The 57671-nt window shown below is 44.6% G+C and carries 47 protein-coding genes (1 of these 47 running past the window's edge); 20 read left to right on the top strand and 27 right to left on the bottom strand.

Annotated features, from left to right (window positions below):
* Positions 1–272 precede the first annotated feature (272 nt).
* The 3 genes from QUB11_RS31305 to QUB11_RS17505 all read right to left on the bottom strand — a co-directional run bounded on the left by QUB11_RS31305 (position 273) and on the right by QUB11_RS17505 (position 2786).
* Positions 273–563, bottom strand: a complete 291-nt coding sequence (locus QUB11_RS31305) for a 7-cyano-7-deazaguanine synthase (RefSeq protein WP_445300784.1) — start codon at positions 561–563, stop codon at positions 273–275.
* An 85-nt stretch (positions 564–648) separates the two neighbouring features.
* The gene (locus QUB11_RS17500; RefSeq protein WP_333204552.1) at positions 649–2424 is read right to left on the bottom strand and encodes an ATP-binding protein; all 1776 of its coding nucleotides are present in this window, start codon (positions 2422–2424) and stop codon (positions 649–651) included.
* 236 nt (positions 2425–2660) lie between these two features.
* On the bottom strand, positions 2661–2786 hold the full coding sequence (locus QUB11_RS17505; protein ID WP_333204554.1) for a hypothetical protein: 126 nt from the start codon (positions 2784–2786) through the stop codon (positions 2661–2663).
* A 197-nt stretch (positions 2787–2983) separates the two neighbouring features.
* On the opposite strand from QUB11_RS17505, the gene QUB11_RS17510 reads away from it, so the two are divergent.
* Together QUB11_RS17510 and QUB11_RS17515 are read left to right on the top strand one after the other, a co-directional pair.
* Positions 2984–3907: a radical SAM protein gene (locus QUB11_RS17510; RefSeq protein ID WP_333204556.1), complete on the top strand. Its 924-nt coding sequence runs from the start codon at positions 2984–2986 to the stop codon at positions 3905–3907.
* Positions 3867–5213, top strand: a complete 1347-nt coding sequence (locus QUB11_RS17515; RefSeq protein WP_333391271.1) for a photosystem II assembly protein — start codon at positions 3867–3869, stop codon at positions 5211–5213. Before QUB11_RS17510 ends, QUB11_RS17515 begins: the two co-directional genes overlap by 41 nt.
* 113 nt (positions 5214–5326) lie before the next feature.
* Here QUB11_RS17515 and QUB11_RS17520 read toward each other — a convergent pair whose 3' ends face one another.
* Positions 5327–5590, bottom strand: a complete 264-nt coding sequence (locus QUB11_RS17520; RefSeq protein ID WP_333204560.1) for a zinc ribbon domain-containing protein — start codon at positions 5588–5590, stop codon at positions 5327–5329.
* A gap of 287 nt (positions 5591–5877) precedes the next feature.
* Positions 5878–7053, bottom strand: a complete 1176-nt coding sequence (gene fmdA, locus QUB11_RS17525) for a formamidase (RefSeq protein ID WP_333204561.1) — start codon at positions 7051–7053, stop codon at positions 5878–5880.
* A 203-nt stretch (positions 7054–7256) separates the two neighbouring features.
* Here fmdA and QUB11_RS17530 point away from each other — a divergent pair, with 203 nt between their 5' ends.
* The 5 genes from QUB11_RS17530 to ureC all read left to right on the top strand — a co-directional run bounded on the left by QUB11_RS17530 (position 7257) and on the right by ureC (position 12386).
* On the top strand, positions 7257–8132 hold the full coding sequence (locus QUB11_RS17530) for an urease accessory protein UreD (protein WP_333204564.1): 876 nt from the start codon (positions 7257–7259) through the stop codon (positions 8130–8132).
* 163 nt (positions 8133–8295) lie between these two features.
* A complete protein-coding gene (ureA, locus tag QUB11_RS17535; protein WP_015179363.1) occupies positions 8296–8598 on the top strand; it encodes an urease subunit gamma in 303 nt (100 codons plus the stop codon).
* 34 nt (positions 8599–8632) lie between these two features.
* Complete coding sequence (locus tag QUB11_RS17540; protein WP_333204566.1) at positions 8633–8950, top strand: urease subunit beta; 318 nt, start codon at positions 8633–8635, stop codon at positions 8948–8950.
* A gap of 338 nt (positions 8951–9288) precedes the next feature.
* Positions 9289–10416, top strand: coding sequence for a glycosyltransferase family 61 protein (locus QUB11_RS17545; protein ID WP_333204568.1), 1128 nt, complete (start codon positions 9289–9291; stop codon positions 10414–10416).
* Between the two features lie 179 nt (positions 10417–10595).
* Positions 10596–12386 carry an urease subunit alpha gene (ureC, locus tag QUB11_RS17550; protein ID WP_333204570.1) on the top strand — a complete coding sequence of 597 codons (1791 nt, stop codon included), beginning with the start codon at positions 10596–10598 and terminating at the stop codon, positions 12384–12386.
* 887 nt (positions 12387–13273) lie between these two features.
* Here the strand turns inward: ureC and crn3 are convergent.
* From crn3 to QUB11_RS17590, 8 genes are all read right to left on the bottom strand, one after another.
* On the bottom strand, positions 13274–13606 hold the full coding sequence (crn3, locus tag QUB11_RS17555) for a CRISPR-associated ring nuclease Crn3/Csx3 (protein ID WP_333083735.1): 333 nt from the start codon (positions 13604–13606) through the stop codon (positions 13274–13276).
* 180 nt (positions 13607–13786) lie between these two features.
* Positions 13787–14716 carry a DUF192 domain-containing protein gene (locus tag QUB11_RS17560; RefSeq protein WP_333204572.1) on the bottom strand — a complete coding sequence of 310 codons (930 nt, stop codon included), beginning with the start codon at positions 14714–14716 and terminating at the stop codon, positions 13787–13789.
* A 19-nt stretch (positions 14717–14735) separates the two neighbouring features.
* Complete coding sequence (locus QUB11_RS17565; RefSeq protein WP_333204574.1) at positions 14736–16562, bottom strand: NAD+ synthase; 1827 nt, start codon at positions 16560–16562, stop codon at positions 14736–14738.
* An 87-nt stretch (positions 16563–16649) separates the two neighbouring features.
* Positions 16650–16943, bottom strand: coding sequence for an isochorismate lyase (locus QUB11_RS17570; RefSeq protein ID WP_333105335.1), 294 nt, complete (start codon positions 16941–16943; stop codon positions 16650–16652).
* A 70-nt stretch (positions 16944–17013) separates the two neighbouring features.
* Positions 17014–17763, bottom strand: coding sequence for an NrtR DNA-binding winged helix domain-containing protein (locus QUB11_RS17575; protein WP_333204576.1), 750 nt, complete (start codon positions 17761–17763; stop codon positions 17014–17016).
* Positions 17724–18323, bottom strand: a complete 600-nt coding sequence (locus QUB11_RS17580; protein ID WP_333204578.1) for a nicotinate-nucleotide adenylyltransferase — start codon at positions 18321–18323, stop codon at positions 17724–17726. Before QUB11_RS17580 ends, QUB11_RS17575 begins: the two co-directional genes overlap by 40 nt.
* Before the next feature lie 146 nt (positions 18324–18469).
* The gene (locus tag QUB11_RS17585; protein ID WP_333204580.1) at positions 18470–19873 is read right to left on the bottom strand and encodes a nicotinate phosphoribosyltransferase; all 1404 of its coding nucleotides are present in this window, start codon (positions 19871–19873) and stop codon (positions 18470–18472) included.
* A 210-nt stretch (positions 19874–20083) separates the two neighbouring features.
* Positions 20084–20245, bottom strand: coding sequence for a hypothetical protein (locus QUB11_RS17590; RefSeq protein WP_333204582.1), 162 nt, complete (start codon positions 20243–20245; stop codon positions 20084–20086).
* A 126-nt stretch (positions 20246–20371) separates the two neighbouring features.
* On the opposite strand from QUB11_RS17590, the gene QUB11_RS17595 reads away from it, so the two are divergent.
* The 4 genes from QUB11_RS17595 (at position 20372) to QUB11_RS17610 (ending at position 28711) form a co-directional block, all read left to right on the top strand.
* Positions 20372–20521 carry an isochorismate synthase gene (locus QUB11_RS17595; protein WP_333056328.1) on the top strand — a complete coding sequence of 50 codons (150 nt, stop codon included), beginning with the start codon at positions 20372–20374 and terminating at the stop codon, positions 20519–20521.
* Positions 20522–21289: 768 nt separating this feature from the next.
* Complete coding sequence (locus QUB11_RS17600) at positions 21290–23077, top strand: NHLP bacteriocin system secretion protein (protein ID WP_333204584.1); 1788 nt, start codon at positions 21290–21292, stop codon at positions 23075–23077.
* 224 nt (positions 23078–23301) lie between these two features.
* Positions 23302–25512: an NHLP family bacteriocin export ABC transporter peptidase/permease/ATPase subunit gene (locus tag QUB11_RS17605; protein WP_333204586.1), complete on the top strand. Its 2211-nt coding sequence runs from the start codon at positions 23302–23304 to the stop codon at positions 25510–25512.
* Positions 25513–25738: 226 nt separating this feature from the next.
* A complete protein-coding gene (locus QUB11_RS17610; RefSeq protein ID WP_333204590.1) occupies positions 25739–28711 on the top strand; it encodes an NHLP bacteriocin export ABC transporter permease/ATPase subunit in 2973 nt (990 codons plus the stop codon).
* A gap of 362 nt (positions 28712–29073) precedes the next feature.
* Here QUB11_RS17610 and QUB11_RS17615 read toward each other — a convergent pair whose 3' ends face one another.
* The 9 genes from QUB11_RS17615 to QUB11_RS17655 all read right to left on the bottom strand — a co-directional run bounded on the left by QUB11_RS17615 (position 29074) and on the right by QUB11_RS17655 (position 36739).
* Complete coding sequence (locus tag QUB11_RS17615; RefSeq protein WP_333204592.1) at positions 29074–29208, bottom strand: hypothetical protein; 135 nt, start codon at positions 29206–29208, stop codon at positions 29074–29076.
* Positions 29209–29232: 24 nt separating this feature from the next.
* Entirely contained in the window at positions 29233–30153 is a 921-nt protein-coding gene (locus tag QUB11_RS17620) for a GNAT family N-acetyltransferase (RefSeq protein ID WP_333204594.1), read from the bottom strand.
* A 103-nt stretch (positions 30154–30256) separates the two neighbouring features.
* A complete protein-coding gene (locus tag QUB11_RS17625) occupies positions 30257–30961 on the bottom strand; it encodes a hypothetical protein (protein ID WP_333204596.1) in 705 nt (234 codons plus the stop codon).
* A gap of 4 nt (positions 30962–30965) precedes the next feature.
* Positions 30966–34457, bottom strand: a complete 3492-nt coding sequence (lanM, locus tag QUB11_RS17630; RefSeq protein WP_333391272.1) for a type 2 lanthipeptide synthetase LanM — start codon at positions 34455–34457, stop codon at positions 30966–30968.
* 115 nt (positions 34458–34572) lie between these two features.
* Positions 34573–35145 (bottom strand): NHLP leader peptide family RiPP precursor, encoded by a 573-nt coding sequence (locus QUB11_RS17635; protein WP_333391274.1) that lies wholly within the window; start codon positions 35143–35145, stop codon positions 34573–34575.
* A gap of 174 nt (positions 35146–35319) precedes the next feature.
* Positions 35320–35853, bottom strand: a complete 534-nt coding sequence (locus QUB11_RS17640; protein ID WP_333391276.1) for an NHLP leader peptide family RiPP precursor — start codon at positions 35851–35853, stop codon at positions 35320–35322.
* A 108-nt stretch (positions 35854–35961) separates the two neighbouring features.
* Positions 35962–36207 (bottom strand): hypothetical protein, encoded by a 246-nt coding sequence (locus QUB11_RS17645; RefSeq protein ID WP_333391278.1) that lies wholly within the window; start codon positions 36205–36207, stop codon positions 35962–35964.
* A 24-nt stretch (positions 36208–36231) separates the two neighbouring features.
* Positions 36232–36477, bottom strand: coding sequence for a hypothetical protein (locus QUB11_RS17650; RefSeq protein ID WP_333204605.1), 246 nt, complete (start codon positions 36475–36477; stop codon positions 36232–36234).
* A 64-nt stretch (positions 36478–36541) separates the two neighbouring features.
* Complete coding sequence (locus QUB11_RS17655; protein ID WP_333391279.1) at positions 36542–36739, bottom strand: hypothetical protein; 198 nt, start codon at positions 36737–36739, stop codon at positions 36542–36544.
* 356 nt (positions 36740–37095) lie between these two features.
* Between QUB11_RS17655 and QUB11_RS17660 the strand changes: the two genes are divergently transcribed.
* The 7 genes from QUB11_RS17660 (at position 37096) to QUB11_RS17690 (ending at position 52187) form a co-directional block, all read left to right on the top strand.
* A complete protein-coding gene (locus tag QUB11_RS17660) occupies positions 37096–38376 on the top strand; it encodes a glycosyltransferase (protein WP_333391281.1) in 1281 nt (426 codons plus the stop codon).
* Positions 38377–38475: 99 nt separating this feature from the next.
* The gene (locus QUB11_RS17665; protein ID WP_333391283.1) at positions 38476–39444 is read left to right on the top strand and encodes a sulfotransferase; all 969 of its coding nucleotides are present in this window, start codon (positions 38476–38478) and stop codon (positions 39442–39444) included.
* Positions 39445–39613: 169 nt separating this feature from the next.
* Positions 39614–46246, top strand: coding sequence for an AAA family ATPase (locus tag QUB11_RS17670; protein ID WP_445300855.1), 6633 nt, complete (start codon positions 39614–39616; stop codon positions 46244–46246).
* Positions 46243–47274, top strand: a complete 1032-nt coding sequence (locus QUB11_RS17675; protein ID WP_333204612.1) for a response regulator — start codon at positions 46243–46245, stop codon at positions 47272–47274. Before QUB11_RS17670 ends, QUB11_RS17675 begins: the two co-directional genes overlap by 4 nt.
* A gap of 312 nt (positions 47275–47586) precedes the next feature.
* Positions 47587–48216 carry a response regulator transcription factor gene (locus QUB11_RS17680; protein ID WP_333056363.1) on the top strand — a complete coding sequence of 210 codons (630 nt, stop codon included), beginning with the start codon at positions 47587–47589 and terminating at the stop codon, positions 48214–48216.
* Between the two features lie 192 nt (positions 48217–48408).
* Positions 48409–49725: a hypothetical protein gene (locus QUB11_RS17685; RefSeq protein WP_333056322.1), complete on the top strand. Its 1317-nt coding sequence runs from the start codon at positions 48409–48411 to the stop codon at positions 49723–49725.
* 299 nt (positions 49726–50024) lie between these two features.
* Positions 50025–52187 (top strand): flotillin family protein, encoded by a 2163-nt coding sequence (locus tag QUB11_RS17690; RefSeq protein ID WP_333391284.1) that lies wholly within the window; start codon positions 50025–50027, stop codon positions 52185–52187.
* 96 nt (positions 52188–52283) lie between these two features.
* Here the strand turns inward: QUB11_RS17690 and QUB11_RS17695 are convergent, their stop codons facing one another.
* From QUB11_RS17695 to QUB11_RS17715, 5 genes are all read right to left on the bottom strand, one after another.
* The gene (locus QUB11_RS17695; RefSeq protein ID WP_333204618.1) at positions 52284–52646 is read right to left on the bottom strand and encodes a DUF5615 family PIN-like protein; all 363 of its coding nucleotides are present in this window, start codon (positions 52644–52646) and stop codon (positions 52284–52286) included.
* Between the two features lie 2 nt (positions 52647–52648).
* Entirely contained in the window at positions 52649–52936 is a 288-nt protein-coding gene (locus tag QUB11_RS17700; protein WP_333391286.1) for a DUF433 domain-containing protein, read from the bottom strand.
* 318 nt (positions 52937–53254) lie between these two features.
* On the bottom strand, positions 53255–54532 hold the full coding sequence (locus QUB11_RS17705) for a serine/threonine-protein kinase (RefSeq protein ID WP_333391288.1): 1278 nt from the start codon (positions 54530–54532) through the stop codon (positions 53255–53257).
* 208 nt (positions 54533–54740) lie between these two features.
* Positions 54741–55157 (bottom strand): transcriptional regulator, encoded by a 417-nt coding sequence (locus tag QUB11_RS17710; protein WP_333391289.1) that lies wholly within the window; start codon positions 55155–55157, stop codon positions 54741–54743.
* A 134-nt stretch (positions 55158–55291) separates the two neighbouring features.
* The gene (locus QUB11_RS17715; RefSeq protein WP_333391292.1) at positions 55292–55600 is read right to left on the bottom strand and encodes a type II toxin-antitoxin system HigB family toxin; all 309 of its coding nucleotides are present in this window, start codon (positions 55598–55600) and stop codon (positions 55292–55294) included.
* An 83-nt stretch (positions 55601–55683) separates the two neighbouring features.
* Here QUB11_RS17715 and QUB11_RS17720 point away from each other — a divergent pair, with 83 nt between their 5' ends.
* Together QUB11_RS17720 and QUB11_RS17725 are read left to right on the top strand one after the other, a co-directional pair.
* On the top strand, positions 55684–56028 hold the full coding sequence (locus QUB11_RS17720) for a DUF2470 domain-containing protein (protein ID WP_445300856.1): 345 nt from the start codon (positions 55684–55686) through the stop codon (positions 56026–56028).
* Positions 56029–56216: 188 nt separating this feature from the next.
* Positions 56217–57671 carry the 5' portion of an AAA family ATPase gene (locus tag QUB11_RS17725; protein ID WP_333391293.1) on the top strand. It continues 183 nt past the right edge of the window, so 1455 of the gene's 1638 nt are visible here — the first part of the coding sequence; the start codon lies at positions 56217–56219; its stop codon lies off the right edge, out of view.

The following is a 57671-nucleotide window of genomic DNA, read 5'->3' on the forward strand; positions in this document are numbered from 1 at the left end:
TAAATAACTTCCAATTTTCATTGTTATTGGGGGATGGGCGGCCCGCCCGTCCTTTTTGGCCGGGCGGGACGCCCATCCCACTTTCAAGAGTGGAAGTTATTTAATTCTCATTCCTCACAGGAATTGCCAACGCCGTCAGCAACTTTACCGCCGCCGTAACAAAACCAAGTTTTTTTGCAAGGCACTCCCCCATTATTGCCTAATTTAATGATTTATGTCTTTTTTAGCTCAATCAGAGGTATTAAAATAGAGAGTGCATCGCGTTCTCTCCCCTATTTTGCCCCTAGCCGAAATACTTCTTGCATGGCTTGAATATAATGGGGGCGACAGTCCCGATAGCCGGAATAATCTAAAGTGTTGACGCTAATGTAAACGCCATCGGCGTTGAGAGTTTCGGCCCCAGCGATGCCAAAACTTAGAAAAATTGTATTGCGATCGATAACGTAGGTGATGGGCAGACTTTCGGACATTCGATCAAGGGTGCGATCGCGCTTAAGCGTCTGGCTATCCTGCAACCGCTTTGAAGGGAGCGATCGCCTCAACGGAGCTCTGATGGGGTACAATCCCGTATCACCAGCACGCCTCAAGAGGACTTTGATAGTCTAATTTTTGCACGTCCAAACAAAAACGAAGTCGCGCCGCGTAATATTACGCAGCAACTGGCAAAGTAATCACAAATTCCGTGCCCTGTCCTATTTGAGAATTCACCTCAATTTTGCCGTGATGCTTGGCAAGGATTTGATAGGAAATAGCCAATCCTAATCCAGTACCTTTGCCGATCGACTTTGTAGTAAAAAATGGATCAAATATCTGTTGGGTACTGGTGGCGGCAATTCCCGGCCCGTTATCCCGAATCTTGACGGTGACAGTATTGTCGGCCGTAATTTCCGTGCTCACCCAAATAGTTGGCGAATAGCCTTTGTCTTCCTTTTTCACCTCCTCCAGCGCATCTATTGCATTACTAATAATATTCATAAATACTTGATTCAGTTGCGCGGGATAGCACTCAAGCGCAGGCAAATTGCCGTATTGTTTAATAACTTGAATACCTTGTTTTAGTCGGTGATTGAGAATGACGAGGGTGCTATCAATTCCTTCGTGAATGTCGGCAGATTTCATTTTTCCGTCGTCCGATCGCGAAAAATTCCGCATGGATACGACAATTTCGCGAATGCGATCGGCTCCCATTTTCATCGAACAGAGGGTTTTTGGCAAATCTTCTCTGAGAAATTCGAGTTCAATGTCTTCGATGCGCTCTAGAATGGCATCTGGTGGGTTGGGATAATATTCTTGATAGAGAGTTACCAAACCTGCCAAATCTTCGATGTATTGGTTGGCATAGTCAATGTTGCCCCCGATGAAGTTGACAGGATTGTTAATTTCGTGGGCTATCCCTGCCACCATTTGACCGAGAGATGACATTTTTTCGGTTTGAATTAATTGGGATTGAGTTTCTTTGAGTTCTTTGGTATACTCGCTAACTCGCTGAATCAATTGATTGAAAGAGACAGCTAAAACTCCGATTTCGTCGTCGGTTGTGACTGGTACTTGCAGGTTAAAATTCGATTCGCGAGTGACTTGCTGAGCAAAATTAGTAACGGTTTCGAGGGGTTGGGCGATCGCGCGGCTGGTTTTGTCGGCTAGCGCGGCGGCGATGAGTGCTGAAATTAGCATACTCCCCAGAATAATTCGGTTTCGCAAATTTTCAGCTTCTTCTAATGCTTGGGTTCCTTGCTGTTTGTGAATTTCTACTGTAGAAATTAGCTCGGTTAAACTTTGAGCAAGCTTATCTAGTACGATCGCCTCTTGACCGCTGCTAGTCCTCAACATTTGTAGCTGTGCGGATTCGAGGCTGTTGGGCTGCAAATTCCAAACTTCCGCTTCTTTTAACTGCAATTTAATTAGCTGACCGTAGTAATCAATGACGAGGGCAGATTTCTTCAAGAAAGCCTGCAATGTGGCCTCTTCTGTTGCTAGTCTATCGGGATTTTCTCGTGCGAAAGATTCAATTTCTGAAATCAGGATTTTCGCCTGATTGATTTGCCCAACAAAGCGATCGTGTTCGTATTTCAGCGCCACAGTGTTTCCCAAAACAACTGGCAATCTCGCCGCGTGCGATCGGGCTTCAAATACGGTATTTTGCAAATTTTGTAGCATTTGCTGCTGCTGCCCAGCAACATTCACCTCAACTAAAGCTTGCTTGCGAAAGTAGTCTCCCAATCTCATTCCCGCACCAGTTCCCACAATCGCTATGCCGATAGCTAAAGCATAGCCATAGCTAATTTTTTGACCGATCCGCAAATGGTTGCATTCTGCCTTTAGCCCAGTTAGATTAATAGTTGAAGTCGGTAACAATTTTTTTTGAGCATAGTTCTCATGCTCTACTTTGCTATTTTTGGACTGACTGTGGTTAAATAATAACATTGGAAGTTCCTCCCAAAGAAATCAGGAGTAATTGAGCGAAGAAAAGCAGAAAGCACTAATGCTGAAGGCGGAAAGCAGTTTTGACTGTTTAATTTTGAATTTGGAAATCTTTAGCTCAAAACTTAACTCTTCCCCTATTATCTCGGTTTTTATACTAAAGTGTTTGTGATCTCTATCAACAATCTCTGTGATTATACCCAAATTTACCAACTTTATGGTAACAACGATTAGTATTTTTAGTCAGTTGGAACACAAGCCCCAACTACCGGCTCTCCCCGTTTTTCTTTTTCTGCCAGTTCTAGGTTTAATTCCAGCACTTTTGCTAAAATATCGTCGCTGTCAATAAATCCGTAAGCTTGCATTACTTGTCGATCGAGCTTAGCATGAAGTTTATAAAGTTGACTTGTTGGCTCATTAAAAAAATGTTATAAAGTAGAGTAATCCTCCACTGTTTTGCTGACATTTGTTGAGTGCGGTACAGTGAAGTAGTAAGCTCGAAGCGCGATCGCCTTTCTAATTTTTAAACCTTTTCTATTCTAATACTGTAGCAGGTTAAATAATGGTAAAGTATCAGTCTAAAAAATATTCCCTCGGTGAAAAACACATTTTAGCAGTCCGGGAGAATTTCGGAAGTGCCAAAGTGTATGGACAAAATGCACAGTCAGTGCTTAACAAAGCTACTGGATTTATCAATGCTTACGATTTTACGCTAAATCCCTACCGCGGTTGTCAGTATGGATGCAGCTATTGTTATGCTGCTGCTTTTAGCCCTAATTCAGAGATGCGGCAGGATTGGGGAAATTGGGTAATCATTAAGCAAAATGCAGCGGAAATTCTAAATAAAGAGTTGCAAAGATGGTACAAAAAACAACCCGATCGCTCACCTAGCATTTACATGAGTAGTGTCACTGATCCATATCAGCCCATTGAATCTAAAGAACAACTAACTAGGCACTTGTTAGAAGTGATGATTCCCTATCAACCGACATTAGTTATCCAAACTCGCAGTCCTATGATAACTAGAGATATCGATATTTTACAGCAATTTCAGCGATTGCGAGTTAACATGAGCATTCCCACTGGTAGCGAAAAAGTGAGGAAAGATTTTGAACCAAAATCGCCTAGTATTCCTGCGAGACTCAAAGCGATTGAAAAACTGAGATACAGCTTTCCTTACCGAGAAAATTGCGAAGTCAGATTTTCTATAACTGTGACGCCACTCCTCCCTACCTTACCGGAAGATGAAGCTAATTTTATTAGCAAGCTGGAAGTTGTAGATCGGGTGGTGATTCAGGATTTTCATGCCAGCAACGCGCGATCGCTAATTGCGTCAACTCGCGAGGAAGCATTAGCTCTTAAACACAAGTACGCTTGGTGGTACAATAGCGAACAACATAGTTATCGCAAGTTTAAAAATAAATTAATTGCGATGCTTCCGGGAGTTGAGATTATGGAAGGTAAAGAGGGATTTGGCTATGAGTAATCCGCTAGTCAATTGGTGGCATTCCCATAAGTTTAACGAAGCCGTTAAGAGTCAAAATAATCGAGTTGCCCAACAACTATTAAAACAAATAGAAAATTCCGGGGCAAAACTCTCATGGCAGCAGAAGCTATTTAAAGAGCGCCTACAGCTTGAGAAGTTATTGCATCAAAAAAATGATCGCATCAAAGAAGCCGATCGCCATTTAGAAGAATTAGAAATGCAACTAAGCTTCGGGCAACTTGACGATTCGCTGGGGCGGATTGATGAATTAACCTTGTTTCCCGACACAAAGTTCATTGAACATATTTCACAATCCTTCAACTTGATAGAATGCGATGCAAGTATGATTCAATGCACTGGCATTGATGACAAAGTATTTAATAATTTTGAAAAACATCTGGCTGGCTTCATCAAGAACGAGCTTAATAACTTGAGTCGTGAAAAAAATAATGTTGATTATTTACTTCAGCAAGCTATTGACGATATTCAAAAGCTGAAAGAAGGACAAGATCCTCAATACAACTTTGAACTCAGTCCTCACATCTATTTAATCAGGTATTTCCTCGATAACGTCTATTGTACATATCTAGCTTGGTTCCTGATTTACAAGGCTGGATTATTACCAACTAAAGTTAATATCCTTGATATAGCGGCGGGGCCGGGTACTGTTGCTTACGGACTCGGTTTGTTGCTGCAAAGCAGTAGCAACTTTTTTTCAATGCCACCAATGCACATATCCTACTACTCTCTGGAACAGCAAAAAGCTTTTCAATATCGCGGACTCCAGTTTTGGCGGCAGTACATGGAACCCCAGGCAATGAATGCTTACTTTCGGTTTGACACTTCTAGTATCTTTGATACGGAAAATCAATCTAAAAGACTGCCGAAAAACTTCTTTGATTTTATAGTGATTTCTCACTGTTTTTTTAAGGATGAGGAGAGAAGAGAAAAATCCCTTCAGATTTACAAGGATATATTTACAAACAGCTTGAATGATTCGGGTTACGCTTTGCTAATTATTCAAGAAAAGAAGTTGCTGATACCATACAATCTTCATCGAGTTGATGATTGCCAACAGGAGCTAAGTGTAGTAAGACAATTTGTTGATGAACTGGGCTTAAACTTAGTTTGGTATAAATATTTAAGTTCAACCGGTAGCAGGACATCCCATCCTAACTTTGGAAAGTTTGCTAGAGAAAAATTGTCAGTTCAGAAATTTATAAGTCCACTTTTTCGCCAGCACTTTAAGTTACCTTATGACTTAAATTATTCAGTTGATGACTATGTTATTTTAGCAAAAAAATAAGTACAAAATAGTTAAAAATTGGTGACAGAGTTTTTGACCTTTTTTGCTGCTTTTTTAGACGAATGCGAGCTGCGAGGCAGGGGTTCAAACCCCTGCCTGACTGTCGGACTGGATCAGTGACCGATCATCCAAGGCCGTCCCCCTCGGTGTTCGCGATTCCGCTGCGGTTTAGGTTCCTCAGAACGCTTAACTACCTCCGGTTCCCGATTTTCTTGACCTTTCAACCGCAGCTTTCCAGTTAGAATCATCGGCGGCGAAAAGATGCGTTTAGCAACAGTTTCGCAATTCGGGCAAAGCACCGGTGTATCTGCTTCTGCAAGAGGGCGCCACTTATCAAAAATGCCGCAAGTTTCACACTTAAAATCGTAAAGAGGCATATCAATTTTTGAGGGTAAATTTGGATGCAATGACTAGGGCGGGCCACACATTGTGTCAATTTAAGAATGAAACTCTATGTATATCTCGCTTGTATGAGAGTCTCGATCCCCCTAAATCCCCCTTAATAAGGGGAGTAGGGGTTGACTTTGAGAATATTTCTTGTCCCACCCCCTACTCCCCTTTTTAAGGGGGGTTAGGGGGGATCGGAAGGATTATGAACTCAGCCAGCAGACTGATACTACTTTGTTAATTTGACACCAATGACTGGCCCGGCCCGCCCTACTAATCAAGACGGCAGAATATCCATCTGGAAAATTTCTGTCGGTAAAGCAATAGTGCAGCAAGCATTGGGAATATCCACAATGCCACTGATGCGACCTTCAACAGGAGCACAGCTTAACAGTAAATACGCTTGTTCTCCGGTAAAACCAAACTTTTTCAAATATTCGATCGCATTCAAACAAGCTCGGCGATAAGCAACGTGGGCATCCATATAATACTGCTGACCCGTAAATTCATCAACAGAAATCCCTTCAAAAACCAGGTACTCAGAATAGCGGGGTTCCACCGGCCCGGGTTTGAAAATCGGGTTGACCATCGCGTATTTATCCATGCCACCTTTGATAATATCAACGTGGAGGTCGATGTACCCCGACATTTCAATTGCCCCGCAGAATGAAATCTCCCCATCTCCTTGAGAAAAGTGAATATCTCCCATCGAAAGTTTCGCACCTTCGACATAAACCGGGAAATAAATTCTCGAACCCCGCGACAAGTTTTTAATATCGCAATTGCCGCCGTGTTCGCGGGGAGGAACTGTGCGCGCCGCTTCTGCCGCAACTCGCTCGAACTCTGCCCCTTGCAGCGACCCCAAAACTGCATTCTTGGCGTTCGGCAGCGCTGCTAAAGGCGGCACTCTGTCGGGATTTGTTGCTACTAATTCCGCTTCCCGTTTGTTCCATTTATTCAACAATTCCTGAGAAGGAGCGCAGCCGATTAAACCAGGATGAGTAATCCCAGCAAACCTGACTTTTGGTATGTGTCTGGAAGCGGTATAAATTCCCTGAAAATCCCAAATTGCTTTAGCAGCAGTCGGAAAATGTTCGGTCAAGAAACCGCCACCGTTTTCTTTAGCAAAAATTCCCGTAAAACCCCATTCGTCTCCTTGCAAAGCCCCGATATCGAGGATATCGACTACTAAAATATCCCCCGGCTGCGCGCCGTTAACGTAAATTGGCCCGCTCAAAACGTGAACTACTGTTAAGTCTACATCGCGAATGTCGTCGGGATTGTCGTCATTTTTAATTTGTCCGTCTGTCCAGTCTTTGCACTCGATGCGAAATACATCGCCGGGATTGACGGAAACTACTGCTGGAATATCTGGATGCCAGCGATTGTGACCGACTAATTCCTGTTCGGACATCGGTTTGGTCAAATCAACTTTGAAGAGAACTTGAGGCATATTCTGCACTCCTCTAGTTACTGATTTTTACATGGTACCCGCATCTTCGCCGATCTGATGGTTGATAAATGTAAATTATTATACTAATAAGTGCAGAAACCAAAAATATTTCCGATAACGATTATCATTATTTAACTAATTGCAGGGAAGCGCCACAGTCGTGGTATGTTTTTGATCGGGAATGTTTTTAAATTAAAAAATTAGTGACTGAAAATTTGACCAAACAACATATAGATCAAGTTGAAAATGGATGGCACGGCTACCTGGATTTAGTCTACGCTAACCGCAGCGGTGCAACTCAAATCATTCACAATCAAATGCAAGCGCCCCTCAAGGTGCAGCGCCCGTTTTATCCCGAAGGGAAAGACGTTTGTCACAGCGTCATCTTGCACACGGCTGGGGGAGTTGTCGGGGGCGATCGACTTTCCAGCCATTTTCACCTCCAACCCAACGCCAAAGCCTTGATTACCACGGCAGCCGCTGGTAAAATCTATCGTAGCAGCGGACTAGAATCACAACAAAATATTGACATTCAGCTAGATACCGGTGCTAATTTAGAATGGCTGCCCCAAGAAACAATAGTTTTTGACGGCGCAATATATCGGCAAAATTTGCGGGTAGAATTAGCACCAACAGCGAGGATTTTACTGTGGGAAATTACCAGATTTGGACGCAGTGCTAGGGGCGAAAAGTTCTTGTCTGGAGAATGGCGATCGCACACCGAAATCTGGCAAGAAAACACCCCTTTATGGATTGACAGACAATTGCTCAAAGGTGGAGAAAAAATGCTCGAAAGTCCTCACGGACTCGCAGGAAAACCCGTAGTCGCCACCCTCGCTTGGGTAGGCGAACCCGTCACCACAGAGTTCGTGGAAAAAGTGCGAGATTTGCCATCTGAGGCAACAATTTATCCTGGTAATTCCACCGTCGGCGTGACTCGTATTCCTAACGGTTTGCTGTGCCGATATCGGGGTTCATCCACAACCGCAGCGAGAGACTGGTTTGTCAGCATTTGGCACTTGCTGCGCTTATCTTTTTCAGAACGCCCTTGCTGTTTGCCCAGAGTTTGGATAAAATAGGATGATATTTGAGTTTCAATGTATAATTGCCCTCCTAACGAGATTATTCATCTCTCTCTTCTGGAGACTCAGCGCCCTCTGCGCCCTTTGCGGTTTAATCATTCAGAAACAACCGTAAACGATATCATAACCCAATAATGCGATCGCACTTACAAGAATAAAAATGCAACTCACCCCCCAAGAAAAAGACAAACTGCTGATTTTCACCGCCGCCCTAGTAGCAGAGCGCCGGAAACAAAGAGGTTTAAAATTAAACTACCCAGAAGCACTAGCCTACATTTCCGCAGCCATTTTAGAAGGAGCCAGAGACGGCCTCACCGTCGCCGATTTAATGAGTTATGGAACAACTCTCCTGACGCGGGAAGATGTGATGGAAGGTATACCAGAAATGGTGCATGAAGTTCAGGTTGAGGCGACTTTTCCCGATGGAACTAAACTCGTTACAGTGCACGATCCGATCCGTTAAAAAAATCAACCACAGACACTCATAGGAGGAAAAGATGATTCCAGGAGAAATGATTGTTTCAGCAGGCGAAATAGAATTAAATGCCGATCGCCAAACGGTGCGGTTGCTGGTAGGAAATTCGGGAGATAGACCCATTCAAATCGGTTCACACTATCACTTTTATGAGGCAAACGAAGCCTTAGAATTTAATCGAGAACAAGCAAAAGGAATGCGGTTGGATATCCCCGCAGGTACAGCAGTCAGGTTTGAACCCGGAGATGAAAGGGAAGTTCAATTAGTGCCGTTTGTTGGTAGTCGTCAAGTCTACGGTTTTAATGGAAAAGTGAACGGTCATCTGGATGCTGAAGTATGAAGCCAGAAGGTAGTTCACGATTGTTGAGTTGGGAATTTGAAACTTTTTAACTTAAAAGTCCAAGCACTTTCAAAAAAGAATGCAACTGTAAGCTCTCTCCACACTATGATAGTGATCGCTCATCCCAATCCCAAATCGAAAATCGAAAATTGTATCACTTCCAGCCCTAGGCATGGAGAGTGATAAAGTAAGCTCAAAACTTTTTCTCTGCCTTCTGTATAACTGCCTTCTGGCTTTTTTTTGTTAGTTCAATCTCCTACTTTTGAGCTAGTTACAATCTGCCGTTTGCGGTATACCGTGGTTGTTAAAACTGCAAAGATATACAGCACAAGCGCGTGATGAACCCAAAATTAGTTGACCAGATCAAACAAACCTTGAAGCAGAGCTTGCTTGCCACATCAAGGCGTGTCTGGAGAACCCCGTTAGATCGGCGCACCAGCATCAAATTGTTAGATGACAGCATCGTTTATAAAAAGCAGCATGAACCCATCAATATACCCGCATTAACCTCGGTAAATAAAGTGCCTTCTCGGTTTTTTGCAACGGAAAAAACCGTGTCTTTTGACCCAGATTATGTTTGGAAGATTTCCCGGAATCAAAAAATAAATTCTCTAACTATTTGTACGTCTGGCAACACGCTGCTGAATAACAAGTTGCTTTTAGACTTGGATTTTCGGATTAGCGGAGCGGGCATTCTGGAATGGCCTTACAAACCTAACCAAATTACCTATCCGTTGGTAGTTGCTCCTTGGTCGCATTTGTGGTGCAGTTATTATGATTATATCATTTTTGTGCTGGCTAAACTTTGTCGAATTGAGGAGGCTTTTGGTAAGGAAATTTGGCAAGAAGCCAAAATTTGTTATCCTTTACGACATACAGATTTTGAGTTGGGCTTTATGACAAAACTCGGTATTCCTGAAAGTTCACTAATCGACACTAGGGCTAGAGATACGGGATATCATGCAGAAAGTGTGGTGGTGGGAAACAATCAAGACTGGTATTTTCCCAGTCCTTACGATATAGAGCTTTTGCGGAAAAAATTCTGTCTTAAGGAAAAGGTAAAGCCTTATAGAAAACTTTATCTGTCTAGAAGCGGCAGGCGTCAGGTTAAAAATGAATTACAAGTGCGAGAGGTTTTGAAAGAATTTGATTTTGAAATTTTGGAAGATATCTCGCGCCCTGTTGATGAACAAATTCGTCTGTTTGCAGAAGCGGCGGTGGTTGTCGGCCCTCACGGGGCTGGTTTTACAAATTTGCTGTGGTGTCAGCCGGGAACGAAAGTATTGGAATTCTTTTATGGAGGGTACACTCCGCCATATTTCTATTACATTTGCCAGCTATTGGGATTAGAATACTCCCGTATGGTTGATGACCACAATGTAGCGGAAGATTGGAGTTTCATTGGCATGGATATGACGGTGGATGTGGAGATTTTGAAAAGGGAAATCCAGAAAAAGCTGGAGTAAATTTGCCCGTTCATAGCATTTTCGATTTTCGCTTGGCAAGAATTGATGCCGATCGGGGTTTTAAAGCGTGCCTAATGTTGTATTTTTTTTTACTGTTGCAGATTGAGGAACTCGTCACATACTATAATTCAAGTGGGTCTCAACTGCTAACTAAAAATTTATTAATATTGGGAGCGAGCATGAGTTACAGAATGGAGCGCCGCGCTTACGCGGAAACCTTCGGGCCGACTGTGGGCGATCGCGTCCGGTTAGCCGATACAGAATTATTCATAGAAGTTGAAAAAGACTTTACAACCTACGGAGATGAAGTTAAATTTGGCGGTGGCAAAGTCATTCGGGACGGCATGGGACAGTCGCCTATTTCTAATGCAGACGGCGCTGTTGACACGGTAATTACTAATGCTTTAATATTAGACTGGTGGGGAATTGTTAAAGCAGATGTTGGCATTAAAGACGGCAAAATTTACAAAATTGGTAAAGCCGGAAATCCTTATATTCAAGATAGGGTAGATATTATTATCGGGCCTGGTACTGAAGTAATTGCCGGTGAAGGAATGATTCTCACGGCTGGGGGAATTGACACTCACATTCACTTTATTTGTCCGCAACAAATAGAAGTGGCGATCGCCTCTGGAATCACGACAATGATCGGCGGCGGCACTGGCCCCGCAACGGGTACAAACGCCACAACCTGCACTCCGGGGCCTTGGCATATGTACCGAATGCTGCAAGCTGCTGACGCTTTCCCCGTAAATCTAGGGTTTTTAGGTAAAGGAAATAGCAGTCAACCTCAAGGATTAATTGAACAAATCTTTGCCGGTGCAATGGGTTTGAAACTCCACGAAGATTGGGGAACTACACCAGCAACGATCGACACTTGTTTGAGTGTAGCTGACGAGTACGACGTGCAAGTTGCAATTCACACCGACACTCTCAATGAAGCGGGATTTGTGGAAGCTACAATTGCCGCATTTAAAAATCGCGCTATTCACACTTACCATACCGAAGGTGCTGGCGGCGGACACGCACCGGATATTATTAAAGTGTGCGGACAAGCTAATGTTTTGCCCTCGTCAACTAACCCGACTCGCCCTTACACTGTCAATACTTTAGAAGAACATTTAGATATGTTGATGGTTTGCCACCATTTGGATCGAGGCATTCCTGAAGATGTGGCTTTTGCTGAATCGAGAATTAGAAGGGAAACTATTGCTGCTGAGGATATTTTGCACGATTTAGGTGCGTTTAGTATGATTTCTTCTGATTCTCAGGCGATGGGAAGAGTTGGGGAGGTGATTATTCGGACTTGGCAAACTGCACATAAAATGAAAGTGCAAAGGGGGAATTTGAACGGGCAAGATGCCCGTTCCACAGGTGATTTATACGGGCAAGATGCCCGTTCCACAGGTGATTTATACGGGCAAGATGCCCGTTCCACAGGGGGAGAAAATGACAATTTTAGGGTGAAGCGGTACATTGCGAAATATACAATTAATCCGGCAATTACTCACGGAATTAGTCAGTATGTCGGTTCCGTGGAAGAGGGGAAATTGGCGGATTTGTGTTTGTGGCGGCCGGCTTTTTTTGGGGTGAAACCGGAACTGGTAATTAAAGGAGGGGCGATCGCCTACGGGCAGATGGGAGATGCTAACGCCAGCATTCCGACGCCGCAACCGGTGCATATGCGGCCGATGTTTGGCAGTTTTGGCGGGGCGATTGGGGCGACTTGTCTGACGTTTGTTTCCCAAGCTGCGCGCGATCGAGATATTGCCGCACAGCTCGGTTTGCAAAAGCCCACTGTAGCAGTTTCTGGCACGCGACAAATTAGTAAAAGAGATATGAAACTCAACGATTATTTGCCACAAATGGAAGTCGATCCAGAAACTTATGAAGTTAGGGCGGATGGGGAATTGTTAACTTGCGAACCGGCAACAGTTTTGCCAATGGCCCAGCGGTACTTTTTGTTTTAACTGATATTTTGCACCATTTTCAGCAACAGGCTTTTCGGCCTGTTCCACAACATATAAATTTTCTTGTGGAACAGGCATTTTGCGTCAGCAACAGGCTTTTCGGCCTGTTCCACAACATATAAATTTTCTTGTGGAACAGGCCGAAAAGCCTGTTCAGAAAAAGCTAATTGACAATGGTGCAATCTCTCAGTTTTAACCGATTATACAATCATGTAGGGGCGGGTTTTACCAACAATATTTGCCCAAAACCGACAATCTCAAAAACCCGCCCCCACCCAATGGCAAATCCTCATCTTACTTCATTCGGGATTTGATTTCCTGTTAGAAAAATTGAGCGATCGCACTATCAAACCCTGACACAAAAACCAAAAATAAAGTGCAATATTAATCCCGCTCAATAGCTTCGGTAAGCTGTCGCGCATTTAAATTGTATATTCAGGGCGGGCGGGACGCCCAACCCCTAATCCCCACAAGACTTTGATTTTTGGCGTTGCTGATTTACGGTATGAAAGACTAAATATGCCAGTCATAGAAACCAGTATCGACAAAGCTTGAGAATTTTCAACTTTTTTTTCATAAGCGGTTACGCATTTAAAGGAGGATAAGCTGTTGTGCATTTAAATTGTATATTTCGAGTCCCCATCAAAAATCGTCAAATCCTCTCCCCCTCTCCTCTTCTCCCCCTCTCCCTCTCTAATACCATAGGCAATCTAGATGCAACACAGCTTAGTAGGGTGCCCAGCGTAAATAAGCGTTTCCCATGTATAGTCTGTGTTCGCTTCTGACGCACCTTACCTGGATCGTTAATGGTTTAAATGCTCCACAGCTTACCCTGATTAAGCAACACCTTATTTTTTATTTATTATCACCTCAAACTCAGGAGAGTCTTAATCGCTTGGTAAACTCAATTTTAATACCTGTCCAACTGATACCTCGTGCTTGTGCGTCGCTACTACCACCGCACCTTCTAATCGCGGATCGTAACATCCAACCCAAGCCGCCGGATGACATTCGTGCACTAAATACCCGTACAGCCAAATTGCTCCTCTACCTTCAATGACAATTCCTTGGCTTAATTGAACGTCTTGAGGAAGTTTCAAACCTTGTAAATCATCGGGTGTGATGATACCGTCTTGAGTGGTAATTCGCAAGCGCAAATGTTGGTAAGCTAAACCGTCTTGAGTTTGATGGGGGATTATTTTTAATTCAATAGGATTCATAGGATTCATAGGATGCAAAAATGTTGAAGGACGCGATAAAATCATATCATGTCCGGTAGTATGGGCGGGGGCGGGTTTATTATATTGTAGATTATGGGCAATTATTGTTGGTGAACCCGCCCCTACAAAATTTAATATCATACAAGTCCGAATCAAACAGACATGATATCATCTACCTTTTTAGGGTAAATTGGGAATCCGATCGCCAACTTTGAGTCCCAATTGGGCCGCCCTTCCGCCTCTGAGTTCAATAACTCCGTCAACGGGAACATCCGGGCCGTAGTTGGGGCAGGTTTCGCTCAAACACGGCGGTACGTTAGGAATTATCGCCTGCACGACGCCTTCCCGCAGAAAAACCATATCGAGTTCAATCAACACGTTTTTCATCCAAAAACGCACGTTTCGCGCGGGTTCGATGGGGAAAAGCATTCCCCTGTCGTCTGGCAATTCTGTGCGAAACATTAAACCTGTGGCTTGTTCTTGGGGAGTTTGCGCCACTTCCAGTCCGATCGCGCGATCGGCTATAATCGTGTTAACAGAAATTGGCAAAAGCTGACCCATATCTATCCCGCCAAACAGCGACATAAAGTTGGATTCAGTCAGATTAGAATTTCCCGAGACAACTCCTAAATAATTACCAGAATTTTTATCTTTCATAATAGTTTGGTTGTCGGAAACTGAAAGCTCTAAATCGCTAAAATTCATGCCTTCGGTCAAGACAATTTGATCATTGCCGTTGCCAAAATCTGTAATTATATCGGCTTCTGTAATAGTAGATGCGGCGGCGGTTTTTTCCATCACAAATAAATCATCCCCCGCGCCTCCTGTTAAGATATCCCCGCCTTCGCCACCTATTAGCAAATCGTTACCCCGATCGCCAAAAATCCAATCTTCACCTTGTCCTCCATAGATTGTATCGCTTCCTTGACCACCCGACAGCGTATCAGCGCCTTCATTTCCGGCTAGCGAATCATTTTCCCGATCGCCAAAAATTCGGTCATTTCCCCCCAAACCTTGAATAGTATCATTACCCGCAAATCCTCTCATCGTATCGTTGCTGAGAGTTCCCGCGAGAAAATCGAAGCCGAAAGTACCGTCGATGTTAACCATTTTGCGTTTAATGATGCGTTTAATAGAAGGAAGATTTGGCGATCGGCATCCGCCAACCGGTACCAAAAGCTCGATCGCTAATTTTCAAACCAGGGGCTGCTTGCCGCCGTTTAAACTCCGCTTGCCTCACTAATTTTACTACACGTTTAACCACCGCTTCATCGTGTCCTGCAGCGACAATTTGTTGAACCGATTCGTGATGTTCGATCAACCGCTGCAAGATGTCATCCAAAACATCGTAATCCGGCAAAGAATCTTGGTCAACTTGCCCCGGTTTCAGTTCAGCACTCGGGGCTTTATTAATAATATTAACCGGAATAATTTCCTTGTCCAGGGGCGGGCACGGGGGCACCGCCCCTACATATCCGCCAGAATTCAGCCACCTACAAAGCGAATAAACACGAGTTTTCGGCACATCAGAAATCACCGCCAATCCCCCATTCATATCGCCGTAGAGAGTGCAGTAACCCACCGCCATTTCCGACTTATTCCCAGTCGAAAGCAGCAAATGTCCGAACTTATTAGAAATTGCCATCAACAGATTGCCTCGAATCCGCGATTGAATATTTTCCTCAGCAATTCCGAAAGTTGTATTGACAAACAAATTGGCGAGAGTGCGATCGTAAGTTTCCATCAAATCCTCGATCGGCAACATTTCGATCGCAATGCCAAGATTTCGGGCTAATTCCAAAGCATCATTAACCGAATGATCCGAACTATAAGGAGAAGGCATCAACACCCCTAGAACATTTTCGGGCCCGATCGCGCAACTGGCGATCGCAGCCACCAAAGCCGAATCTATTCCGCCACTCAAACCGAGTACAACCTTAGAAAAACCGCACTTGCGAACATAATCTCGCACTCCCAAAACCAAAGCCGCCCAAATTTCGGCATCTCCTTCTGCCGGATGAAAACTCAAATCAGTTGTGGAACGGGCATCTTGCCCGTTCCCGCCGCTGCCAACGCCACTGCCGATCGAACCTAGTTTTTGTCGTCCTTCACCTAATCCCAAATCAGTTGTGGAACGGGCATCTTGCCCGTTCCCGCTGGCAACTAAATCTTGTTTAGCTGCGTCATATTCCAGCACCGCAAAATCCGTTTCAAAAGAAGCTAATAGCTGAATTAAATCACCCTTTCGATTTACAGCAAAACTGCTGCCATCAAAAATAATATCGTCATTTCCCCCTATCTGATTAGCGTAAATAATCGGTATCCCGCAGCGGATGACGCTGTGCTGCAACATACCCGATCGCACTCCCCGCTTCCCCGCAGAATAAGGCGATGCCGACAAATTCACCACTAAATCTACACCCAATTTTGCCAAATCGGAAACCGGATCGCCCGCGTAACTGCGTTTACCCCAAAACTCCTCATTGTTCCACAAGTCTTCACAAATTGTTACGCCGATTTTGACTTCGCCAATAGAAAAGTAATTGCTGTTTTCTCCCGGTTCAAAATATCTATCTTCATCAAATACATCATAAGTAGGCAACAAGCGTTTATGAAAAACTTGTTTGACCACGCCATTTTGCAACAAAACAGCGCTATTAAACAAGGATTTTCCGCCGAGTTTAACAGCATTAGCATTAGGTAAGGCAGTGCCGACTATGACTGCCAACTCCGGCGGCAAAGCTTGCGCTAGTTGCAGCAACTGTGCACCTGCATCTGCAATGAAACTCGGATTGATTAACAAATCGCGCGGCGGATAACCGATCAGGGAAAGTTCCGGTGTTAGCAATAAGTTTGCGCCCTCAACCTCAGCTTTTTTCGCAGCCTCCAGAATTAGGTTGGAGTTGCCAAAGATATCACCAATAGTAGGGTTGAGTTGTGCGATCGCAATTTTCATCTCACCAAATCACCTAATAAATATTGCTAACAGTCCGCCCGCGCGGACTCACTTTCCTATAGTCCTAGATTTGAATGTAGCGAAAGATTACTTGGATTTGTAATGTTTCAACTCTTCCTCAATATAATAATTTACCAAATCCCGGTAAATATTTTCAACCACATCAGGATTCAAACCCGATTCTTGAGCCCACTCGCGCCGCTGCTGTAACATATCGTGAAAGCGATCGAACGATTTAACGCTAGCTTCACTCGTTTTGAACCTTGCGGCAGCGATGACGTATTGAAATCTCTTGCTCAAAGCCTCGATCACTTCTCGATCGATAATATCAATTTCCTCCCGAACTTCGTGAATATTAGCGCATTCATCAGGGTCTTTCATCGTCTGCACTCCTTAATAGCTTCTATTCTAATGTTACTAAATTGATCCCAGAATGTCATCCAAGTAACAGCTAGATAAACACCAGTGGCTTATTTTTGAAAGGAGCAAAAGCGGCCGCATCAAAGCGGTACAAACTAGCAGGGCGGCCAGCCCCCCGCGAAACCTTAACACCGGTATCGCACAAAAAACCCAATTTTAACAATCGAGATCTAAAATTAGAATAATCAGAAAAAGTTTCCCCCAAAATAGTTGTATAAAGCTGATACAAATCGCTCAAAGTAAAAACATCCGGCAAAACTTCAAAAGCTACCGGACTGTATTCAAGTTTGTTACGCAATCGCCGGTATCCGTATTCGAGAATTTGATTGTGATCGAAGGCCAGCTTAGGAACTTGTTGCACGGGATACCAAGCAATGCCGCCGACGCGGTGGCCCACACCCGCCACTACACTCCCAGCAATTAACTCAGCTTCCTCAAAGCGAACCAAAGCAAAATAACTCACCGAAAGATAGCGATCGCCCCTGGTAATTTCCCGAGGATCGCGCCCCGGTTCTCCGAAAGTATACAATTGCTCCAGATACAAATTTTTTACCCGAATTTTCTCAGACAAAATTCGGTAAGCCGCATTTTCAAGAGACTCACCCTGACGCACCAAAGTACCGGGAAGACTCCAAGAATCGATAAACGGTTCGTCTTGCCGCATTACCAACAGCACCAACAAGCGGTTCTGCACGGTATCGACGGAAAAAATAACATTATCTACTCCTACTTTAAAGTCAGCTAATGAGCAACCTTCGCCCTTTTTCGTGCCTCGTGCCATGCGTACAAATGCTCCCTATTGATGTAATCTTCGATGGTCGGAGTCAGGGCTTGGGTGTCTCCTGTTTCCCGATAGAAGGTAGAAGAAACATTGGGACCATTCAAAGATGCGATCGCCACGTCTGCACCCATGCGCCTCAACTGCCACAAATCTAATTGTTCTGACGGATAACCCGGTCGCGGTACTATCAGCAAGTCCACTTGTTTTAACAATTGTTCAAATTTGTACCAGCGAGACAGTTGCCCCACCAAGTCAGAACCGATTACCAGCGTCAAATCTGCATCCGGCCACAGCAATCTTGCTTGTTCCACAGTTTCCACAGTCCTCGGACTGCTGAGTTCTGGATGCAAGCAAAGATTGTGTCTGGGCGAATTAATTTCTTGAATCATTAACAGCAGCATTGCCGATCGGTGTTCTAGAGAAGTTTGGTGCGACTTAAAAGGATTGTCCGACGCCCAAACTGCTACCCAATCAAAATGTTGGGAAAGCCAACTCAGAATTGTTTTGTGTCCCGCTGTGGGTGGATCGGCACTTGTTCCAAAAAGAGCAATCTTCTGCATAGGGAATCGGTAATTGTTAACTGTTGACTGTTAACTGTTGACTGTTGACTGTTGACTGTTGACTGTTGACTGTTGATTGTTGACTACTGACTAATGACTAATGACTAATGACTACTGACTACTGACTAATGACTAATGACTACTGACTAATGGCTCTTTTTCGTTTTTTGGGTGAGACTCTGCAAATCTGTAGAAATTTCCACCTGCGGCGAAATCGGGTTGTCAAGTTGGCGAGTTTCGGGGCGCAGACTGGCGACAGAAGCAGCAGTTCGTTTGGCGATATCGTCCAAACTTTCCGGCTTCTGCACTCGTGTGCCGTCCTTTACAACCAACTCCATTAATGGTAAGTAAGAATCGCAATTCTTAATATTTTCTCCCGACAATCCCAAACAATCTGTGAGAATTTGCCCATTTTCAATATGTCTAAAAATTTGCTTTCTTCCTGGATATGTTACCTTGCCGCTTGCCTCTTTCATCACCGGAATTCCGTCAATTTCCACCAACTTATAAACACCGTTCACAGGGGAACCGCTGACCAACTTCGTTCCTAAACCGTAACCGTCAATGCAAGCACCGCTACTTTTTAATTTAGCAATTTCTCGATCGTCCAAATCGCCACTAGCAAAAATTGGAACGCCCGGAAGGATCGATCGAACTTCCCGAGACAGCACCGCCAAATCGCCCGAATCCAGCCGCACGCCTTCCAACTGCATTTCACCGCTGTTGACTCGATCGGCCAACATCCGCGCCGCCGCCACAGTATCATAAGTATCGATCAGCAGCGGCGCCCCCGGAAAATAGCGGTGAAAAGCTGCAAACGCCTGATTCTCACTGCCTTCGAGGGCCGCCACAGCCATTACCAAAGCATGGGCGATCGTACCTACAGGTTTGCGGCCCAACTTCAAAGCAGCCAAAACATTAGAAGTTCCGTCGAACCCCGCAGCCAGAGCCGCCCTAGCCGCCCAAACAGCAGCTTGAGGCCCAAAAGCCCTGCGCGTCCCGAATTCCAGCAACTTAGCCTCCGGGCCCGCCACATCCCGCAGCCGCGCTGCCCGCGTCGCAATCAAAGTTTGATAATTTATGGCATTCAATAAATAAGTTTCCACCAACTGAGCCTGCCACAGAGGAGCCTCAATTCGCAGCAGAGGCTCGTTGGCAAACACCGCCGTCCCCTCCGGCACCGCCCAAACATCGCCAGTAAAACGGGCTGTGGCGAGTAAAGTCCAAAATCGCTCTCCTGCGCCAGCAAAAATCCCAGTGGACTGCAAAGCCTCAATTTGCGCCGGCGAAAACCGAAATTTTTCCAAATAATCGATAACTTGCGCCAAACCCATCGCGATCGCGTAGCCAAAACCTTCTGGCAGCCTGCGCGCGAACAACTCAAAACTCGCGGCCCGCCCGTCGAGCCCTTCCCCGACGTAACAAGCGGCCATCGTTAGCTGGTAGAGATCGGTCAAAAGGCTGTAATCTGCTGAAGAAACCGTCAGTTCCCGGTCTTCTAAGATTTCGTCAAAACCTGTGAGCTGCAGGCTTTCTGTGGTAGTTTTCATAAAAAAACCCCGGACAAACTTCTTTTTCTTAATTATAGTGACAAACACCATATCTTTTTGTAAATATTTGATGAAGATTGCAGATATTTGTCGGATAAATTCGCTGCTTATGCCCTTTAATAGCGGATTGAGGTTAATTTGTAGATTAATATTATGGTAAAGTCCATATAAATACTGAATTTAACAAACTCAGGAATTAAGCACAAACACTCAAGCGTGCCTGGTTTTTTGCGAAAATATTTCCTTGCAGCCTTTGAATAGAGTTAGAGAACGCGGTTTCTGAGCGTCGGAGGGCGATCGCGACTGCTTGAGTTGAGCAAGGAAAAATCTACCACCAAAAGGTCGATCGTCCAAAAATGCGTAATTTCTCAAACCTTCAGCTTGCTTTATTGTTGCAGACCAATAAGTAATTCAAATAAATATTGCTAAACTCATCCACAGCCAAAAAATCAGAGTAATATTAAAAGTATCAGAACTCAGACAAGAGAGGCAGATTCTATGAATCTTTCTAAATCTTTGGCAAACGCGATGCGTTACGTTTCGGAAGCAGCGGTGCGGATTTTTAGCCCCAGCGATGACAACTATCCCAATAGTGGAGTTCAACCTTTTGAGGGTAAGCTTTCCAAAAGTGCTAAATCCAAAGAATGAACAGCCATTCCCGCCGTTTCTAGCGAGTTCGGCACAGGCATTCAGTTTAACAGTCAACGGTTAACAATTAACTGTTGACTGTTAACTTTTGACTGTTATGTTAATAGTAATGGTAGGGTTTCCCTTCCTTCTACCCCACCTACCATTACCAATTACATTGAACTTCCACAATTGACAAAAGGCATATTCAGTGTAGAGTAAGCTTTTGAAATAAAGATTTTTGGCCGCGGTTTACTGCGTATAAATTAGAGAAACCCCAAGCAAAACTAGAACCTTTTGTTGCACTGGGGTTGGTTCACTAATTTTATCAAAAATCAAACTATATAGCAATCCTTGCAGGTGTCGTAAATGTTTTACCGACCTCATTGAACAAATCGCAGCACATTTTAAGTTGCTACTTCGATACTTTAGAGTAATTCTACCCATTGACAAAAGTGTTTTTAGCTTAACTGGTGACCAATGTGTAGGCCCTGGCTGCGGGCGATACCTAGCCGAAAGTTCGGGTCATTCCCCGGTCTGAAGACTGGCTGTAAGCTGGTCTTTTTGTTAGCTGAAAACTCTACTGTTAGTTAGGTCTTACGAGGGTTAATTGTCGTAAAGTGATGTTACAGGCAAGCTGCAAACAGGAGTGAGAACATTCAAGTAATTGCACGGAAGCTTTGAACGTTTGTTGGGAAATTGTTTGTGCCTCAATTGACTTGCAAGGAATTTCCCCTTCAAATACACCCCTGCTTACAGCCGCGATCGCACTCTCGAAAGGAATAGCTGATGCAGGTAAAACAAAACAAACTTTTCACTACCGAAGCGATCGATCGCTTATCTTCACCGGAACGCCTCGACGAAATGATGCAGGTGGTTAGTCCTCGATCGTGGCTGCCACTAACTGCAATTGGCTGTTTAGTTGCTGCTGCGGGGGTTTGGAGTGCGATCGGGCGAATTCCGCTGACTGTTTCCGGTCAAGGCGTATTGCTTCTGCCCCGCCGCGTCGTGCAATTTCAAGCTGCTAGTTCCGGTCAATTGGTAAAGCTAAATATCAAGCCGGGAGATGTTGTTAAACGGGGTCAAGAAATCGGCAGAATTAATAAACTCGACCTCCAGCAGCAGCTAGAACAAGAAAAAGCCAAATTAGCCCAACTGCAAGGACAAAAGCAAGATACTAATAAGCTGCAAAAACAGCAGATTGCCCTGGAATTAAAAACCCTCCAACAGCAGCAAAAAGACCTTCAAGAAAGCTTGAATAGAGAGTCAGTTGCACCGATATTGCACCAGCAAAGTATGGCGGCATTAGAGCAAAAACGTCAAAGTTTGGAAGAAAGTTTGCGTCGCGAACAAATTGCGCCGGTACTGCGGCAGCAAACTCTGACAGCCTTAGCAGAAAAACGCCAAAGTTTGGAAGAAAGTTTGCGGCGAGAAAAAGTTGCGCCGATATTACGGCAGCAAACTCTGGCCGCGATCGCCAAAAAACGCGACAGTCTTTTGCAGCGAAAACAGCACATCGCTTCTTTGGTGGAAACTTTGCAGCAGCGGTTTGAAACTCGCCGCGTTCTTTACGAACAAGAGAGGGCGATCAGCGAGGATGTAATGCTGCAAGCGAGACAGGAATTCGCGGACTCTCAGATGCAACTGGCGGATATTGAAACGCAGTTAAAGGAACTCGACGTTCAGAAAACCAATAGCGATCGCGAATTCCTGCAAAATCTCAATAAAATTGACGACATCAAAAACAGCCGGCAGCAACTCAAGGTAGAAGCTACCAATACCGAACGGGAGTACCTGCAAAATCTCAACCGCCTTAACGAAATTAAAAACAATCTCCAAGAACTTAAAGTTCAGAAAAGTAACACCGAACGGGAGTACCTGCAAAACCTGAATAAAATTGACGAAATCAAAACTAAGATTAAAGACATGGAAACCCAAGCGGTCAAACTAGCTCAACAAGATTTAGAGAAGTCGATCGCCCAAACAAATCAAATTCAGGAAGTTAAACGCAAGATTGCCCACTTGCAGAATCAGTTAGCTACCGAAAGCAAAGTTACCAGCCAATACGACGGCCGCGTTTTGGAAGTTAGCGCCGTTGCCGGCCAAATGCTGAACATCGGTACAAGAATCGGGACGGTTGAAGCTAAAAATTCTCGCGAAAAAATGGTCAGTCTTGTGTATTTTGCTGACAGAGACGGCAAGCAAATTAAACCGGGAATGACCGTGCAAGTTACCCCTAGCGTCGTCAAGCGGGAACGCTACGGCGGCATTGTCGGCAAAGTAACCCAAGTTTCTCCTTTTCCGGTTACTAATCAAGATATGTCGGCAATTATCGGCAATGAAAATTTGGCTGACAGCATCGCAAAAAACATAGCTGGTGGCGGTGCTCCCGTGCAAATATTTGTGGAATTGCAACAAGATCCGAACACTATCAGCGGTTACAAATGGTCTTCATCGAACGGGCCTCCTCTCAAGATTTCCCCCGGTACTACGGCGCTAGTTCGGGTTCAAATCGGGCAGTTAGCGCCGATTTCTTACGTGATTCCTATTTTTCGTTCTTTGACTGGCGTTTACTAACCGTTATTAGTCAGTTTTTTTTCTTCCCCAGGGATAGATAATTGCTGACAAGAAATACGTTACACCGACCGTTTCTCTTGTTTATATCGAAGTCTAGATCCCCCCTAACCCCCCTTAAGAAGGGGGGGACAAGAGCAGTCAAAGTCCCCCTTCTTAAGGGGGATTTAGGGGGATCTAGACTCGAATACCAGCAAAATTTATTATGGGTTTCAGCCTTATAGCCGATGAAAATACCCGATATTCACAAGTTTGTTACACCGCGCAACTTAAGGCGAGTTCGTACTCCCACACTGCTGCAAATGGAAGCAGTAGAATGCGGTGCTGCTGCTTTAGGAATTATTTTGAGTTACTGCCAACACCCAGTACCTTTAGCTCAATTGCGGAGCGAGTGCGGCGTTTCTCGCGATGGCAGTAAAGCTTCTAATATCCTCAAAGCAGCCAGAATTTACGGCTTAGATGCTAAAGGGTTTAAAAAAACTGTCGAAGAGTTGAAAACTGTACCCCCACCTTTTATTGTTTTTTGGAATTTCAATCACTTTTTGGTGGTTGAGGGGATGAAGAAAAAGCGCGTTTACCTCAACGACCCCGCATCGGGGCCGAGGACTGTTTCCCTAGAAGAATTTAAGTCTGCTTATACTGGCGTTGTTTTGACTTTTGAGCCTGGGCCGGAGTTTAAAAAGGGTGGGAAAAAACCCAGTATTGCCAGTGCTTTAGATTCCCGATTGCAAAGTTCCCGTTGGGCGATCGCATTTTGTTTAATTGCTGGTTTATTACTGACTGTTCCCCGTTTGGCTGGCGCGGCATTTACCCAAATTTTTGTGGATGAAATTCTCGTCGAAAACCGTCACGAGTGGCTGCGACCTTTAATATTGGGAATGCTGTTTGCGGCGGCCGTCCAAGGGCTGCTAGCGCGGATGCGGCTTTTCTATTTGCGGCGGCTGGCTAACAAGCTTGCGATTTCGATGTCGGGACAGTTCCTCTGGCATACTTTGCGCTTGCCTGTTGGATTTTACGCCCAGCGGTTTGCAGGTGAAATTAGCAGCCGCTGCCAAGTTAATGACAAGGTTGCTGAAATTTTATCGGGGAAACTTGCTGCAACTGCGATCGACGCGGTGATGATGGTTTTCTATGCAATAATTATGGTGATGTACGACTGGGTATTGACCAGTGTTGCCGCTGTTTTTGCAGCCTTAAACTTTTTGGCACTGCAATCTTTATCCCGCAGCCGCGTCGATGCTAACACCCGATTAGCTCAGGAAACAGGTAAGGTTGGCGGTGCTGCGATTGCAGGCATTCAATCTATAGAAACTGTCAAAGCTAGCGGTTTAGAATTCGATTTATTTTCTAAGTTTGCCGGGTACTATGCCAAAATGAGCAACGCCCAGCAAGAATTGGCTTTGCCCACTCAAATATTGTCAATATTACCAGCATTTTTAACGGCATTAGCTGCAACTGCTATCTTAGTTGTTGGGGGCTTGCGGGTGATGAACGGCGGTTTGAGTATCGGGATGTTAATTGCCTATCAAAGTCTCACTCAACAATTCCTCCGACCAGTCAACAATCTAGTCAACTTTGGCAGCACTCTGCAAGAATTAGAAGCCGATTTAAACCGACTTGATGACGTTCTGCAAAACCCGATCGATCCTGAAGCAGACCGCGATTCTTTTAATAGTGGAAACGGCCGCGCCGCCCTTGCACCAGATTCTTTTCATTTGCAGGGCTGGATTGAATTGCGCGGTGTCAGTTTTGGCTACAGCCGCTTGGAAGCGCCGCTAATTGACAACTTGAACTTAACCGTAAAACCTGGTCAGCGGGTAGCGTTAGTGGGGGGCAGCGGTTCTGGCAAATCTACTATTGCCAAACTTGTGACAGGCCTTTACGAACCAATGAATGGCGAAATTTTATTTGACGGGGTTCCCCGCAATTTGATTCCCCGTTCTATCCTAGCAAATTCGCTGGCAATGGTCGAACAAGAGATATTTCTATTTGCCGGAACAGTTCGGGAAAATCTCACGCTTTGGGACCCGACAGTACCGGAAGCAGATTTAGTGCAAGCGTGCATTGATGCGGCAATTCACGAACTTATCTTGAATATGCCGGGAGGATACGATGCTCAACTCAATGAAGGGGGGACAAATATGAGTGGCGGACAGCGGCAGCGCTTGGAAATTGCCAGGGCATTAGTGAGGAATCCAGCGGTGTTGGTGCTGGATGAAGCAACGAGTGCTCTGGATGCTGAAACAGAGTTAATTATCGATCGCAATTTGAGGCGTCGCGGTACTTCTTGTATTGTGGTTGCTCACCGTTTGAGTACGATTCGAGATTGCGATGAAATTATTATGCTAGCAGGGGGAAAAGTTGTTCAGAGAGGCACTCATGAGGAGTTGCAAAAGCTGGGAGGATCTTATGCTCTTTTGGTTGGGAATGAACAATAAACAGCAGCAATTAACCTCATTTCATCATTCTCAATAACAGGCAAGATGCCTGTTCCACAAATGAGCAGGAGAGCCAGAACAGGCAAGATGTCGCCTGTTCCACAAATGAGTTTTCTTGTGGGGAGTAGGGGTTGGGCATCCTGCCCGCCCATGAAAGACTTATTGAGAATGGTGCCAGATTTTGAGATTAACCCGACTTGATATTACTAATCGCAAATTACTAGCTATGCTCGATCTAAATCCTGTTAAGAAACTGCACCGAATTAAAGGAAATGAACCGCTGCTGCTGAATGACCCGCATCAGGTATGGATTGTTAAGTCGGGCGCGATCGCAGTTTTTGCAGCCAAGATACAAAGTGAGAAGCCTGCCGGAAACCGCTATTATCTGTTCAGCGTTGGTGCAGGCGAGGCTTTGTTCGGCGCCATTACCCCCCCCAACCCCCCCTTGCTAAGGGGGGGAGAAAGACAAGCAGAAAAACAAGGAGAAAATTTAAAACCAGGTTGGGGACTTCTGGCGATCGCGATCGCCGAAACGGAACTGGAACCGATCGCGATCGCAGATTGTGCCGCTTTAGTTGCTGCTGGTGACAGCAAAACGCGATCGCTTGTGGAAGGGTGGATAGAGCATTTGGGAGAACGAGTGATTCCCTACGGGATAGATGCGCTTCACGCCCCGGATGAAAAAGTTGCGCCAGAAACTGTTGTTTTAGCAGCGTCGCAGCAGATATCGCTGCAAAAAGGTCAAATTCTGCGATCGCCACCGGGAACAGTTGTCTGGGTGCAGGTGCGATCGGGCGATGCGAGTGTCGGGGAATTGAAGTTAAATTCCACTTCCCCAGCGTTTCCCCTGGCTGGGAATATGCTGCTGGTGGCATCCGGGGAAGTTGAGGTGCAAATCTTCTCAACAGCAGAAGTGGAAAATGCCTCCGGGCTGCCCGCGAGTTTAGCGTTGCTGCACGAGTATTTTTACTGCGGCTTGAACTTCCTGGTTTCCCAGCAAAAAGCAGAGGAATTCCGCCGTTTTCAGGAACGCGAACAGCTAAACCGCCAAGTAACTCAGACAGCTTTGGGAGAATTAACGGAGGTTTTGCATCCCCGGAAAACTGCCTTGTCTGAGGAAGGAACGCCGCTGTTAATCGCTGCTGGGGCTGTGGGTAAAGCACAAGGGATTACCGTCGAGCCCCCGGCGGGTTCCGAAGACTTGAGTCGAGTTAAAGATCCGATGGAGGCGATCGCGCGATCGTCCCAATTTCGCACCCGCCGCGTGCTGCTGGTTGGAGATTGGTGGCGGCAGAACTGTGGCCCGCTGTTGGCTTATACAAAGTCCGAAAATCGACCTGTAGCTTTGCTGCCCGGTAAGGGAGATCGTTATACTTTGTTCGATCCGATCGATCGCAGCCACCAACGGGTAACTAAAGCAATCGCCCAAGAGTTGTCGTCAGAAACTCTCATGTTTTACCGGCCCCTGCCGCTATTGCTTCACAACGCTGCGGAACTGTTTCGCTTCGGGACGAAGGGCTACGAAAAAGACATCATCGTTGCTTTCGGGCTGGGGATATTGGGAACGCTGTTGGGGATGGTGACGCCGCAAGCTACCTCGATTTTGGTCAATGATGCTATTCCTGACAGCGATCGCGTTTTACTGTGGCAGCTAGGGCTGGTGTTGTTAGTTGCCGCGATCGGACGGGCTGTATTTAGCATCGCCCAAACAATTCTGACACTGCGGATCGAAAATGCTGCCAGCGGCACTCTCCAGCCGGCAGTTTGGGATCGATTGCTGAGATTAAAACCGGCGTTTTTTCGCAGCTATTCTTCTGGCGACTTGCTGACTCGCTTATTAGCAGTTAATCAAATTCGTGCCCAACTCAGCGGCGCGACGCAGCGGACACTTTTGAGCGCGATATTTTCCCTGCTGAATTTGGGGCTGATGTTTGTTTACAGCCTGCCACTGGCTTTAGTCGGAATTGGTTTAACTTTGATCGCGGTTATAGTAACAGTCACATCCAGCTTGCTCTTAATCCCAAAAGAGCGGCAGATGGAAACAGGAGATGGCGACATTAACGGGCTGACAGTAGAACTGATTAACGGAGTCTCAAAGCTGCGGGTAGCGGCCGCAGAAGGGCGAGCATTTGCAGCTTGGGCGAAAAAGTACAGCCAGCAAATCAAATTAAGAACTGGAATTAAACGAATTGACGACAGCGTTTCTGTGTTTAACGAAGCGCTGCCGTTAGTTAGTTCTATTCTGATGTTTTGGTTTGCAATTGTGTTCATGCAAACCTCTCAAACAGGAGGAGGCGGACTGAATATGGGAACCTTTCTTGCTTTTAATTCCGCCTTCGGAACGTTTCTTTCTGGCGTCACTGACTTGAGCAATACCCTAACTGATATTTTAGGAATTGTACCGCTGTGGGAGCGAGCCAAACCGATCGTCCAGGGCATCCCGGAATCTGACCCGACAAAAGCCGATCCGGGGCGCTTAAAAGGTCAAATTACTGTCGATAGGGCAACTTTCCGCTACCGGGAGGACGGCCCCCCAATTTTAGATGATGTCAGCATCAATATTCAACCGGGAGAATTTATCGCGATCGTCGGGCCGTCGGGTAGCGGCAAATCAACATTATTTCGGCTGTTATTGGGATTTGAAATAGCACAAAGTGGCACTGTTTATTACGACAATCAAGATTTAGCAGGCCTCGACGTTCAAGCTGTGCGGCGGCAGTTAGGAGTAGTGCTGCAAAACGGCAGAATTAATGCTGGTTCGATGTTTGACAATATTACCTGCGGGGCGATGGTAACGCAGGAGGAAGCTTGGGAAGCCGCGCAAATGGCCGGTTTAGCCGCCGATATCGAACAAATGCCGATGGGAATGCACACGGTTGTCAGCGAGGGCGGCACGAATCTTTCGGGAGGCCAGCGGCAAAGATTGTTAATTGCCCGCGCAATGGTTGTCAAACCAAAGGTTATCCTGATGGATGAAGCTACGAGTGCTTTGGACAACCGCACGCAGGCGATCGTTACTGAGAGTTTGGATAAGTTGAATGTGACGCGAGTTGTCATCGCCCACCGCCTGAGTACGATTCGCAATGCCGATCGCATTTATGTAATTGAAGCCGGCCGTTTGGTAGAATTTGGTTCGTTTGAGAAATTGGTAAAACAGGGAGGATTATTTGCTCGATTAGTGGCGCGACAGTTAGAGTAATGTAAACGCGATTTCACAAACCCGTAGGGGCGGGTTCACCAACAATCTCTGGCAAAAATATACAATTTCGTAAACCCGCCCTACCCACCAACAATACAAATGTACCGCTAATTTACGGGGTAAAATGTTGATGTAAATCCAACCCGTAGGGGCGGGTTCACCAACAATATCTGGCAAAAATCGACAATCTCGTAAACCCGCCCCCACCCCACCAACAATACCAATGTACCGCTAATTTATTGGAAAAATGTTGATGTAAATCAAGGCGGGGGAGGGCGGGTTTATGGGATTGTTCGATCGGTTCGAGAGATTTCGGTGAACCCGCCCCTACAGCCATCACTATGAATCGAGCCAAATTAGGCTTATTCTTTTGTTAGCAAATCGGGCAACCACAACAAAATTAGCAATAGCAAGCAGGCGATAACTAAGCCAACGCTAAATATTGTAGTGTTACCCATATCGGGGGCTTGCTGCATCAAGTAGAGTGCTTGTAACATAGAAAAATTTCTCCGACTAGCAGGTCAAACTCGTCCTTCAAGGAAGACATTCGTCCCCCCATCTCCTAATGATTTAAAAGAACCCCTGCTTTCATCAATAGAAATCATGTACGATGCCATGCGTTTTTTGACGAAACTAACCATTGAGGTATAGACGAACGGAACTGTCCAAATCCCTTTGGGAATCCCTGCTTGTTCCTGAATTTTAATTGCTCGAACATAGAGAGGAATAATCCGACCCATTTTTTGGAGGTCTTGTCTGACAAAACTGCAAGTGTAGCGGATGGTGTCGGGTGCTATTCGATGGGTGATTACCCATCCTACTACTTGTCCTCGGTAACGCAAACCTACACTGTTTAAAGGTTCAAAATTTTCCTCGTTTTCAAAAGGAATCAACTGCGGTGGAATCCAAGGTGCTGCGGCTTGCTGCTGTTTAATTAAAATACGTTCCTCTGCCGTAATTTCTACCCAAGGGAAGATTGTGTAGGCAGCCGGTAGGGTTGCTTTCTGCATCCAAGGTGCATTTGCGATTTTATCGGTTGTCGATTTACACACAATCATCCGAGGCTGGGGAGGTGTCCAATTGCACTTTTGCAGCAAATTTTCTAAAGCTAATGTTGTTGGCTGTCCTGTTGTATAAACTAAATTAACGCTCGCGCAACCTCGCGATAATAACTCTTCCTCCAAACGGGCAAGCAGAGATGTACCAACTCCTAGATTGCGGTATTTCTTCTCCACAAAAATAGATAGTACCTCCCCCGCTTTACCGTCGGGTAAAATGTCAGCTAAGGCTAAACCCACTGGCTCATTTGAATCAGAAGCCGCGATCGCAACAGTAGAGCCTTCTGGTTTTAAGACTTGCAAGCGGTAGCGAAATCGCGGAAAGGTAAATGCTTGATAAGCAAATCCTGTTAAATGATTATCGATGCGATTCAATGCAAGCATATTCAAATCCTCCCAATACAATTGCCTACTTCTCTATGAAAAGTGATTAATAAAAATAGCTAACAGATTTTTTATGGCATCCAGCACTAGCTAATTGAGCTAATTACCAATAAATTTGCCAGCGGCCCTGACTGAAAAGTGCGTGCCCTTGAAGGGTGATTCTCTCATCATCTGGTTGGATATTTTTTGCGGGTGCAATCTGATGGACGGTATGGCCGGAATGCAAGATTAGCTGACCTATTTGGTAGGGATAATAGTTTTTGATTCTCGACTTGACAAGCTGGACAAAATCTGCGTCACTAATTTGAATTATTTCCGGATAATGCAAATTCCACACATTCAAACCTCCGCCAAATTTTGGCAGCGAAATTGCTAAAGTGAAAGAGATTGGATTATTGAAATTTGTCTCGTCTGGAGATTCCCAATTGACCAGATTGTACTGGGAGTCGCAGTGAATTGAAGCAATTGGCCGCTCAAACAATTTACAGGCTAGGTAGACGTGAAACCCAGGCAGTGCTAACTCGTGTCGGTAGCTTACAGGTGCTTTCAGGAATTGCGCCAGCTTGTCGGCTAACCGTTCGTAAAGCCAACCCAAGCGATCGCGCAATATCGCGTTATAAGTTTTGGCCATACAGCAGTAATCTTGCCGATCTTTGGCGGCATCAATGTAACTGGCTGCCCCCAAGGTATAAAAGGGCATATCGGGATTTCGTTCGATCCAAAACTCTTTTAGTTCGCAGACTGTAGAACGAACTTTTTGAGCTTCTTGCTCTGTAAGTACGCTGAAACTGTTAATTTTATCGTTCATCGTTTTAGTCCAAAAGCATGATTTGAGAAGTAGATTCGGGTGAAATCAGTCCTAACAGCGTTAAACCAATTCCCGAAACTCCGTCTAGCAAACCGGGAATAATATTTCGCTCAGAAAACTCTTGCAGCCGCCAGTGGCCGACTTGTTCGTAGAAATCAATCATTTTGAGACCGGCGCTAATAGCTACAGGGAACAATTCTGGCCGTTCTAAACGCTGTGCTGCAGCGCACAAAAAAGCAATTCTACCTGCTTCGCCGCAGCACAGGTGATGCTGGTATTTCCCTAAATGCCGCTGTGCAGCCGCGATCGCGAATTCAATCTCATCTCTAATTTCTGACTCGTCGCCCAGAATTCCTAGAATACCGAGTCTGGCTAAACCAATGCCCGGTGCCCCGGCGCACCAACCTGTCATAAACTGAAGTTTGCCCGGTGATTTCTGAAGATTTGGCCAGTCTTTTGTTTCGTGACAAAAATGCGATCGTTCATAGGCTAAACCTGACTCGGCAGAAATGCGAAATTGCTCGTTTCCGGTTAAGGCATAAAGACGCAGCAGCGCGCAGGCAATTCCCGCCGCACCGTGTCCCATTCCTAACAGCGATCGCTCAAAATTTGGCATCCGCCATCCCCGATCGATTCCTGCTTTTTCCTGGCAGTTGAGAATGCTTTCGCCGAGGGATGTCGCCCGTTCAATTAACCGGGAATCTGGACGCAGTTTGTATAGATGCAGCAAAGCTAACAAAGCTCCTGCCGCACCGTTTAAAACATCCGGGTTTTGCTCCTGACGCAGCCGCTCGGGCGTTAATTTTAAAACCCAATCCAGCGCGCGATCGCCTAAAATTTCGTCATCTAAACACCGCCCGCATTCTGTCAAAGCATAAATGAATAAACAAAGGCCGTTATATCCAGAAATAGGAACTTCATCCCACAATCCCTTATCGATAAAATGTTGGAGCGCAGAAGCCGTAAATTTTAATGCACCCCGCGCCAGTTTTTGGTACCGCTCATCCTTTGTCTGACAAGCGAGATTAGCCAGAAAAATACTGGTTCCCGCCGCACCCATTGAATTCCAGGGAAGCGGATGTATGGGAGCAACTACTGTAGAATTTTGAGAAATTCTAGAAAAACAGAGCCAACTGTTCCCCCAAGCGTGACTCATAGCTAACTTTTCCAGCGCATCCCCAATAGCGATCGCTCCTTGAAGCAGGCGTTCTTTTACTGACTGGTTTTCATGCCAAATCACTTGCTCAAAGCCTTCCTTTCTTTGCAGTTTCTGTGCCTTTGCGGTTGGTTTATTATATTCCCCGTCGGTATCCATTGCCGATCGCGCATCAGAGGTCGTCACTTGCCCGTCTTGGGTGTTTTTTTCGCTGAAATTTGACCAACCGCTTACCAATAGCCACTGTTCGCTTACAGCAGATGACTTAAGGCTTAATAAGGACAATTGATTATTATCAACTGTCTGGCTGCCGACTTGTTTTTCCTGTACTTGCTTACCGCTAGGGTAAACAGACATTTCTAATGAAACTCGCAATAATTCTGACTGCCAAATCAAATCTTCTTCTGAAGCTTCGCCCAAGAGCTGCTGCATTTGCTCAAAACTAACTTGATTAATCGCTAGTTCATAGGAAACTCCGCTGCAGGAGTAGATGGAATGCGATAAAGGCGAACTGTAGTAACTGGGGATATTTTGCTGCCAGCAACAGCGCTTTTCTTCATCCAATAGTTTGGGAAAAGGGATGCTGTTGCCGACTGATATTTCTCTATAAAGCAACTCTAGGGCAACATCATAAGCCGCACCCGATGTTAAATGATCGGGTTTCAAACTCCAAAACAGAGTATTAGCATAATCGTTGGTATCGCGCAAAACAGAACGGGTAGTTACCGTGCGGAATGCTGCTAAAATTCCTCGCTCAGCGAGCAACTCTTCTCGATGCTGCATGAGAGTCCGATAAGCAGCAGAAAATCCTTGGATCACCTCATCGATATAGTCATTTACAGGAATTTTCTCACCCTGCGATCGAGGCAGATTCTTATTAAAGTAAAAGTTGAGGTACTGGCGAGTTAGTTTGAGTTCATCAGTTCCGATTCCTTGCCAAACTGTGATTCCGGTGTGCCAAGGGCGATCGCCGCAGCCGTTGATGCCGGTGCCGCAAAACAAAATTTGGTCGTAATTACCAGCGCGCCAAAAAAATGACATACAGCTAGATAATACACTACACATACCCAAGGGATATAAATATTTAGGCAGTTGCTTAAACTCCTCCGGTACTTCGTGTATGCTAGTTGCCAGAAGTGCTTCTAAGTCGATAGGTACTGGAAATTCACCCGCGGCGATAAAGTTTTCCCAGTGGAAGTCTGTGCCGCATAAAAAGTACGCGATCGCGGCATAAACTCCTTGACGCTGGTAAAATTTTGCTACCTGTTCTTTGGCAGTACAATCGGCGGTTGAAATGAACTCGCTCCAACCGTAACCAGCCCGCATCAAGATGCGTGTTTGTCGCAATTCTGGTGTGTCTCTTGTTTGATTCAGCCAGTCAATTAGGCTGTTAAAAGCGTTGTCAATCTCGAAACTGCGCGGCTTGTAAACCAGCTTCAAACCCGAATCAAATTCGATGATGCAAACACTGCGCGAGCCTTGATGTAAATCGGACATCCCCATCAGCAGTGAAGTCGGCAAGCCGAGATGAGAATTGGGTTGAAATGTAGCTTTTAATTCATTCAAATCCTGCTGTAAGCGTTGCAGGAATTCGATTGCAACCTCCACCGCTTGCTCCGAGCAAACTGCCAGCAGCCGCGCCAGTACGGGATACTGAAGAAATAACTCGGACAAACCCTCTGGGATGCCTAAAATATTGCTAACAAAATACTGATATCGCTCTTGGGATGTGACGCCCATTAATTGACCTCGATCGCGCCGCTGTTTGACTTCGCAAGCTACAACGCGGGCGGCTATTTTAGAAAGCCTTAACAGCAAATATCGAGCTATTTGTTTCCAAGCATGATCTGAAAGTATTTCTGTTAAATTAGGCATCGCGGCGTTAATTTTCCGCAGGACAACCGAGATAAAAGGATGAATAAATTCTGGAAAAATTGGAGTTTGCTTGAGAGTGAGTTTATAGGCATCAATTTCCTCATCCGTCCAATCTTGCAACTGCTCTACAGTTACTACAGGTTGGGCAAAATTACTGGGAATTAAAACTTCGCTGAGCAGTTTGGCCCAAGCAGGCAAACTCGCATTTTCGGGCAAGCAGCGGGAGGCAAGATAAGCGATCGCACTCTCGCGCTCTAACCCCAAGTGTTGCAACCGCTTGTCAAATGCCGCACCATCATTAGTTTTGAGCGAAATCAGTTTTTTCCACTGCGCTAATAACTTTTCAGCTTCAGGTTTCGCATCAGGAAAGGATGATGCTGCATCGGGAAAAGCTGTCCACTCATCCGGCGATAAAGCTTTCTCGACAATTTTGCGAACAGTTTGCGAAAGCGTTAAATCAGTCATAATAAATTGTTAATGAGCAATTGGTAATTAATACCAATCATCAATATCGTAGAAAGATGCGTAGATTGAGTTGAGTTCACTCAACCCAACCTAGATTTGTCACTAAAATCAAAGGTTACTTACCTTCGAGAGCTGCTTCTGCTGCTGCGGAGGCAGCTTTTGCCCCTCCGCTGAGAGGTGGGAGCAAGATGGTTAACCCCTCAGCTATGGCGCATCCTGTCTTAGCCTGATTTTGTTTGCTCATCCCGCCTGCGATCGCCTCCAATTCCAAATCATTCAATTCAGCATTGGCTGGGTTTTCAGGAACAACCAAGTGCTTGACGGTGGGAGTATCTTCGTAAACTCGGATATCCAGAGAATCAGGCAGTTGAATATCGGCTGCTGAGGCGATCGCACTCTTTGGATCTGCAAGCAACTGAGTCTTAAAAGCTGCTTCTGTTATCGCCTTTTTCATGATTTTACCCGCTACAGGATCTACCTTTTCTAGATCCACTCCTGCGGGAATTTCATCAAAGTTGGGCAGAACGTAGTTCATCAAATTGGAAGTATTTTCGTGAACTTCCACCGCCACTGAATCGGGAAGCTTCATCCCAAACTCTGCCAAAACATCCTTGGGATTGTTAAACAGGTTATTTCTGAGTTGTTCGTCACTCCAGACACGCTCTAATACTTCTTGAACTACAGGCATTTTACTTTCCTCCAATGTCAATTATTTGCTGATTTGTCAGACATTTTCTACCAATTTATGCAAGCTACAGCTTTTTGCGTGAAAGTCGCCGATTTTTAACAGGTAGCTATAACTAATAAGGTCACGCACCCTACTGTTGCTAGTGTGATTGTCAATCAGCGATTCAAGCAACTCCTAACACGGTTGGGTGCTATTGAGCAACTTTTCTAACCCTCCTGTACCGAAACAGTCGGTAACAATAGGCGGCAGATTTGGTTTGGTGCCGCCGCCTGCGATCGCCTCTAATTCCAAATCATTCAATTCAGCATCGGCAGGGTTGGCAGGCACAACCAAGTGCTTGACGGTGGGAGTATCTTCGTAAACTCGGATATCCAGAGAATCAGGCAGTTGAATATCGGCTGCTGAGGCGATCGCACTCTTTGGATCTGCAAGCAACTGAGTCTTAAAAGCTTCTTCAGTCAAAGCCTTTTTCATGATTTTACCCGCTACAGGATCTACCTTTTCTAGATCCACTACTGCGGGAATTTCATCAAAGTTGGGCAGAACGTAGTTCATCAAATTGGAACTATTTTCGTGAACTTCCACCGCCACTGAGTCGGGAAGCTTCATCCCAAACTCTGCCAGAACATCCTTGGGATTGTTAAACAGGTTATTTCTGAGTTGTTCGTCACTCCAGACACGCTCTAATACTTCTTGAACTACAGGCATTTTACTTTCCTCCAATGTCAATTATTTGCTGATTTTTCAGGCAAGTTATGCCAAAAGCAAACTGTGCTACAGTTTTTTGCGAGATCGATATTTTCCCTTGAACTTGTGTTAGGAACCCAAAAATTCAAACACATTCATAGGGATTGTCAAGCGCGGTTTTTCAAGCGGTTGGCTGGTTGTGATAACAGGGATACCTGCAGCCCGAGCGCGATCGGCCATATCGGAACGGCCGCCCGCGATCGCTTCGAGATCCAAGTCGTTCAATTCTCGATGGGTCGATATTTCTTGTTTGGATGCTGTAATTTTTGACGGCTCGAACGAGAGTTTTTGGCACAAGGGAGCGTTGCTTTCCATCGCAGTTTTCTCCTTTAAATTGTGTTATGAACCCAAAAGTTCCAACATCTTCGTAGGGATTGTCAAGCGCAGTTTTGGAGGCGGTTGGTTGATTGTGAGAACAGGGATACCAGCAGCCCGAGCTTGATCGACAGCATCGGAACAGCCGCCCGCGATCGCATCTAATTCCAATTCGTCCAATTCTTGATTAGTTGAATTTTCCGGTTCTGATGCTGCGATTTGGGACAACTCAGACGGTAATTCTTGCGAAAATAGATCGTTGCTTTCCATCAGATGTTTCCTCCTTAAATGTTTAAACTCAGCAGAAGCGCGATCGCTTCTAGTTACAAGCAGCTCATTTGCCGAAATAGGACTGCAAGTGGTTAATCAGTTGCGTGGATATGCGGGGTTTCAGATAGTCCGGCACTGGGCCTTCGATTGTGAGAGTACGCATACCACCCGCGATCGCTTCGAGCTCCAAGTCGCTCAATTCTTGATTAGTTGAGTTTTCCGGTGTAGATGTTGCTTTTTTTATGATGCTTTCACTCGACATGGAAGTTACTCCTTGTGGATTTTTTACAGCTAGGCTCTGGCTGGCCTTTGCGTAAATTTAGTTTAGAAAATTTCCTGGCTAAAGTAGCTAGCTCAAAGTAGAGTTTTGAACCTATAAAAATAACTTAGCTTTAACTCACCTTTAGTTGAGGAGATTACCTGAACTTTTGGCTAGGTATCGCAGATCGCATACAACTATATACTGGTAACACTCTCTTGCAATGACTAAAGCCTGCGTCCCATTCATGAGTTTCTCCAAGCGATCGCCCCACCGCCCAACTCCCCAACGCCCAACAAAAACCCCTCACACCGCCGATTAAATGCTAAAAAGGTTAAATTCACACGGAGCCTTAACTCATGACCCACTTCGGCATCTTCTGTCCAGCAGCCAACGGCCACCTCAACCCGATGACAACATTAGGCAACGAACTGCTTCGCCGAGGCCATCAAGTTACTGTATTTAACTTCCTTGATGCTAAAGCCACAACCTTAGCAAGCGGCTTAGAATTCCAGCCATTAGCTGAAGATGAATTTCCCGCAGGCTCAATGCCAGAACGCTTGGCACAACTGGGGAAACTCAGCGAACTGACAGCCTTTCGATATACTATTAAACTATTGACCCAAGTTTCAGATCTTCTCCTTTCACAAGCTCCAGCAACTATCAAAAAGGCTGGTGTAGAAGCTTTGCTCGTAGACCAAGTTTCACCGGAAGGAGGAACGATCGCGGATTTTCTCAATCTTCCTTTTATCACAGTTTGCAGTGCGTTACTCCTAAATCAAGACCCCAAAATTCCTCCCTTTTGTACACCTTGGCAATACAGTCCAACTTGGATAGCGAGTTGGCGCAATCAACTTAGCTATCAGTTACTCAGTTTGCTTACAAGACCGATTCGAGAGGTCATTGCTGAGTATCGCGACGAGTGGAAATTACCTCTGCACTCCCACCCGAATGATGCTTACTCGAAACTTGCTCAACTCAGCCAGCAGCCTCCTGAATTCGACTTTCCCAGGCAATATTTACCCCCGCATTTCCATTTTACCGGCCCTTATCACAATCCTGCGACGCGCAAACCAGTGCCTTTTCCTTTTGAACAATTAACTGGCAAACCATTGATTTATGCTTCGATGGGAACTGTGCAAAATCGCTTGCTGGATGTTTTTAAAATAATTGCCTCTGCGTGTGAAGGATTAGATGCCCAATTGGTAATATCTCTCGGCGGAAGTGCGACTCCCGAATCCTTGCCGCAATTGCCGGGAAATCCGATCGTTGTTGGTTATGCACCGCAATTAGAATTGCTGCAAAAAGCGACTCTGACGATTACTCATGCCGGGATGAATACGACTTTGGAATCGTTGAGCAATGGAGTACCGATGGTGGCAATTCCTGTGGCAAATGACCAGCCAGGAGTGGCAGCGCGGATTGCTTGGACGGGTGTTGGCGAAGTCGTTTCTTTGAAGGAATTGAGCGTGACTAAACTACGATCGGCAATTGAGAAAGTCCTAACCCAAGAGTCGTATAAACAAAGGGCGATCGAGATGCAAGGGGCGATCGGGCGATCGGGCGGAGTCAAGCGCGCCGCTGACATTATCGAACAAGCTGTATTGACTGGGAAGCCTGTCTTGGCTTCTAAAATCTAAGATGTGGAGTCCAATCTAAAATCTAAAATCTAAAATCTAAAATCGATCGGCCTGTTTTGGTTGGTCTTAACTAGCCCAAAAACGCAATTTCACAAAAATATGCAACCCAGAAACACAAACAATATCCCAGATGAATCCTACCTTCAATTGCTAGAAAGAGTCGATTTTACTCCCATGTTTATTATGGGAGATCATCGTTCTGGAACGACGGTGCTTTATCAAACATTGGTGGCAAATGAGTGCTTTAATTACCTCAATGCTTATCATATAATCAAATATGATGAAATCTTGGATAACCATATAAATGGAACCAAGGAGAAAACTCGTCAAGAGTTGGAAAACTTATTTCAATCTTTAGAAATAAGCGATCGTCTCATCGATACAGTCAAGCCTACTCTCGATTTACCAGAAGAGTATGGATTTATTTTAAAAAATGCTGGCTATGAGTCTTATTTAAACTTTGAAAACCTGCTTTTATTTGCACAAGTGTGTAAAAAATTTCAGTTTACTTCCAATCCAGACCAACCCCTCTTGCTCAAAAATCCCTGGTGTTTACCCCACTTTATGTATATCAAGAGTGTTTTGCCTAAAGCTAAGTTTATTTTTATTCACCGACATCCGCTCCATGTGATGAATTCTAAGTTAAAAGCTGCCCGATTAGTATTATCTGTGAAAAATTCCTACCTACAGCTAATTTCCAAGCGGTATCGCGAGATATTTGATAACCCCATCCGACGTTTACTCTTTCGGGTTTTGTATTCCAGTTTCTTTGGCTTGGGAGTACGTCGAGTGACTCAAACATCTCTGCTATCAACAAGTTATTTTTTGGAAAACATTAAATCGCTACCAACAACTGATTACATCTCTATTAAGTATGAGGATTTATGTCAAACCCCAGAGTCCACTATCCTGAAGGTTTTGGACTTTCTGCAATTAGAAGCAAAAACTACTGTAGATTATGAAAGAGCGATCGAACCCCGCCCAGTGAAGTTATTGCCAGAAGTGGAAAATAGCTATGATGAAATCTGCCGGAAACTCCAACCGTATCTCGTCCATTGCGGTTATTAGGAACTACGCATTAAGCCAAAGAAACCGGGTTTTTTGCTGAATCTGCGGGCTGCGATGAAGGATTTTGGTGAAAAACCCGGTTTCTGACAGCCCGTGCGTAAGTCGCAATCTAAAATCTAAAATCGACTGATGGCTCACGCACCTCTGGTGTGAGGAGCAAATTTATGCTATGTTCGACTGCAAAGTTGACAGCAGGCTGAATATGCTCACTTTTCCTGGCGTTGAAGTCACAGAGCTCATCTACGAAAGCGCAAACTCCCTGGTTTACCGAGCATTCCGACAACCCGACAGTCTCCCCGTCGTGCTCAAAGTCCTTAAAGAAAATTATCCCACACCCCAAGAACTCGCCCGCTATCGCACAGAGTATAAAATTACACAATCTCTGAACCTGAGTGGCTGTATAAAAGCCTATGATTTGCAGCCATATCAAAACACGCTGGTGATGTTTGTTGAGGATTTTGGCGGCGAATCCTTGAAAATTTGGATGCAGCAGCAAAAATTTACTATTGCAGAATTCTTGCGAATTGCGATCGCCACCACAGAAAATTTACAACAAATTCACAGCGCCCACATCATTCACAAAGACATTAACCCTTCAAATATTGTCTTCAATCCAGCTAGCGGAGAACTCAAAATTATCGATTTTGGCATTTCCACGCAGTTAACGCGGGAGAATTACACCATCAAAAATCCCAACATTTTAGAGGGAACTCTTGCTTATATGTCGCCGGAACAAACCGGCAGAATGAACCGCAGTTTAGATTACCGCACTGATTTTTATTCCCTGGGGGCTACCTTTTACGAACTGCTGACAAACAAATTGCCTTTTGACACTCAGGATGTGCTGGAATTGGTACACAGTCATCTCGCTAAACAGCCGTTATCTCCATCTCAGGTGAATCCTGAAATTCCGCAAATTGTTTCCGATATTGTGATGAAGTTGATGGGGAAAAATGCTGAGGAGCGGTATCAAAGTGCGATCGGCATTAAAGCGGACTTAGAAAAATGTTTAAATCAACTGCATAGCGCTAAAAATATATCAGTTTTTCCGCTAGGATGTCAAGATATTTCTGACCGTTTTCAAATCCCGCAAAAACTTTATGGCAGAGAGCGAGAAATTGATAGTTTACTAACAGCTTTTGAAACAGTCAGCAGTCACAGGCAAGATGCCTGTGCCACAAGCAGTCACAGGCAAGATGCCTGTGCCACAAGTGGACATGGGGAAGATGCCTGTGCCACAAGCAGTCACAGGCAAGATGCCTGTGCCACAAGCAGTCACAGGCAAGATGCCTGTGCCACAAGTGGACATGGGGAAGATGCCTGTGCCACAAGCAGTCACAGGCAAGATGCCTGTGCCACAAGCTCAATGATGCTGATTTCGGGATATTCTGGTATCGGCAAATCAGCTTTGGTGCAAGAATTATACAAACCGATTACTCAACATCGCGGTTATTTTATCTCCGGCAAATTTGACCAATATCAGCGCAATATTCCCTACAGCGCCATTGTCAATTCTTTTCAGGATTTAGCCAAACAACTGTTAGCAGAAAGCGAAGCAAATCTCAAAGAATGGCGGGAAAAGTTATTAGACGCCTTGGGAATTAACGGTCAAGTTATTATTGACGTAATTCCCGAAATTGAATTAATTATCGGCAAGCAACCCCCGCCGCCAGAATTGGGTGCGGCAGAAGCGGAAAACCGCTTTAATTTTGTGTTTCAAAACTTCATTAAAGTTTTTACCAAACCGGAACATCCTCTGACAATATTTATCGATGATTTGCAGTGGGCTGACGGGGCATCTCTGAAGCTGATGCAACTGCTGATGAATGCTTCACCAGCGGGACTGTTTTTAATTGGGGCTTATCGGGATAACGAAGTTTCTGCGGCTCATCCGTTAATGCTAACAATTGAAGAGATTGTCAAAAATGGGGCAAAAGTCGATCGCATTTTCCTGTCACCTTTGGATTTATCCTCTGTTACTCAACTGATTGCCGATGCCCTGAATTGTCAGGAATCAAGAGTCAAATCCCTGGCCGAGTTAGTGTTTTTCAAGACGGGCGGAAATCCTTTCTTTATGAATGAATTTATCAAATCGCTTTATACAGAAGGACTGTTACAATTTGACTCGCTCGCTTGCCGATGGGAATGGGATTTAGAGGAAATTAAAGCCAGGGGATTCACTGATAATGTTGTCGAATTTATGGCTGGCAAAATTAAACAACTATCAGAGAATACGCAGGAAACATTAAGGATAGCAGCCTGCATAGGCAATCAATTTGAGCTAAAAACTCTCGCCTCAATTTGCGAAAAACATATGAGAGAAACGGCGGATGATTTGTATGCAGCCGTTGCTGAAAATTTAGTGGTGTTGCTGGGGAATATGGGAGATGTGGAATTAGAAATTGCAGGGAAATTACCCAGTAGCCAATCCGTAGAATACAAATTTGTCCATGACAGAATCCAGCAAGCTGCTTATTCGCTAATTGCCGAAGAGGATAAGCCGATCGTCCACAAACAAATAGGACAACTGCTGCTGCAAAATATTCCCATTAACAAGCGAGAAGAAAAAATATTTGACATTGTTAATCAACTCAATTTCAGCAGTGAATTAATCGATCGCCAGCAAGACAAAGATGAACTGGCTCAGTTAAATCTGATTGCTGGCAAAAAAGCCAAGGCATCTGCAGCTTATCAGCCAGCTTTCAACTATCTGCAAACGGGGATACAATTGCTGGCAGAAAACGCTTGGCAGGTGCAATACCCGCTAAGTTTGCAACTGCATCAAGAAGCCGCAGAGCTAGCTTACATAGTGGGCGATTTTGAGCAGATGGAAAGTTTAGGCAACCTCGTACTAACCAATGCTAAAACAGTGCTCGATCGCGTCAAAACGATCGAGGTAAAAATGGGTACTCATGCTGCCCAAAATCAACTAGATATGGCAATTAATCTGGGGCTAAAAATTCTGAGGCAGTTGGGAGTCAAACTGCCCGCAAAGCCTAACAATCTAGATAGCATAATCGGATTGCTGGAAGTTAAGTTAACCCTAGCTGGGAAACGCATTGAGGATTTAGCCAATCTACCTCAAGGAAGCGATCCTTCTAAACAAGCCGCACTGCGTATCTTGTCATTTATGACTACTGTCGCCTATGGCGTGGCCCCTAAACTCATGCCTTTAATTGTGTTTAAGCAGGTGATTTTATCTGTAAAGTATGGCAACTATCCTGAGTCTCTCCATGCTTATGCAGTTTATGGATTAATTTTGTGCGGAGTTGTGGGAGATATTGAAGGTGGTTATAAATTTGGTCAGCTAGCATTGAGGATGTTGGATCAATTTGGCAAGCCAGAATTAAAAACTAAAGTCCTGCTTCCATTTAATGACTTCATCCGTCATTGGAAAGCGCCAGCTAAAGAAACGTTGCCATCTTTGTTGGAGGCTTACAAAAGCGGATTGGAAACAGGACAAGTGGAAGAACGTGCTTGTGCGTCTCAAACTTACTGCGGTTATTCGTACCTCTTCGGCGCTGAATTGTCAGGGCTGGAAGGCGATATTGCTACTTATGGCGAGGCAATAGAACAATCAAAATATGACCCGATTATTTGGCAGATTAAACCTTTAGAGCAGTCGGTTTTTAATTTATTAGGTAAGTCGGAAAATCCCTGCTATTTAATTGGGGAAGCCTATGATGAGCGGACTGCGCTATCACTATTAACTGAAGCTAACGATCGCACTTCGATTTTTGCCCTGCATTTTTATAAAATGATTCTCTGTTATTTATTCGGGCAATATGCTGAAGCTGTATCAAATGCAGCTTCCACCATGCAGTATGTAGAGAGTGCTGCTGGAACTCTTCAAGTATCATACTGTTATTTTTATGAGTCGCTGGCTCAGCTTTCGTTCTATTCTAATGCTTCTTTCGAGGAGCAAAAGCACTGTTTAAAAAAAGTCACTGCTAATCAGAAAAAAATGAAAAAATGGGCGCATCATGCCCCGATGAATCACTTGCACAAATTTAATCTAGTGGAGGCAGAACGATATCGGGTTATTGGCAAAGATGCACAGGCGATCGACTATTACGATCGCGCAATTTCCCTAGCCAAAGAACACGAGTATATCCATGAAGCCGCCCTCGCTTACGAACTCGCCGCCAAGTTCTATTTATCCAGGGGAAAAGAACTCACAGCCAAAGCTTATATGCAGGAATCCCGTTACTGCTATCAACTCTGGGGTGCGGCGGCTAAAGTCAAAGATTTAGAAACGCGATATCCGCAATTATTTACGCTCCATCGCCATACAAATAAAGCCATTTCAACCACTACATCAACGACTGACAGCCGTTCTAGTTCTTCCTTAGATATCGCTACAGTCATGAAAGCTTCAGAGGCAATTTCTGGCGAAATCGTACAGGATAAATTACTGTCCCGATTGATGAAAAATTTGATTGAAAATGTCGGCGCTCAAAAAGGATATTTGATTTTAGAAACCCAAGGGAAATTGCTGATTGAAGCGGAAGGTGTAATTAATGATGAACGGATAAGAGTGTTGCAATCTGAGCCTATTGAAAATTGCCAGGAAGTTTCCGAAGCTATTATCAATTATGTCGCTCGAACCCAAGAAAATTTAGTGTTAAATGATGCCACTCGTGAAGGAAAGTTTACGAATGACCCTTACATCAAAGCACGTCAGCCTAAATCTATTTTGTGTGCGGCTTTGATGAATCAAGGTCAAGTGGCTGCTATTGTTTATCTCGAAAATAACCTCACCGCACAAGCATTTACGCCCGATCGCCTGGAAGTTTTGCAATTGTTATCGGGACAAGCGGCGATCGCACTTACCAATGCTAAACTCTACGCGGAAGTCAAGGAACGCGAAAACCGACTGACTCAATTTATCGACGCTATGCCGATCGGGGTAACAGTGCATGACACCACCGGACAAATTACCTACGCAAATCAGACAGCACATCAACTAAGTGCCATTCCCACAATACCCGAAGCAAATACTGAGAAATTAGCAGAAACTTATCAGCTTTATCTCGCGGGAACTAACGAGTTATATCCCACCGCACAAATGCCAATCGTGCGTTCTCTGGTGGGTGAAACTGTTAAACTAGATGATATGGAGTTTCACCGGCCTGATAAGATTGTTTCCTTGGAAGTTTCCAGCACTCCAATTGTGGATGAAACGGGTAAAATTAATTATGCGATCGCCACATTTCAAGATATCACCGATCGCAAACAAGCCGAAAAAGTTTTAGCTGATTACAACCGCACTTTAGAACAGCAAGTGAGCGATCGCACTCTCGAACTCCAGCGAGAAATTATCGAGCGACAACGAGCCGAAGACGCCGCACAAGAAGCCAACCGAGCAAAAAGTACATTCCTCGCAAATATGAGCCACGAATTGCGGACTCCCCTCAATGCAATTCTGGGTTTTTCTCAATTAATGAATCGTTCTTCTAACCTATTGCAGGAACAGCAAGAACACCTGAATATTATCACCCGCAGCGGAGAACATTTGCTCGAACTGATTAACCAAGTATTAGATTTGTCCAAAATAGAAGCGGGACGCACGACTCTCAACGAGACAAATTTTGACCTCCACCGCCTACTGGACGACATCGAAAATATGTTCCAACTTCCGGCACAAAATAAAGGATTGCAGTTATTAGTAGAGCGGATGGTAGACGTTCCCCAATATGTGCGAACAGATGAAATAAAATTGCGCCAAATCTTGATTAACCTGCTTTCTAACGCGATTAAATTCACCTCGGAAGGCGGCATTTATGTGAAAATTAAAAATCAGGATTTGGCTCAGAAAATCTGCTTTGAGGTTGAAGACACGGGAGCGGGAATTGATGTTAGTGAATTAGACAAGATATTTGAAGCTTTTGTTCAAACCAAAACCGGGGAAGAATCGCAACAAGGAACAGGATTAGGTTTAACGATCGCACGTTCTTTTGTACAGTTAATGGGGGGTGAAATGACAGTCAGTTCTCGTGCGGGATGCGGTACTATATTCAAATTTGACATTAAAGTTAATGCAGTTGAAAGTGCCGATCGCCAACGGGAACAGCCAACCAGAAGAGTTATGGCGATCGCACCCAATCAACCCCGCTATCGAATTCTCGTTGCAGACGACGCTTTTGACAACCGCCAACTGCTAGTCAAACTGCTTTCTGCGATCGGTTTTGAAGTCTACGAAGCCAAAAATGGGATGGAAGCAATAGAAAAGTGGGAGCAATATTCACCGCACTTAATCTTTATGGATATGCGGATGCCGGTGATGGATGGGTATGAAGCAACCAAACAAATTAAAGAGGGCAACCACAGGGGGATTGCCCCTACGGAAAACGAGGATTTTGTAGGGGTAGTGCCCCCGTGCCTACCCCAGACAGCAATTGTTGCCATAACAGCAAGTAGTTTTGAGGAAGAGAAAGCTGTTATCCTTTCTATCGGCTGCGATGATTTTATTCGCAAACCATTTAGAGAAGCAAACATATTTGATGCTCTACACAAACATATCGGGGTGCAATTCGTTTTTGAAGAACTAAATGCTGCCCCCAGTTTCACAGAAAATGAAGTAAATGTATTGACAAAAACCGCTTTTTCTGAACTGCCTACTGAGTTAGTAGCAAATCTCCAGCAAGCCATTAGCAACCTCGATTTGGAACAGATGCAAACAGTCATCAATCAAATTCGCGAAATCAATCAGCCCTTAGCTAGGGCGAGCGCAGCTTGCATTAAAAATTTTCAGTACGAACAGTTGCTAAATTTAATACACACATTAAGGGATGAGACATGAACAAAAAACTCAGTTTTACCCGCGAAGAAAGTATTTTAGTGATTGATGATTGTCCGGAGAATTTAAAACTTTTAAGCGGGATACTATCTGTCGCTGGGTATAAAGTTCACCTAGCTCCCAGTGGGAAATTAGCTCTAAACTTTATCAATGCCAACTTACCCGACTTAATTTTACTCGATATTATGATGCCTCACATGGATGGCTATGAAGTCTGCCAGCAGCTCAAAGCTACTCCAAAAACTCAAAACATCCCAATAATTTTTATCAGCGCTTTGCAAGAAATTTTTGATAAAGTAAAAGCCTTTTCTGTGGGCGGAATAGACTACATTACAAAACCTTTTCAACAACAAGAAGTTTTAGTTCGCGTCGAAAATCAATTGCGTCTGAGAAGGATGTCTAAACAACTCATAGACCAAAATATTCTCGAAGAGCGCAACCGCCTGGCGCGGGAAATTCACGACACTTTAGCGCAAACTTTTGCAGGCATTATCATACATTTGGGAGCAGCAGATCGGGTAATAGCAGCCAATCCAGAACAAGCACAAGTACACATGAAAACAGTCTGCGAACTGGCTCGCTCTGGCCTTGCTGAAGCGCGGCGATCCGTAGAATCTTTGCGCCCGCAACTGTTAGAAGATGGCGATTTGTATAGCGCTCTCAACCAAATTGCTAAACAAATGTCATCAGATACTGATACGCACACTATTTTTGAAGTGGTTGGCACGGCATATTCCCTACCATTAGAGGTAGAAAATAATCTGTTGCGTATCGGGCAGGAAGCATTAACAAATGCTTTCAAATATGCCAAAGCTACGGCGATAAAAATTGAGTTAGTATACGAAATATCCAAGTTTCTTTTGCGGGTGCAAGACAACGGACAGGGATTTGATACGGAAAGTTTCGGTTTTAGGAATGGCTTTGGTTTATTGGGAATGAGAGAACGCGCCGATCGCATTAACGCGCAGCTAACAGTAAACAGCCGCCCTGGAAACGGAACAGAAGTTATAGTTTCAGTTAATCGCCAGTAAAGTAAGGTGCACATTTCGCACCATATAGCAATCCTAAATAAGTAGTAAATTTTTTACCCCACCCCCACCCTCCCCTTACCAAAGGGAGAGAGTAAGAAATTCACAAATGATTTAGGATGACTATATAGCACTCCTAAATCATTTGCATAATTATTGTAGGGGCAATCCCACGCCCGGTTGCCCGATAGATAGCGGGTAGGCAAAGAAAGGCACTACCCTACAAATTTATCTGAATCATTGAGGATGACTATAGATAGTAAGTTTGTCGTGAGATTTTCAGTTTTTTTTAATAAAATTAACAGGGTAAACATGATTAACCAATCAAATATTATTCGCATTTTAATTGCCGACGATCATTATATTGTGCGGCAAGGTTTAGTGGCGCTGCTGGAGCAGGAATCAGATGTTAAAGTTGTGGCGCAAGCCAGCAACGGGCAGGAAGCTGTGACAATGTTCCGCGAACATCAGCCCGATGTAACGCTGATGGATTTGCGGATGCCGGTGAGGGATGGAGTCGCGGCCATTACTGCGATTTGTGGGGAGTTTTCCAGTGCCCGGATTGTGGTGCTGACGACTTATGATGGCGATGAAAACATCTATCGCGGATTGCAAGCTGGTGCTAAGGGCTATCTGCTTAAGGATGCGGAACCAGAGGAGCTTTTAGCAGCAATTCGGGCTGTTTTTGAGGGTAAAAAGTACATTCCGCTGGCAGTGGGTGTTAAGTTAGCCGATCGCCTGAGTGGGCCTGAACTGAGCGATCGCGAATTAGAAGTCATCCGCCTCATAGTCGCGGGTAAAAGCAACAGCGAGATTAGTGAAGTTCTGCACATCAGCGAAAGCACCGTCAAGTTTCACATCAACAATATTTTGAGCAAAATGGGAGTTAGCGATCGCACGCAAGCCGCGATTTCTGCATTAAAACGGGGGATTGTCAGCCTGTAGTTTTGCATTAAAACTAGCCAAAAGTTCAGGTTATCTCCTCAACCAAAGGTCAGCTAATACTGACCCTTTTTTTTAGGTTAAAAACTCAACTTTAAGCTGGCGACTTTAGTCGCAGTATTCTCTAGACTTAATTGATATTCATCTAAAGACTTCTGCCTTATTAAATCCTTAGATTGTTTGTAGGACGAAATTATGAGCGAATCTTGCATAAACCGATATCAAAAACATCAAACCAAAGCCCGTTTTTTGACAATACACAATTTGAATATGCACCACTTTTGGTGGGTGGTAATTTCACTTGTCAATATTCTACTGTTATCCAGTATTTACATCACAGAAACTTGGAATCAAGCCCCGATAGCCGCCCTCAGTATTGGCAATCTTTTGCTGGCAGTATTAGTAAGAAACGAACTGATAGTACATCTTCTTTACCGATTAGCAGTTGGGATTTCACGAATCGCCACTTCTGGCAAATATTACATCAATACCGCAGTTCATTATATAGGTGGAGTTCATGCTGCGGCTGCAACTTGGAGTTGTTTTTGGCTAAGTATTGACTTATACCGACAGTTAACAACTAGCAATAATTTGCTTCTTTTAACAACTGGTTCTTTGTTAGCCATCTTATTATTAGCGATTATTTTAACAGCCATACCCCCTTTCCGAGAGCGTTTTCACAACAGCTTTGAGAAAATTCACCGCTATGCAGGATGGAGTTGTCTCGCCGGGGTAATTTTGTATCTAACTTTATCGCAGTTTCTCGCCACCGCCAATCAGATTCCTACCCTAGAAAATTTTTTAAATCCCATTTGTTTAATGTTAATTTTAATTATATTTAGTATATTTTTACCTTGGTTAACTGTACAGAAATTTGAAAAGTTTAGTATGTATTGTCCTTCCCCAAACGTAGCTTTTTTGACAGTTCCGGGCAAGGCAGATATTGGAACATTTGCCCGAATCAGTACAGATTTGGTTGAATGGCATTCATTTTCCGTAGCAGGAATGAGTTTTAATCAAGAAACGGGGCGATCGCAAATCCAGCTAATTATTGGAGCCGCTGGTGACTGGACTAAAAACTTGATTGAGAAAGTTCAGAGAGGCGATATTCCTAAATATTTTTGGGTTCGGAGAGTTAAACCGCCAGGTTTCATGTTTTCAATTAATGCTTATTCGCGAGTAGTGGTAGTAGCAACCGGAGCTGGGATTGCCCCTGTTTTACCTCACATTCTCGAAAACAAGCATAAACTTTACATCCTCTGGATTGGTAATAAGCACCAGTTAACTTACGGCAAGAAAATGTGGTCATTAATCTCCAGTCATCCACGCCTGAAAATTTATGATACAGGCGAACTTGGCAGACCTAATGTAGGCGATTTAGCAATTCAGCTAGCCCGAAAATTTCGAGCTCAAGCTGTATTTTGCGTATCTAATAAAGCCGTCACTAAAACTGTTGTGAGTGCGTGTTTAGCCAAAGGAATCCCGGCCTATGGAGCGACTTGGGATTCTTAAATAATTGATAGCTGTTGGTTCCATGTTGCATAATTTATTTGAATCTTAACTGTTAGCCAACCTAGTTTTTGAGCGGGAGCGATCGTAAATAGTTAATAAAAAACAGCTAGGGGAGTTTGTAACCGCAGATACACGCAGATTAAGGTCGAGCGGTTTTGATGTGTGAAATAAGTATTTTTACTGATAAATATGACTATTATGACTGCAAATAATGATAAATAAGACCTTAAGTTTTACGCCAAAACTTTTTAGTAAGGCTAAGCTGGAACTCCTAGGACAAATTAGCCCACCTAAAAAAAATGCTTTATTCATTTTTGTCCAAGTCTCAAGTCAAAGCCCGCGTTTTAAAACATTTTGCAGCCGCTATTTCGGCGTCTTTAGCTCTTAGTGCAACAACCAGTTTGAAACCCTCGCCGGTATTAGCCACTAGCAATATCCCCCCCGCAAATCAAACCTCGACTCAGCTAGTCGCAAAACCTGATTCTAGCTTGCAGCTAGGGCAGTTACGCAGCACTGTTCCCGTGCAGACAATGCAGCTCGAACCGGGCGGATTTATCCCGATCGCGATCGGCGGTATGATAATTATTCTGGTGCTGCCATTATTTTTTGGCGGATTGGTAGTAATTGGCGATCGCGAAGTTGGCATTGTCAGTAAAAAGTTTAGCTTCGGCGGCAAGTCTTTACCGCCAGGAGACTTAATTGCCTTAAACGGAGAAGCTGGATATCAAGCTGATACTTTGCCTCCCGGTTGGCACTGGGGTTATTGGCCTTTGCAATACAACGTTCGCAAAGAGTCTCTGACTGTAGTTCCCCAAGGTGAAATTGCCCTGATTATCGCAGCAGGTGGTAAGTCAATTCCACCGCAGCGCATCCTCGGCAAAATCACAGAATGTGACAATTTTCAAGATGCTCGCCAATTCCTCAAAGGCGGCGGCGAAAAAGGTAGACAACTAGGCATCTTGACTGGTGGTAGCTATCGAATTAATACAGCATTATTTACAGTAATTACAGCGGCAAATGCTGCCAAACACGGGATGACAGCCGAACAATTAAAGCTGTACAGAATTGCCCCAGATAAAGTAGGAATTGTCACAACTTTTGACGGCGTTCCGATTCAAGATGGCGAAATTGCTGGCCCGATTATCCCGAATCACGACAACTTCCAAAACGCGCAAAAATTTATCACCGCCGGCGGGCGGCGCGGTTTGCAGGAACAGGTTTTGCTTTCCGGTTCGTGGAACTTAAATCCTTGGTTTGTCGGGGTTGACCAAGTGGCGATGACCGAAATCCCGATCGGCTATGTCGGCGCGGTGATTTCCTATGTCGGCAAAACCTCGGAAGATGTGAGCGGTGCTGCTTTCACTCACGGAAATTTAGTAAATGTGGGCAATAAAGGGGTTTGGGTGACTCCTCTTTATCCGGGCAAACATCCCCTGAATACTCGCATTTTGAAAGTAGAGTTAGTGCCGACTACTAATATAGTATTGAATTGGTCGGGTAAAACAGAAAGGCACAGTTACGATTCTCAACTTTCGTCTTTAACCGTGCGTTCTCAAGACGGTTTCGCCTTTGATTTAGAAGTAGCTCAGATTATTCACGTCGGCGCTTTGGATGCTCCAAAAGTCATCTCTCGCGTCGGTTCGATGCAGAATTTAGTAGACCACGTTTTGCAGCCGACAATTGGCAATTATTTCCGCAATTCGGCTCAAGCTTATTCTGTATTAGATTTTCTCTCCGCAAGAAGTGGCAGGCAAGCGGAAGCAGCCGAGTATATCAAAGCAGCTTTGCGTACCTATGACGTGCAAGCAATTGATACTTTGATCGGGGATATTTTGCCACCGGCAGAGTTGATGCAAACTCAAACAGATCGCAAAATTGCTGAGGAACAGTGCAAGACTTATGAGGTGCAGCAATTAGCACAAACTCAGCGGCAACAATTGGTGCGGGAAACGGCGCTGGCTGAGATTCAACAAGAGATGGTGAAATCGGAACAAGGCGTGAAGATTTCTGAGTTGAAAGCGAATTCTCAGGTGAAACAAGCTCAAGGCGAAGCTGAGTCAATTCGGGTGAAAGGAAATGCTCAAGCTGAAGCTTATCGAGCGGGTGTTGTGGCTTTGGGAGGTTCGGGTTATACGGCTTTGCAGTTAATGCAAATTATAGGCGATCGCAAAGTGCGAGTTGTGCCGGATGTTGCGGTAACAGGCAACGGTAGCGGCGGCGGTTTGGTTGATGGTTTGCTGGGAATGATGTTGTGGAATCAAACGGGCAAAAATGGAGAAAATGGCGGGGAGTTGCCGGTAGTTAACCTACAGAAATCGGAACCTGCGGCCAAGTTATCAGTAGCCCAGGTGAATTCTGTTAAGCCGTCGGCATCTCGCGCTAATTCCCCTGTTGCGAATTCTGAGGCTGATATTGCTCCGCTGTTTGATGAATTGCCGTTTGACGATCGATCTTTTAGTTAGGCTGTGCAGTTTGTAGGATAGAATACTCATATACCCTGACTTCTTAAAGAAGTCAGGGTATCTAATTATCTCTATGGATGCTGATAAGGATTATTGCTAGTCCATATAATTTCCCAGAAACTCTTGCTGAGCGATCATCTCTTCTGCTGACTTTGTAGAAATTAACCTCAAAAATCCTCGCAATTGTTCCCCAATCGAATAACTTTGTCTGCCCATTACAATTCCTGAATGTTCCTGGCCTTCTTCCATATACATTTTATGCAAGCGACAAAAGTCTCCCACATTCAAAGTATAGATAACTCGCCCTTGAGCAGTGGCCCATATTAATTGCTCTTCATCGGTGCAACTGAGATTATTAGCTTCAGCAGTGGTAGCTACATCAATACCTGCATTTCGGAGCGCTTTTACTAAAGAGCGTTCCAGAATATCCTCATCTAAATATAAACGAATTTGGCTCAAGATTAACTCCCCGCTTTGTGTTCATTTCCTAAGCGAGCGCACTGGGCTTCTTCAGCAGCAATATCAGCATCAATTTGCTCTTTATTGGCGTAGTAGTAAGCTAATGCTGCATGAACTTGTGCTAAATTTAAGTGGGGAATTTCTGCAATAATTTCTTCTGGTTTCATCCCCATTTTGTACCAAACGGCGATTCGTTGAACTGTTATTCTAGTGCCTGCGATGCGGGGACGATTTCCACAGGTTTCTGGTGTGGAAATGATGAGAGTGCCAATATCAGTTAAAGTTGGCATAGGTGAATCTGGGGTTAAAAATTAGAGTTTAATTCTAGCATAAATTATTAACATTGCTCGATCGCGCTGCGACTAAAGAAACCGGGTTTTTGGCCGAATCTGCGGGTGAAAGCGAAGTATTTTTGTCAAAAACCCGGTTTCTGAACCCCAAACTGTTTGTGTTTGCCAATTGCTATGACCCGAATTTCGCGAGTCTATTGCTTGAAGAGTGATATCAAGGTGTAACAGATATTGAAATGACTAAAAGCAGATAATTTCGTAAACAAAAGTTCGAGAAAAAAGACTTGACAAAGGGCTGAAATCGCTATAGGTTACAGCTTACAGCTCTTGATGCGAGAGAAGAACACCAAACCCCCCCCCCCCACCACCACCCACAGGGAGGTGGCCTGCAGGTGCTTGCTTATTCCAGGTTAGGTTACTTTTGTCCAACCACTGTCCTCCTTTTCGCCAACCGACACGATCGTCCAGCTTGCATTCAGTCTCATAATCAACTTTACCGCCTATTTCTAACCAGATTTTTTTCTGGACGCTAAAGCCAAAACGACCCTGACTGTATTTTACCCACAATTGGTCGATCGTCCGCAAATCATCGCAAGGAAAATTCTCGATCGATTCGCGATAGAAATCACCTTCCTTCTCATGTCTAGCAGCTTTCAGCATCACCTTGAGTGTTTCCCCATCCGCCTCTTTCCACTTCCCCGCCGCCAATAAATCCCGCAGACGAGTATAGTCAACTCCCAGCACCGATTTAAGCTGTACCGAAACACTGGGAATCGTTGACGGAATTGGTTCCTGCAGATAACTCAACCAATATTGCATCGACTGCGGCCGCTTTTCCGCTTCGTCTGCCATCCCTTTTTCTATGGCTAAATTCACCCAATCTTTCACCCCAAAATTTTTCGCAGGTGGCAATGCTTCATTTCTAAAATGCCGATTGAGGGAAGCTGTTGGAACTTTTCCCGTTACCGCATAATATAAAGATGCAGCTAAAGCATAAATATCAACCGTTGGTTTACCACTACCTTCGATATGCTGTTCCCAAGGAGCAAAAGCAGGGTTATGAGGATGTCTGCTACTAATAATAGTTGGCCTTAATTCACTTGCAAGACCAAAATCAATTAACACTGCTTGCCCGTTGGGACGCAACATAATATTACCCGGATGGGCATCTCGATGGACAATTCCTGCTTGGTGAACATCACTTAATGCTTCTCCAATTTGGCGGATAATTGCCACTGCTTCTGTATCCGGGAGTCGCCCCTGTTGCTGCACGGCATTAAATAAACTTTGCCCGACGACTAAATCCATTACCAAACAGTAAAGGCTTTTTTCCTCAAACAAATCGCTAATGCGGACAATTCCAGGATGCGCGTTTTGGCAAAATTTGGCTAAGATTTGCCCTTCGCGGATAAATCTACGAACAAAGTTGGCGTATTCCGCGTCATTTTGCAAACTCAGATTCGGTGTTTTGAGGACAACTTGATAGTTAAGTTGCAAGTGTGTGGCCTTATAAGTCATGCCAAATCCCCCCATTCCCAGGATAGTGTCGATGCGGTAGGGGCGAGTTTTGAGGATTTGTCCCGGCGTCCACAGCATGGCAGGTTGTTTAAATTCTATTTAGTTGCTAATTATGATAAACTGTCTCGCCTTTAAAAAGCAATAAAAAGGAAGCATTCTCAGGATTTACGCACTCCGATTCAAGAAACCGGGTTTTTAGAGAATCTCTCAGTGACAATGCGTATTATCGTAAAAACCCGGTTTCTGGACTAAAGTCCTTACTACAAACAAAAATATGGTTTTAAATTCAAGCAGTTGTTTTGACTGGCTGCAGGGGAAAGAAAACAGCCGGAGAAACGCGGAAAAACTCTGCAAGTTTTTGGATGTGTTCGGTTGTAAGTTGGCGCTTTTCACGGAGGATATCAGAGACAATAGACTCGGTTTTAAAAATAGGAACTAGGTCTTTTTGTCTGAGTTCAAATTCTTCTATTAAAGCCTTTAAAAGTTCTACTCCGTAAATGTCAGGTATGGGTTCTAAAGTTTGCTCGTACTCATAAACCAGGGTTCCTAGCACATGGAGGTAGTCGCGTTCGTCTGAAGTCAGTTCGCCTTTGTCCAACAAAGAGTCGATCGCTTTTTGAGTTGCCATTAATTCCTCCTCAGCCGTTATAGGTCGGGGAGGAAATGTTTTGAGTAGTTCGATATAAGCGCTAGAGTTGTTCATGTGAGTATCCTATATTAAGAAAGGACAGGAATTACGCAGATCCTCAATATATGTATGGTGTGAATGTAGGGGCAATTCCCCGTGGTTGCCCCTATCCCTAGGATTATTGGCTAAGTTTTAAAGGGAGAAAATTATCATTTATACCACGAGTCTTTTTTCCATTTATCTTCGTCATATTCTTCATGGGTAAGTACAGCTCGAATAAAAACCTTTTTAGGTCGATATTCATAATCTATGAAGGTAATCAGTCTGTAGTTATTACCTCGGATGTTAAAGACAGTAAAGTTTCCAACTATATCGGCTGAGGAAAAAACTGCTTTCACTTCAGCTAAATTTGACCACTCGGCTGTTGTTGCTCGTTTGTACCAAGAGCGCAGACTTGTTTCGGCATCAGGATACTTTTCCCAGAATTTCCTGAGTGCGGATTGAGAGATAACGTGCATACAGTTCGTCCATAACAAAGAAATTGACGCATCGATTGGATTCTCGCTAAAATCATTTAAATTTTATCTTAGCAAATTGCGAAGTGTCTTGTCAACTCCGATCGCAGTACAATCGATCGATATTGCATCTGAGGAATCTCCCCATGTCAGAACAGTTTTCCACTGAGATTAGCGATCGCATCTGCACTCACATGAACGAAGACCACGCTAGCGCTGTAGTGCTGTACGCTCAAGCATTTGGCGGCAAACCGGAGGCGACAGAAGCTCAAATGCTCGCTATTGATGCCAACGGCATGGATTTAACCGCTAAAGTCAACGACGAAACAGTGCCTGTCAGAGTAAATTTCGATCGCACTTTAAAAGACGCCGAAGATGCTCACCACACTCTCATTGACATGGTGAAACAAGCTCGAAAAGTTGCTAAGTAGTCAATTGCGTACTAGGCTGTTATAATTTTAACGTTTGCAGTACGGAATTTAGTCCGCTTAAATAGTTGTTAAGGACTAACATCCTTACTAAAAACCTTGAGTTGGGGGAAATTATTTTAAGGACTAAAATCCTGACTGCGAACAAAATATTTAATAAAGTTGAATTTTCCTCTAAAATATCCACTAAAATGACCGACAATTACCCAAATCCCAAAGAATTAGATGTCGTCAAGGGCAGTAAAAATAACCATTTCGAGGCACTCGTAAAACGACTAGATTTGATGATTCGCGCCCGCTATTCGCTGCTGTACATTGTCGGCGCGGAGGAGGAACCGGTCGAGGCTGTAATTGCCCAAGTAGCGCTGCAAGTAACTCCCGCGCGCCGGGTGTTGTTCTGGGATCTTGTGCGGGGCTGGGAGGATAACGGTTCTGGGAAAGGTTCGGTAATGGCGGCGCTCGATCGCGTCAGCAAAACTGCTGTAGAAGAATATACCATATTTGTACTGCGGGATTTGCACCCCATTTTGAAATATCCATACACCGAAAAAAATGCGGCGGTAGTGCGGGAATTGCGGAATTTAACGCGGGAATTGAAGCGCAGCAAAAAAACTATAGTTCTTACTTCTCACACGCTGGAATTGCCGGAGGAATTGAAAGAAGAAGTCACAGTAATTGATTTTCCTTTGCCCAACGTGCAAGAAATCGACAGTTTAATTTCCCACGTTGTAGAAAAACCGCAACAGTTACAAGTTAGCGGTTTAGCAAGGGAACAATTGGTTAAAGCTTGTCAGGGTTTGAGCCGCGCTAGAATCGGGCGGGTTTTGGCTAAAGCTTTGGCCGCCAAACAGCAAATTAACGAGTCAGATATTGACGGAGTTTTGGAGGAAAAACAGCAAGCAATTCGCCAAACGGGCATTTTGGAGTTTTTTAACTCCAGAGAATCCCTAAAAAGTGTGGGCGGCTTGGAGAATTTAAAACAGTGGGTAAAAATGCGGCAAGATGCTTTTACTGACGAAGCGCGTCGCTACGGTATACCGAATCCGAAAGGAGTTTTGTTAGTAGGAATTCAAGGCACTGGCAAATCTTTATCTGCAAAAACTATTGCTTACGAATGGCGTTTGCCGCTGCTACGATTGGATACTGGAAGATTGTTTGGCGGCGTGGTCGGGGAAAGCGAAAGCCGCGTCAGGCAAATGATACAATTAGCAGAGGCGATCGCACCTTGCGTTTTGTGGATCGATGAAATAGATAAAGCCTTCGGCAACATTATCAGCGGCAGCGACGGCGATTCGGGAACTTCGCGCCGGGTATTCGGCAGTTTGATCACTTGGATGCAGGAAAAAACCAGCCCGGTGTTTATTGTCGCAACTGCTAATAACGTGCGAATTTTGCCGGCAGAGTTGCTGAGAAAGGGCAGATTTGATGAAATTTTCTTTTTGAATTTGCCCTCAGAATCGGAACGGCAAGATATTTTTAAAGTGCATTTGCAGCGTTTGCGACCGACTAGATTGCGCGAGTTTGATTTGGGGGTTTTGGCGAAGTGCGCTGAGAATTTTAGCGGTGCAGAAATTGAACAAGTGGTAATAGATGGATTGTACCGGGCTTTTGGCACTTTTGTCAACGGACAGCGCCGCGATTTGATG

Origin of the sequence: Microcoleus sp. B6-A1 (assembly GCF_036705085.1) — a bacterium.
In the GTDB taxonomy this organism is placed as follows: domain Bacteria; phylum Cyanobacteriota; class Cyanobacteriia; order Cyanobacteriales; family Microcoleaceae; genus Microcoleus.

Excerpts from the sequence above, each read along its gene's own strand:
- QUB11_RS17500 (WP_333204552.1), bottom strand. The coding sequence starts at position 2,424 with ATGTTATTATTTAACCACAGTCAGTCCAAAAATAGCAAAGTAGAGCAT.
- QUB11_RS17505 (WP_333204554.1), bottom strand. The coding sequence starts at position 2,786 with ATGCAAGCTTACGGATTTATTGACAGCGACGATATTTTAGCAAAAGTG.
- QUB11_RS17510 (WP_333204556.1), top strand. The coding sequence starts at position 2,984 with ATGGTAAAGTATCAGTCTAAAAAATATTCCCTCGGTGAAAAACACATT.
- QUB11_RS17520 (WP_333204560.1), bottom strand. The coding sequence starts at position 5,590 with ATGCCTCTTTACGATTTTAAGTGTGAAACTTGCGGCATTTTTGATAAG.
- fmdA (WP_333204561.1), bottom strand. The coding sequence starts at position 7,053 with ATGCCTCAAGTTCTCTTCAAAGTTGATTTGACCAAACCGATGTCCGAA.
- ureA (WP_015179363.1), top strand. The coding sequence starts at position 8,296 with ATGCAACTCACCCCCCAAGAAAAAGACAAACTGCTGATTTTCACCGCC.
- QUB11_RS17540 (WP_333204566.1), top strand. The coding sequence starts at position 8,633 with ATGATTCCAGGAGAAATGATTGTTTCAGCAGGCGAAATAGAATTAAAT.
- QUB11_RS17545 (WP_333204568.1), top strand. The coding sequence starts at position 9,289 with ATGAACCCAAAATTAGTTGACCAGATCAAACAAACCTTGAAGCAGAGC.
- ureC (WP_333204570.1), top strand. The coding sequence starts at position 10,596 with ATGAGTTACAGAATGGAGCGCCGCGCTTACGCGGAAACCTTCGGGCCG.
- crn3 (WP_333083735.1), bottom strand. The coding sequence starts at position 13,606 with ATGAATCCTATTGAATTAAAAATAATCCCCCATCAAACTCAAGACGGT.
- QUB11_RS17560 (WP_333204572.1), bottom strand. The coding sequence starts at position 14,716 with ATGGTTAACATCGACGGTACTTTCGGCTTCGATTTTCTCGCGGGAACT.
- QUB11_RS17565 (WP_333204574.1), bottom strand. The coding sequence starts at position 16,562 with ATGAAAATTGCGATCGCACAACTCAACCCTACTATTGGTGATATCTTT.
- QUB11_RS17570 (WP_333105335.1), bottom strand. The coding sequence starts at position 16,943 with ATGAAAGACCCTGATGAATGCGCTAATATTCACGAAGTTCGGGAGGAA.
- QUB11_RS17575 (WP_333204576.1), bottom strand. The coding sequence starts at position 17,763 with ATGGCACGAGGCACGAAAAAGGGCGAAGGTTGCTCATTAGCTGACTTT.
- QUB11_RS17580 (WP_333204578.1), bottom strand. The coding sequence starts at position 18,323 with ATGCAGAAGATTGCTCTTTTTGGAACAAGTGCCGATCCACCCACAGCG.
- QUB11_RS17585 (WP_333204580.1), bottom strand. The coding sequence starts at position 19,873 with ATGAAAACTACCACAGAAAGCCTGCAGCTCACAGGTTTTGACGAAATC.
- QUB11_RS17595 (WP_333056328.1), top strand. The coding sequence starts at position 20,372 with ATGAATCTTTCTAAATCTTTGGCAAACGCGATGCGTTACGTTTCGGAA.
- QUB11_RS17600 (WP_333204584.1), top strand. The coding sequence starts at position 21,290 with ATGCAGGTAAAACAAAACAAACTTTTCACTACCGAAGCGATCGATCGC.
- QUB11_RS17605 (WP_333204586.1), top strand. The coding sequence starts at position 23,302 with ATGAAAATACCCGATATTCACAAGTTTGTTACACCGCGCAACTTAAGG.
- QUB11_RS17610 (WP_333204590.1), top strand. The coding sequence starts at position 25,739 with ATGCTCGATCTAAATCCTGTTAAGAAACTGCACCGAATTAAAGGAAAT.
- QUB11_RS17615 (WP_333204592.1), bottom strand. The coding sequence starts at position 29,208 with ATGTTACAAGCACTCTACTTGATGCAGCAAGCCCCCGATATGGGTAAC.
- QUB11_RS17620 (WP_333204594.1), bottom strand. The coding sequence starts at position 30,153 with ATGCTTGCATTGAATCGCATCGATAATCATTTAACAGGATTTGCTTAT.
- QUB11_RS17625 (WP_333204596.1), bottom strand. The coding sequence starts at position 30,961 with ATGAACGATAAAATTAACAGTTTCAGCGTACTTACAGAGCAAGAAGCT.
- lanM (WP_333391272.1), bottom strand. The coding sequence starts at position 34,457 with ATGACTGATTTAACGCTTTCGCAAACTGTTCGCAAAATTGTCGAGAAA.
- QUB11_RS17635 (WP_333391274.1), bottom strand. The coding sequence starts at position 35,145 with ATGCCTGTAGTTCAAGAAGTATTAGAGCGTGTCTGGAGTGACGAACAA.
- QUB11_RS17640 (WP_333391276.1), bottom strand. The coding sequence starts at position 35,853 with ATGCCTGTAGTTCAAGAAGTATTAGAGCGTGTCTGGAGTGACGAACAA.
- QUB11_RS17645 (WP_333391278.1), bottom strand. The coding sequence starts at position 36,207 with ATGGAAAGCAACGCTCCCTTGTGCCAAAAACTCTCGTTCGAGCCGTCA.
- QUB11_RS17650 (WP_333204605.1), bottom strand. The coding sequence starts at position 36,477 with ATGGAAAGCAACGATCTATTTTCGCAAGAATTACCGTCTGAGTTGTCC.
- QUB11_RS17655 (WP_333391279.1), bottom strand. The coding sequence starts at position 36,739 with ATGTCGAGTGAAAGCATCATAAAAAAAGCAACATCTACACCGGAAAAC.
- QUB11_RS17660 (WP_333391281.1), top strand. The coding sequence starts at position 37,096 with ATGACCCACTTCGGCATCTTCTGTCCAGCAGCCAACGGCCACCTCAAC.
- QUB11_RS17665 (WP_333391283.1), top strand. The coding sequence starts at position 38,476 with ATGCAACCCAGAAACACAAACAATATCCCAGATGAATCCTACCTTCAA.
- QUB11_RS17670 (WP_445300855.1), top strand. The coding sequence starts at position 39,614 with ATGTTCGACTGCAAAGTTGACAGCAGGCTGAATATGCTCACTTTTCCT.
- QUB11_RS17675 (WP_333204612.1), top strand. The coding sequence starts at position 46,243 with ATGAACAAAAAACTCAGTTTTACCCGCGAAGAAAGTATTTTAGTGATT.
- QUB11_RS17685 (WP_333056322.1), top strand. The coding sequence starts at position 48,409 with ATGAGCGAATCTTGCATAAACCGATATCAAAAACATCAAACCAAAGCC.
- QUB11_RS17690 (WP_333391284.1), top strand. The coding sequence starts at position 50,025 with ATGCTTTATTCATTTTTGTCCAAGTCTCAAGTCAAAGCCCGCGTTTTA.
- QUB11_RS17700 (WP_333391286.1), bottom strand. The coding sequence starts at position 52,936 with ATGCCAACTTTAACTGATATTGGCACTCTCATCATTTCCACACCAGAA.
- QUB11_RS17705 (WP_333391288.1), bottom strand. The coding sequence starts at position 54,532 with ATGCTGTGGACGCCGGGACAAATCCTCAAAACTCGCCCCTACCGCATC.
- QUB11_RS17710 (WP_333391289.1), bottom strand. The coding sequence starts at position 55,157 with ATGAACAACTCTAGCGCTTATATCGAACTACTCAAAACATTTCCTCCC.
- QUB11_RS17715 (WP_333391292.1), bottom strand. The coding sequence starts at position 55,600 with ATGCACGTTATCTCTCAATCCGCACTCAGGAAATTCTGGGAAAAGTAT.